Below are 50348 nucleotides of genomic sequence, written 5' to 3'. Positions count from 1 at the left end.
CCAAGCGGTAAGGCAACGGACTTTGACTCCGTCATGCCAAGGTTCAAATCCTTGATCCCCAGTACTCCTATGAGTCATTAGCTCAGTTGGTAGAGCACCTGACTTTTAATCAGGGTGTCGTAGGTTCGAATCCTACATGACTCACCATTTGCCTTAATTATAGTATGCGCGTATGGCGGAATTGGCAGACGCACTAGACTTAGGATCTAGCGGGCGACCGTGGGGGTTCAAGTCCCTCTACGCGCATCACAAAACTCAAGAGGTGTTCAATCATCACCACTTGAGTACCCCATGCGGAAGTGGCTCAGGGGTAGAGCATCGCCTTGCCAAGGCGAGGGTCGCGGGTTCGAATCCCGTCTTCCGCTCCATATTTTAAGCGCCCTTAGCTCAGCTGGATAGAGTGTTTGACTACGAATCAAAAGGTCGGGAGTTCGAATCTCTCAGGGCGCGTGATAGGCCGGCATGGCGGAATGGCAGACGCGCTCGACTCAAAATCGAGTCCGAAAGGGTGGAGGTTCGAGTCCTCTTGCCGGTATTCTCGGGACGTAGCTCAGCTTGGTAGAGCACCTGCTTTGGGAGCAGGGGGTCGCATGTTCAAATCGTGTCGTCCCGATACAGAGATCGATGAAAATAAGCATGATCAGTAAAGCGAATTTGGCTTTGGGATTATGCTTATTTTTTTATATACTTAAAGAAATCTTGCTTCGATAGAGAGGAGATAAATTTAAATGTTTGAGCATATCGTATCTTTTAGATTTAATGAGAACTACACAACGCAGCAGGAAGAGAAGCTAATTGCGACGCTCAGGACCTTTAAAGAGCAAATTCCTGGGATAGTTGAGCTAACGGCTGGTGTGAACGTAACTGAAGAGACGGAGAATGTGCATGGCTACACGTTGGGTTTGCGTGTGACGTTCCGTGATCAAGAAGCACTGCGACAATACGGCCCTCATCCCGTGCACCAGCAATTCGTGAAGTTATTGGATGGTATCCTAGATAATGTTGTAGTTATCGATTACCCCATTACCCAGTAAAAGTCTGAGGAAATTGTCGGTTTTTATCGTGATTTCGAGCGGAAATTGTATTTTTTCAAGACATGTTGTTCCTAATTACAAATTTCCTAATGTTTACAAAAAAATATCACTTCCTCCTAGTAATCCATGATAGAATTGGGGCGATAGTCTACTAGTCTTTCATGAAAAAGGAGGAAGTTCATGAGTAAGATGTCAGGATGGAAAGCGAAATTGTTGAAGTCAGCACTTGCTTTAACAGTAGCATTGCCTTTACAAGTTTTGGTGACTAGCAGTTGGCAGGCTGCTATGGCGGAAGGTCCGAGTGACCCGGCTCCATTCATCGAAGCGAAAGTAGTCAATGAGAATGCTGGCAAGAAGGTGCTTTTCGACAATACACATGAGCAGACAGCTGGAGCGGCTGACTGGGTTATTGATGGCGGATTTTCGGATTTTGCCAATGCATTAGCGAATAATGGCTATTATGTAAAAGAACTTCGCAAAACAACGCCAATCACGTTAAGTGATTTGAGTGGATATGATGTGTTCGTTGTAGCGGAGTCGAATGTTCCATATAAAACAAGCGAGCAAGCCGCACTGGAACAATATGTTCAAGGTGGAGGCAGTATCTTCTTCATCGGAGATCATTACAATGCGGATCGGAACAAGAATCGTTGGGATGGTTCTGAAGTGTTCAATGGCTATCGTCGCGGTGCCTGGGAAAATCCGGCTAAAGGGATGAGCGCCGAAGAAAGCGCTTCTTCGGCTATGCAGGATGTAGCAAGCTCGGACTGGTTGGCGACACAATTCGGTCTGCGTTTCCGTTATAATGCCCTGGGTGATATTAACGCTAACAATGTTGTAGCCCCGAATCAAGCCTTGAACATTACGGCAGGTGTTTCGAGCGTAGCTATGCATGCAGGATCAACGCTCGCGATTATTGATCCAACGAAAGCGAAGGGAATTGTGTATCTTCCGCAAACAAGCGAAGCATGGGCGAGTGCGGTCGATCAAGGCGTGTACAATGGGGGTGGCGTTGCCGAGGGCCCTTTTGTAGCCATCGCCAAAGCAGGAGCAGGGAAAGCCGGTTTCATCGGTGATTCCTCACCGGTTGAAGATGCGACTCCGAAATATTTGCGTGAAGACACAGGCGCGAAGAAAACGACATACGACGGCTTTAAAGAAGTAGACGACGGTGTCTTACTCGTGAATATGGTGAACTGGCTTTCCAAAAAAGAAAGCTATACAAGCTTGTCGCAAGTAAGCGGGTTGCAGCTTGATCAGCCAACGTCATTGTTGGCGTTCGAAGCCCCTGCAGCTTCTACTGAACCGCAAGCCGAACCATGGGCGGCGCCGAATGCCGGTTACAAATGGTACGACCGCAGCACGTTCAAAGCGGGTTCCTACGGTGGTCCGGGTGCAACGGCAAGTGTCACCTACGGTTTCGTGCACCAGGCAGTATTGCCGAATGCCCAGGATTTTCAGGTTCGTGTTGTGATTGATAATCTTCCGGCGAATACGACGGTATCCGGTTATCAAGCAGGCATTTATTTAGTCAGCGGTGGCGCCCAAATTGCCAAGATACAGAACGCCGACGGTACATGGCCTACGACAGAAGCTTATAGTGCTAATTTCAGCTTAACTTCGGACTCGCGGGGTCATGCCTACAAAGACTTGACGGTCCGCATTAAGCCGGGGACATCGGCTGCGGCAAATCTTCGTTTGCGTCAAAATGGCACAAACCTTAAAACAGAATCCGTCACACTGGGGAACGTTCCAGCAGAGCCGTTACCGGAAGAGCAAAATCCAATTCCTGCGAAGATCACCGTATCCGAAGCTCGCAGCAAAGCAGTTGGAACGCTTGTAACTCTTGAAGGCGTTGTGACGACTGAGCCGGGTACTTACGGCGGTCAAGCTTTCTATTTGCAGGATGCAACGGGTGGAATTTATGTCTTCCAAAGCTTAAGTGGGTTTCATCAGGGCGACACTGTGAAAATCACGGCGTCGACAGCGCTGTATAACTCAGAGCTGGAGCTTACAGATCCAGTGGAGATTACGAAGACAGGCACTTCGGCACTGCCGGCGCCTACTCCAATAACAGCGGTAACGAATGCTAATCAAGGCCAGCTCGTTGAGCTTAGCCATGTGACGATTACGAATATCGTTAGTGCTACGCCTACCGGTTCTTTTGAATTCGATGCGGTGGACGGTACTGCAAGCAATCATATTCGTGTGGATGCACGCACTGGCATCACGCAAAGCACATTTCCTTATCAAGTGGGACAGACTGTTACCATTAAGGGGATTGCTGCCATTTTCAAAGATGTGTTTCAATTGAAACCAAGGGGTTTAAGCGATTTTACAGCTCAGGCTGATACGGCGTCTCCTGTCACTACAGCTGCGTTATCCGGCACGCCTAACAGCGAAGGCTGGTTTAACCAAGATGTAACCGTGACATTGTCAGCAACTGACGATCAAGCGGGAGCTGTCACAACGCAATATGCAACCAATGGCGGAAGTAATGCTGTTTACACAGCGCCGGTTGTGATTTCGGAAGAAGGAACGAATACGATCCAATACTTCTCATCAGACGCCGCTGGCAATACGGAAGCTGCTAAGTCCTTGCTAGTGAAATTGGATAAAACAGCGCCTTTCGTCACATTGACGCAATCGGGTCATGGCGTGGCGGATGTGACGTATGCGGAAACGCTAAAGTTCGAGCTTGTAAGCTCGGATGCGGTATCCGGAGTAGCTGCTCAAACGTTGACCCTGGATGGGAATGCGATCAGCAGTGGACAAATATTGCATGCATCCGATTTGGGATTAGGCGCGCACGCTGTGGCATATAGCGTATTTGACGCTGCGGGCAACAAATCGGAGCAAAGCTTCACATTTGCAGTAACAACAAGCGTAATATTCAATCAAGCAGCTCTAAGCGCAGAAAAAACAACTTTGAAAATTAGCGAGACAACAGCTACTCACGTGAGCGGTTCTCTAAGTAATGGCGCGCCTGCTGACTTGAGTCAGGCCGCTATCGTGTATAGCTCGAGCAGTAATGCGGTAGCCACAGTGGATGCACAAGGTAAAGTAACTGCTGTCGCCGAAGGCACTGCACAAATCACAGCGAGCGTGACGTTGAATGGAATAACAGTCCAAACCAATGCTGTGAGCATTTCGGTTGTTAAGCCATTGTCGAGTGGAGCTCCTGGAAAACCTGTATTGTCTAGCAACAATGGGCAGATCGGGCTTAAGGACGGAAACTACACAGTAACGATGAATATGTGGTGGGGTAACAATGGCAATGTGTTCAAATTGTATGAGAATGGCACTCTGATCAGCACGCAAACGCTAGCAGATGCATCTCCTGCTGCTCAGGTTGCTAAATTTGACCTGAAAGGTAAAGCGAACGGGACCTACACCTATACTGCAGAGCTTGTCAATGTGTTCGGTACGACAACAAGCGATCCGCTTGTCGTGCAAGTAACCGATGCTGCGCCAGGCAAGCCGGTATTGTCCCAAGATAATTGGGATGGCGACGGCAACTTCAATGTGACGACGAATATGTGGTGGGGAACGAACGCTACAGAATATCGCCTTTATGAGAATGGACAGTTGGTCGATACGAAGAGCCTAACAGCCGCCACGCCTAGTGCCCAGAGCGCCGTGACAACAATATCCGGCAGAGCGGTCGGTGTATATGAATACCGCAGCGAATTGGTCAATGCCGGCGGTGTTACTTCTAGTGAGAAGATAACTGTAACAGTTAGCAAGTGATAGATCGCTTTGCCAAGCCTTTTCGTTCTCACAACGTAATCGTTGGAGACGGAAAGGCTTTTTTCGCAGGAGGAAAAAGGTATCGGCAGCGAGCCAATCAGGATTATAATAAATGATATATATAGAGTGATTTGCTCTAATTTGAGATGATTGGAATCAAGGGGGCATAGGGAACGATGAATGCCATTGAAAATCGGCTGCGTACTCTGCATCAGTATAATCCGGATGTATCTCCGCCGGCCGATCTTACAGATTTCTGGGATCGTGCTTGTAGGGAAGCTGCGGAGTCGGTGCGTTACACACAAGAACGGGTTGAATCCCCATTATTGCAGGTAGAGGCGTACAAAATTGTCATAGAGGGTGCGGCAAACACAGCGCTGCACGCCTGGTATTTGCTGCCTCCCGTTCAGCTGCGTCGCCCCATTCCTTGTATCGTGACATTTCACGGCTATACCGGATCCAAGGGCAGGCCTGAAGATCACGCGGCATGGTTGCTCATGGGGTACGCCGTATTGGCCATAGATGTGCGCGGTCAAGGGGGTGAGACCGGTAATGGGCTTTCACAGGAATATGGCATGACCAAAGGGTGGATAACGCAGGGGATACGCGACCCAGAGACTGCCTATTATCGAGCTATTGCTATCGATGGCATGCGTGCTGTTCAGTGTGCAATGACATTGCCGAAGATTGATCCGGAGAGGATATTCGTGTTCGGAGTGAGTCAAGGCGGTGGGCTGGCATTGCTTGTCTCTGCTATGGAGCCGCGTGTGCGGGCGGTAAGCGCTCATGTACCGAACATGTGTCATATGGATCTCGGACTGCTTCAATCGGTCGGTTCGCTTACGGAGGCGGCGGAGTTCGTGACGCGTTATCCGGAGCATCTTAACGAGGTACTGGGGACACTAGGGTATTTTGACATTATGAATCTGGCTAACCGAATTACGCTGCCAGTTCATGTTACGGTTGGGCTAAAGGATACAATCTGCTTGCCTGAGACGATCTTCGCAGCCTATAACCGCATCATTTCCCCGAACAAGTCTATTGAGGTTCACCCATTTATGGGCCATTCGGTGCCTCCGGGACACCACGCTGCAGCACATGCTTTTTTCTCCAAGTGGCTTTGATGAAATAGTATAAATAAGGGGCTGTTCCTGTAGGGTTGACCTAGGGGGACAGCCCCTTTGTGATTTTTTGGTAAATAAGAGCGGTAATCCATTGACAAATTGCACCAGTACTCAATATAATAATTACGAAACGGTATAGTAATTTAATTAAAAGGAGCGATGAAATGATTATCCAGAAGCTTCCATGGGCGGGCATACACGTCCAGTTCGACGGCACCAGCATTGCTATTGATCCTTTATTCCATTTTCCAACTAAATTTGGTCAAAGTAATGAGCCATTGTATCCTTTGGATGAATTTGGTCCGGTAGATGCTGTTTTCATTACCCACCACCATGGGGATCATTTCGATCCAGAAGCTATTGCGCTGTTTTATGGTTCCGACATCCCGGTGTATATGCCTGCCGAATCTTTGGGCATTGTCAGCTTAGGGCGTCTGGAGAGAGTGAATGGCGTAACGATCGGGGACACGATTCAAGTAGGTTCGTTGACAGGCAGACCCTCATACTCGGTGGATGGATTAGGGGATCCGCAGGTTTCCTGGGTTATACAAGGGGGAGATAAGAAGCTGATTCATTGCGGAGATACCCTTTGGCATGGATATTGGTGGAAAATCAAAGAAACTCACGGTCCTATTGATGTTGCATGCTTGCCAGTGAATGCCGCTGTTGTGGAGTTCCCTGGGTTAACGCCCAGCGGTCAACCGATTGTTCTATCCCCTGAGCAAGCAGTTGCCGCTGCTACGGTTCTTGGTGTGAAAACGCTGGTGCCGATTCATTACAAGGCTATTCATCAACCGCCTATCTATCGTCAGACACCTGATCTTCTGGAGAGATTAGAGGCAAACGCTGCTGGGAAAGTGGATTTGGCGATTCTTCAATCAAAAGAGATATTGAAACTAAATTAGAGTGTAAAATTCAGGAGGCATGCAAAATGGTGAAAGTAGGAATTAACGGATTCGGCCGAATTGGCCGTAATGTATTCAGGGCTGCATTACACAACCCGAATGTAGACATCGTAGCAATTAATGATTTGACAGATGTGAAAACGCTGGCGCATCTTTTGAAATATGACACCACACATGGCCGATTGGCAGACGAGATTCATGCAGGAGAAAGCAGTTTAATCATTAATGGGAAAGAAATTAAAGTATTCTCAGAGCGCGATCCCGGCAATCTCCCATGGGAACAATATGGCGTTGAAGTTGTTGTCGAGTCGACGGGATTTTTTACTGCGAAAGATAAGGCTGCCCTGCATTTGAAAGGAGGAGCCAAGAAAGTCATCATCTCTGCGCCAGCAAGCGGTGAAGATATCACGCTCGTGCTTGGTGTGAATGAGGATAAATATGATGCATCCCAACATACCATCATTTCGAACGGTTCTTGTACAACGAATTGTTTGGCTCCTATAGCCAAAGTATTGAACGATCGCTTTGGTATCGTAACCGGCATGATGACAACGGTTCATTCCTATACAAATGATCAAAATCTGCTCGATCTCCCGCATAAGGATATTCGTCGGGCACGGGCCGCAGCGGAGAACATCGTACTCACATCGACCGGTGCTGCGAAAGCGATATCCTTAGTGCTTCCTGAGCTTAAGGGGAAAATGAACGGTATGGCTATGCGGGTGCCAACTCCGAATGTATCTGTAACGGATCTTGTGGTCACAGTGAATACGAACGTTACTGTCGAACAAGTCAATGATGCTTTTAGAGAAGCATCGCAAAGTACGCTGAAGGGCATTCTGAACTACTCGGAGGAACCACTCGTTTCCAGTGACTATAACGGCGATCCTGCGTCCTCTACCGTAGATGCGTTGTCTACCATGGTGGTTGGAGAAAATTTAGTGAAAGTCATTTCTTGGTATGACAATGAGTGGGGATATTCGAACCGCGTTGTAGATTTGATTGCATTTGTGGCGGAAAAAGGACTGTAAATCACAACAATTTCAAACATGCGGAGGAAGAGAAGATGAAAATCGGAGTTATTGGGGCTAGCGGTAAAGCCGGAAGCTGCATTATAAATGAAGCCATTGAACGTGGGCATGAAGTCACGGCTATCGTACGAGATGCGGCGAAAATCTCTGATCGTGGCGTTTCCATTCTAGAGAGGGCTATTTTAGAGCTTACATCTGAAGATTTAAAATCGTTTGATATTGTTGTGAATGCTTTCGGCGCACCACTCGGCCAAGAGCACCTTCATGTCGAAGCAGGAAATGTATTAATTCAAGCTCTTCAGAAGCAGCCGAATACGAGACTGATCGTTGTGGGTGGCGCTGGCAGCCTATATGCAGATGAGACCAAGCAGGCACGCGTCGTCGAATCGCCTCATTTTCCAAAAGAATATTTAGCGACTGCTCAGAACCAAGCGGAAAATCTGAGAATCTTGGAGCAAACGAAAGAGCTTCAATGGACGTTCATCAGCCCTTCGGCACATTTTGAAATGGGAAAACGGACGGGTTCTTATCGAACTGGGAAGGATCAGCTGCTTGTCAACGCGAAAGGTGAGAGCTATGTAAGTTATCAGGACTATGCTGCGGCACTGGTAGACGAAATTGAGCATCCCCAACATGTGAACGAACGATTTACCGTCGTTTCCGAATCGGAATAACGCTGCGTCCACTCGTTGCATGGAAGTGGGAGGGTGTTTTTAAATGACCGACGGTTGAATTTAGGGGGTAAATCCCTTATATTAGATTACGATATAGTATCGTATCAATCTATCAATCGAGAGGAATTATCTTATGGACTCAGCGACTCCTCACCCAAGAAAGCCGGGGCGACCACGCAGTGAACAAACCGACCAAGCCATCCTTCAAGCGGCACGCGAGCTCATGTTGGAATGCGGTGTTCAGAGTTTTAGTATGGATACTTTGGCTGCCAGGGCTGGGGTTAGTAAACCGACGATCTATCGCAGGTGGTCGAACAAAGAAGACCTTCTTTCCGATACCATTGGTCAGGCTTCCGATCAAACCGTTATTCCCGACACGGGCAACGTCATTGAGGACTTGCGCATACTATTGGGAAATATGCTAGAGTCGATTAACTTGAATTTCGGACTGCCGTCACAATCCATCAATAAGATGTTGGCTTCTTTCATTGATTCGCCGCAATTAACTGAACAGTATAGAAATAAATTCATCCTGCCCCGACGAAAAATTTTTGAAGCTATTATCAACAAAGGCATTCAAAGAGGGGAAATCCGTGGAGATGTAAACACGGAAACCCTCGTTGATTTGGTAAGCGGGGCTTACTTTTATTGCATGCTGTTTAAGCCGAAGGACGTGGTTTCCAGTGTCTGGCTCGAAAATGTGTGCGATGTGTTGGCTCTTGGGGTTATAAACGCGCCGGAGTAGTTTGCAAGAAATAGGGTGTGCCAGAAGTGCTTCGGCATGTTGGGCGCACCCTGTTTGTATGTCGTTGTTGCGCTTATCTGCAGAAATAAGAGGTGGCAACTTTGGCAGCCATGTTCCATTACATCAACAGAAAGCTTGTGATACTCATGAAAAGCAGCAATAGCACCGCGCTTGAAGCTGGCGGCGCATCATTAAGTCGTTCAAGTCGACTATGGATTATTTTGGTTCTTGGATCGTTGGCATCCTTCGGCCCCCTCTCCCTGGATATGTACTTGCCGGCGCTTCCTGTCTTAGCGAGTGATTTACACACGAACACTTCCTTGGCTCAAATGAGCCTAACCGCTTGTATGCTTGGATTATCGCTGGGACAGCTCGTAGCAGGCGCTGTTAGCGATGTGCGAGGGCGCAGGATTCCACTGCTAATTGGACTTGTTATTTATGCGATTTCATCGATTCTCTGTATGTACGCATCCTCCATTTGGATGTTCCTTGGTTTGCGTTTTATTCAAGGCCTTGCCGGCGCAGCCGGTATCGTGATTTCGCGGGCGATTGTCCGCGATCTGTATGCCGGAGTCGAGCTGACGAAGTTCTTCGCACTCTTGATGCTCGTGAACGGTGCCGCGCCTATTCTTGCCCCCATTGTAGGCGGACAGATTTTGCAGGTGACCACATGGCGGGGCGTATTCCTTGTATTGAGTTTGATTGGCGTTGTCATGCTCATCGCCGTAGTGCTTGGTCTCAAAGAAACGCTGCCTAGCGAGCGCCGACTAAAGGGCGGGCTCACGAATACGCTGCGCACCTTCCGAGGACTGCTCGCCGACCGCATGTTCATGGGCTATGCATTGACGCAGGGACTCGTGTTTGCCGGTATGTTCGCTTATATTTCGGGGTCGCCATTCGTGCTCCAGGAAATCTTCGGCGTATCCCCGCAAATGTTCAGTGTTTGCTTCGCGGTAAACGGACTTGGCGTCATTATTGCAGGCCAAATCGCAGGCAAGCTGGCAGGCAAAGTAAGTGAGCGCCGCATCCTTGCTTGGGGACTGGGCATAGCTGCTTTCGGGGGCTTGCTTCTGCTCATCGCAACGCTGGTTGGTGCAGGCCTCTATGTCATTTTACTAGCCTTCTTCTTCATCGTCTCCAGCGTGGGGCTGGTCTCCACGGCGACTTCTTCGATGGCTTTGCAAAACCAAGGGAATTCGGCGGGCAGTGCAGCGGCTTTGCTTGGTTTGCTTTCTTTTATCGTAGGGGGGATTATCGCCCCGCTTGTCGGACTCGGCGGTAGCCAAACTGCCGTGCCGTTAGGCATTATCATTGCCTTGGCGGTGGTTGGAGCCATTATATCCTTCATATGGGCTGCGCGTGTCCGCAAGGATAATTAAGGAAAGATTTATCCAACATTAAGCTGGCCTTCAAAGTTTTTTCACATTTGCCAACTATACTTGGCATTGTAGAGAAAATTGATATAAAAAAGGTGGAATTACATGATGAAGGCCATGCATAAAAAGGTTTTAACAGGGACACTTGCAGCAGGGCTGCTGATCGGTGGCGGTCTGGTCTTGCAGCATAATCAAGTTTTTGCCGATGAGACTAGCGCAGCAACCTCGACGCCTGCATCCGGCATCCATAAAGATAAAGAACATAAAGGTTTTAACGGGCATGACAAACGCCCTAGCTTTGCAACTTCAAAGGAATTCGGTAAAGGCGGCCTGGATTTCGCCGCAATTCTTGGCATTGACCAGAGCGTGCTGAAGGATGAAATCAAACAAGGCAAAACATGGGTTCAAATCGCTCAAGATAAGGCCAGCCTGACCGAGGAAGCACTTCTTGCCAAGCTGACCGAAGCCGAAACAAAAAAAATTGACGACGCACTTAGCGCCGGAAAAATTACGCAGGAGCAAGCGGACAAGCAAAAGTCTGGGCTCGCAGATTATTTGAAAAAAATAGTTGAGGCTAAGCCGAGAGTGGGCGAGTTCCCGGGTAAACAGCCACGTGCAGGCGTTCCAGCACATGGAGCATGGGGGAACAAACAGGAAGATATCGCGAAACTACTTGGCATCACCAAAGACGAGCTGATTGCTCAGCAAAAAGCTGGCAAATCTCTCGCGGAAATCGCTCAAGATAAAGGCATCACTGAAGATCAATTGATCACCAAGCTGAAAGACAGCATGACAGATGAACTGAAGAAATTCGTGGAACGCAAAGATGGCCCGCGCGAGGGCGGACCTGAGCTAAGAACGAAGTCGGACGCTAATTCCGGATCGACAGCGACACCAGCGCCGACTGCAGCTCAATAATACATTCAAGAGGTTATTCCTAATCCGTCCGAATAGACGAGGGGAATAACCTCTTTGTTTATTTACTAAGCGAGCGCTTTTTCGTATAAAAGGACGTTAAAGCCATCAATTACGGCAGGCCCTTGCTGTTGGTAACCATTATTCTCAAATAGCTTTTGAGCACCATGTTGATTCTCAAGCGTATCCAGTATGAGGTGTTTGATATTTAGTTCTCTAGCTCTTTGCTCCAATTGGGATAGGAGCATTTGGCCGTAACCCTTCTTCTGAAAGCTGGGGTGTACCCGGAGACGTTTAATTTCGGCTTTGCCATTCTCCAGAACCTTCAATCCACCCATTGCAAATACGACGTCGTTCTCTCCGATTCCAACGAGGAATTCCCCGCCAGTTTTCAAATATTGTTCGTTAATATGCAGGATATCGTGATAGTGTTGGTGAGTAGGCTCTACGTTAGCTTCAGCGATTACCAGCAAATGGATTCTCCATACATCATCATGATCAAGAGCGGAATAGCGTCGGATTTGTATCATAGGAAGGCCCCTCTCTTTGTCCATCGAGTAGTTTGATTGCTATATATGTAATATAAACTAACGTGAAAAACAAGGCAAATAACATTTTCTTATGGAAAACTATATAAAAATTAATAAATACATTGTTAAATATAACAAATATATGACATATGACTTGTAATTCAGTAATTTTTGTGATCATATATGTGGTCCGTGTCAGGTTTTTTGTTAGATTCCAAGCTTTAACCAGGCGTCATACAAAAAAAGTACGACTAGACAGAAAGTTTGTCTGACCATCCAGAAAAGTAGTCAACACATTCTAATTCCCAAATATTATATGTATACTCATCATAAAATACAGCATTCAAGAAAAAGGATGTGTCCATGTATGGGGAAAAGTGAAATTGAAGCGAATGTCTTTAGCATTATCAAACAGAAAGTTCAGTTTAAAGATGAGGAGATTGTTCGCGAAGGCGATTTAAGAAACGATTACGGGGTTGATTCCTTAATGCTAGTGACAATGTTGATGGAGATTGAATCCGAGTTTAATATCGTTTTTGATAGCGCTAACCTCACTTTTGAGAAATTTTCCACGCCTGGTTCCATTTCAGACAGCATTTATCAAATCCTGCATGGTTAATACAATGAGGAAACATTTGATTCGTCATGTGCCGAGATATTTTGAGCCTTTGGTGAGTGATTGTTTTACAAATGCGTATGGTTCTGAGCTCACCTATAGAGGGTTAGACCCGAAAATACTTCTGACGGAATACATGTCCTTCATGTATAACGAGGAAACCAAGCTCCTTGGCGTCAATTTTCTTTTCGGACTTAATGTCTCGATTGAATTTTCGGAAGAAGAATTGAATGCCTCTCTAGCTTTTGTCTATTTTCCGGAAACGACTTATTATCAGGCGCCTTCCGCTGTAAAAAATGAGATTAAGCATAAAGACAAGATTAATATACGGATGTATGTACAGGAAGACAATGAAATTGCGAAATTGCGTTTGAAAGAAAGGCTGGATGCCGGCCATCCTACGGTTGTCATAGTCGGTGTATATGAGATTAGCTATCACAGAGCTTACCAAAGGGATCATGGGATGCATGCCGTAGTTGTTACTGGATATGACGATGACCGAGGGTACTACCAGCTGTTTGATCTTTACCCGATAGCGAGCAGCGACTTCGAGGGCGAACTGCCTATGGAAGAGCTGGAGAGGGCTAGATGTGCAAACGTTCCCACACATGTGCCGATGGTTGGCATGCGAACCAGACAGTTAAAAAATCTCTGGGCGGAAATCGATATCGATCCCGCATTCGAAGTGTCGGATGCTATCATTCAGTCGATTCTCAGTGAAAGTCTGGCAAGAATGCGGGGAGACAAGCAGGTGCTTGGGTTCCCGTGCGGATTGGAACGAATTGAGGCATTTATGAATGATTTGCAGCGAATGAAGCCGGAAGACTTTACTCAAGAAACCGTATTTCTATTCAGAAATTACTATAATTTGAATTTAAAGACGATCTCCAGGAACAGAAGGCGTTTCAAGATGTTTATTGAGGAGATACATACAGGGTTGCCGCAAGAAATTGTAGCGGAGGTTGCCGGATATTTGGAGCAATCTGCGAAGCATTGGGACATTGGCGCGAATATTTCGTTGAAATTGGGGCTTTCGAAGAAAATGGCGCTAGTCGACGACCTGGTCAGGCAATTGGAGATGGTGAAAGAACTGGAGACAAAAGTTGTCGAGAGACTCACAGCATCACTTTAGTCAGGGGGGGACGGATGAATAATCATAAGCTTTCGCCGTGGAGCTTGTTTCAAGAAAGCTATGACAAGTATCGTGACCGTACGATGCTGATTTACAATGATATCGAATTTACGTATGCGGATATGTTTCACGAGGTACAGGCTTTTGCTCAGCTGATTGAGAAATGGAGCTTCACGATGGGAGGCGTCTTCCTTCCGAATTGCAATCAATGGATTGCCAGTATGCTGGCGATGAACAAGCAAAAGAAGGCATTCGTATCTTTATCGTATCAGTTCAAGGGAGAAGCGCTGATTGAATTGATCAATTATACGGATATCGAATTGCTGGTTACCGACGCCAAAGGCTTTGAAGCTATGCATGCAAGCCTGGACAGCTTGAATATTAGAGTTGTGCTTGTTTTGCAGCCTTCGGGTTCGTATGAGATTCATGAATTTCAAGATAAAGCACCTAGAGAAATTAATGGGATTACAGAGGACACTTTTGGCATTTGTTTTACTTCGGGTTCCACCTCCAGACCGAAAGGGATCGTGCTTTCCAATCGGGCGATCACCGGCAATGCGTTAGCCATTGCGGAGCATTTGAATTTTACGAGCGAAGACAGGACGATTATTCCAAGATCACTTGCGCAAGCCAGCCCTCTGGCTGGGGATGTGCTCATGGCGATCAGCCGGGGCGGCAGCATCATTCTGCTTAATAATTTGTTTCATCCAGCCATATTTTTAAGGGCTATTCATGATTATAAAGCGACGCAATTCTATATCGTTAGAACGATGCTGCTGCAGGTGCTTGAATACCCGCAAAGACATAACTATGACATCAGCTCCTTAAAAAGGGTTCTCATTGGCGGCATGGTGAATTCTCTGGCTATTTACCGCGATGCTGCTGCAACCATGCCAAGCGCTAAGATTTATAACGCATATGGCACGTCTGAGGCTGTAGCCAGAGTTTCTTTCGGAGAACACGATGAAGTAACGAAACTGTCTTGCGTCATTGGAAAACCGATCAAGGGATGCCAAATTACCGTATATCGGGAAGACGGAACGGAAGCGGCGATTGGCGAAACGGGCGAATTGTATATTCAAAGCGATTACGTCATGGATGGTTATTATAAATCTGAACACTTAACGGGTGAAGTGCTGACGTCTCGGGGCATAAGAGTCAGAGATACAGGCTACCAGGATAAGAATGGTTTGTTCTATGTGCTAAGCCGCAACGACGATATGATTATGCAGGGCGGCAGCCGGGTTTATCCGATTGATATTGAAGAAGTGCTGCTCAAACACGATGGTGTAAAAGAGGTCGTTGCACTAGGCATAGATGACGATAAATTGGGGCAAAAAGTTATTGCTTTCGTATGTCTTAAAGATGGCGTTCAGTTGCAGGTGAAGGAGTTATACAGGTGGTGTATTTCGCAACTGGAGGATAGAAAAGTGCCTAAGGAAATTTATATAGTCGACATGATTCCTAGAAATGTGATCGGGAAAATCAATAAAAATGAAGTGAAAGCGCTCTATCATCATTTAGTATCTGTATAGGAGGCTAATATGAAAAGGGATCAATTATCGATAGAAAGACAGCTTGTCTTGTTGACTTCGATTGAGATGGAGGATTCGCAGGGCGAACTGCTGAAGACTATCCTGGAATCCCGATTGGACTGGTCCGAAGTCATTTACCAGATGGTTACTCACCGGACACTGAATATGTTTGGTTACAACCTGAAGAAATTCAACCTTTTCAACTCGTTGGAGGCAGAACTGAAGCGGTTAATCAATACGCAGTGGGCAGTGTATCGCGAGCGAAACCATCATTACTCGCAGCAATTGGCCCAAGTGCTTGAAGTGTTTGCGCAATCAAACTTAGTTTTACCCGTTCTCAAAGGCAATATGCTCGCCAATATCGTCTACCCGGTTATGGAAACGAGAATATTTAATGATTTGGATTTCCTTATGAAGCTGGAGGATGTCAATCAGGTCACAAGCGCCTTGGAAGGCTTAGGCTATATTCAGGGTCAATATGATGAAGAAAAACATGCCATTGTAGAGGCCACGAGAAGACAGAAGGTGTTGCACCAGATGTCAAGCCACGAGATCCAAGAGTTCTTGAAATTAAGCGATAACCCTTTCGCGCCTCTCATCGAGTTGGATGTGAACCATGATATTTTGTGGAAAGGCAAATGCCCGTATCGCGTGGATACCAGGGAACTGATCGCAAGAGCGATACCTGTTGAGATTAATGGAGCAAAAGGGTACATGCTCGATTATATCGACAATATCATTCAGCTAAGCTGCCATCTATACAAAGAAGCAACTTTGATGCTGTGGATCGTATCGCTTAGGGATTTGAAAATTTATAAATTTGCCGATCTGCATATGTATATCAGGAAATTTAAAGATCAAATTGATTGGGATTTACTTATCGAACGAGTCAAAGCGTATCAGTTGGAGGCTATTGTTTATTACAATTTCCACTATATTGAGGAGATGTTTGGCGGCATCGTTCCACGTCATGTTGTGGATAGCTTGCGTCCGGAAAATCTGGATTATCTGGATGAGTACGCGATTGAGAATGAGCAGCCATCTACATGGGAGTACAATTTCTTCACAAGGCTATTCGATGTTAATCGGATTATTAATCTCCAAGGAAGCCAACTGACGGGGATGACAAGATTCCTGGAGGCTAAGTTTAACAACTGAGGCGGAGAGTGTGCAGGTGTTGTTGAAATAGGAAGCGCAAAAGGAATTGTTTGCGGATTTGGTAGCGGCGCTGGGTAGCGAGCGGAGCTATGGAGGGCAAATGGTAATAGAGGAAAACACAACGAAAACCACCCTGCGAGGGTCCGTCGCGAGGTGGTTTTCGTTGTGTGTGAATAGGTTAATACAGCACCCGCCATAAATAAAAAGTGGCGTAAGCCTCCCAACCTGACCAGGGGGCTGCAAGCCCGCGGATGTCGGAGAGCGAAGGCTTTTCCGTCAAGCCCATAACATGCTTAAGCGCGTTATGCAGGCCGACATCGGCAATTGGGAAAGCGGATGCTTCCCGCAGGCAGCGCATCAGGACATAGTTGGCCGTCCATGGGCCGATTCCGCGTATGCTCAGCAGCTCTTTTTCCATCGCTTGAAGATTAGGCAGTGCGAGCAATTTCGCTTTCGAGAGCGTACCCTCAGCCATCAATGTGGCTACGCCGATCAAGTATTCTGCTTTTTTGCCTGTGAATTGCAAAGCAGTCAAAGCTTCCGGGCTTAGCGCTGCTATTACGTCCGGTGCAGGAAATGCCCAGTAGCTGCGGCCATCCCAATCGAGTCGGGTGCCGAAGGCTTCGACAAGACGTCTTTTGAGCGTATACGCAAAAGTAAGATTGATTTGCTGACCAATAATCCCCCAGCTCATCGCTTCGAATAGATCCGGGATGCCCAAGAGGCGAAGCCCGTAGAAATCCTGCGCAACCTGGCGCAGCAGAGGATCTCCATCAGCCATTTCGTAAAAAGGAGCGAGATCTCGCTCCAGATCGAACCACTCCCACACATAGCGGGCTACAGCTTCGAGTGTAGAAGTGTCTGGCGGGCTAGCTTGACTCCCATCAGCGATAAAACGCACGCTCAGTTGCCGATCACTTTCGCTGTGGATAGCGATAAGTACGTGTTTATCCCCAACGGGCAGCAACTTGTAAATATTCAAGTTATCCACATGGAATAAGATTTCATTTGTGGAGCGGGACAGGTATCCGAGATTTTGTCCGTAACTGAACGGTTTGGGAAGCGGCAGGAGCAAGCAGCCGGAAGAGGCGTCCCATTGCATGTTCGAAGGGTGGAAGGGTTGCGGATTAGGCATGAAAATTCTCCTTTAATTATCTATATGTCATAGTCGGTCAGATCGCTGTTCTTCCTCTTATTATCGCTGATAGGAGCTTTCGTAATCTTGCTTTCTCATTCCAGATCTCTTACAAGTGCAAGGCAGTTTGGGTATACTGAGCTTGTAGGATGACAGAGCGATGAGGGGAGCAGCCATGAACGGAGAGTACTGGAAAGCAATTGTTGAAAATAATACGGCGTATGATGGCAGGTTTCTGTATGCGGTAAAGACAACAGGTATTTTTTGCAGGCCTTCGTGCAAATCCAGGCTGCCGAACAGAGAGCATGTCCGCATTTTTTCTACCATGCAGGAGGCTTTAGCGGAAAGCTATCGTCCATGCAAACGATGCCGACCCGACGGTTTAAGATTGCCTGATGAAGAGTGGGTGGAGCACATTGCACAACACATGGAAGAAAGATTTGCAGAGCCGCAGACGCTGGCTGTTCTTGCGGAGCAGTTTTATGCTAGCGCCTATCATCTCCAGCGAACGTTCAAACGAGTGAAAGGCATAACGCCTTTACTGTATCTTCAGCAAGTGCGAATCGATGCTGCGAAGCGGCTTTTGATAGAGACAGACTTGGCGATGCATGTGATCGCCGTGCAGGTGGGGATTCCTAGTGCAGCGCATTTTGCAACGCTATTCCAAAAGAAAACCGGTTTGACGCCGACGGAATTCCGTCAGGCCCATCATTTTTCGGGTCAGACACTATAACCATAACCTAAGGGGGACTTATCATGCAAAAAAAGCCCGTATATTGGACAATTGCTCATGTGGATAGATGGGATGTGCTCATTGCGGCAACCGAACGGGGATTGTGTTACTTGCAGTTTATGACGAAGTCGCCATCTTCTTATGAAGAGGATGAGGCTTGGTCAGGTCTGCTGAACTGGGTGAGAAAACAGGCGCCTGAACTTGAAGTTTTGCAGGATCTGAGCGCCCTTCAGCCCTATATTGTGCAGATTGAAGCGTATTTGAGCGGGCGGCGCACCTCATTTACGCTTCCTTTGGATTTGCGCGGCACGCCATTTCAAATGGCTGTCTGGCAGGAGCTGCAGGGAATCCCGCATGGAGGTATCAGCAGTTATTCGCAGATTGCCGGCAAGCTGGAGAAAGCCAAAGCTGTACGCGCGGTAGGAACCGCGATTGGCGCAAACCCTGTTCTCGTCGTTGTGCCTTGCCATCGCGTTCTGGGGAAGGATGGTTCGCTAACGGGTTACAGAGGCGGAATCCAGACTAAAGAGAGCTTGTTGTTGTTGGAAAAAAGCAAATCTGGTCAGCGCGCTGCTTCAAAGCTTGCGAGTGTTTAGCTGGTCAAGTGGGTAAGGTTAGGAGTGAGGCACATGGTGCAGCCCAAATTGGCGAGAAAGTCACCCAAGCACCTACTGAATAAGGCAAGCGGCTATCTGGAGGGATACACGCACACGCTAAATCCCTACACGGGCTGCGCGTTCGCTTGCTCCTACTGCTATGTGCGGCAAATGCCAGTCGCCTTGTTTCGAGAAGGGGAGTGGGGCGGCTGGGTCGATGTGAAAGAAAATGCGGCGGCACTTCTGGAACGCGAGCTGGCCAAGGCCAAGCGTCAAGGCTCCGTGACCATTTTCATGTCATCCAGCACGGACCCGTATCAACCGGTCGAGTATCGCGAGCGATTGACACGGTCGCTGCTGGGCGTCATGGCGGACAATCCGCCTGACTTCTTGTTCGTGCAGACGCGCAGTCCGCTGGTGACGCGCGATATGGACTTGCTGGCGCAGCTCGGCGAGCGTGTGCGCGTCAGCATGACGGTCGAGACGGACCGCGAGGAGGTCCGCCGAGCGTTCACGCCCTCCGCGCCGCCGATTCCGGCGCGGCTCAATGCTCTGCGCGAGCTTACCGCTCGCGGCATCCCGGTGCAGGCCACGATAGCGCCAGTGCTGCCCTGCTCGGAGGGATTCGCCGAGCAGCTTGCAGGCATCGTGGACCGGGTGTGCATCGACGATTATTTCATGGGCGATGGCAGTAAGGGCAGGCGCACGGAACGCATCGGCGTGCGCACGATCTATGCCGCGCTCGGGCTGGACGACTGGTACAGTCGGGAAGCGTACGCGCGCGTACAGGAACAGCTCCTGCGGCATTTTCCGCAGGAGCGTGTGTTGGTGAGCCATCAAGGCTTTCTGCCTTGATGGGCATTAGTTCGTGCGGCTTTGCATGGCGCTGCGTTTTCGCTCTTGAATGGCTCTGGGCGGCGAGCCAGCCAGCAAAAAGATCTGTCACGAACGCTAATAGGCTTTGCGAGCTTAGTGAAGATGACTAGCAACTGGAAAAAGTCCAGTTAACTACGTGGCTATTTGCGCGAACAACTAGATAACAGGAATTTCTACCGCTAATTGGATCTATTTCCGTTGAAACGCACGGAATTGCTGCTTTTAGCAGGAGAAATTCCATGTAAATGCGCAAATCAGATGGGAAACGGCCAGATTAACTGGAGGAATTCCATGTAAACAGCAGACCTGAACGAAGCTCATCGTTCAGCTAGTCCGTCAATGCGAGCGCTTGCGTCAGACTTGTCTTACTGCGCATGCGCTGTTTGAATTCTTTGGGCGAGCATTGATTATGGCGCTTGAACAGCTTATAGAACTGCGCCATGTTCAGAATGCCCACCTCAAAGCTGACGTCCATCATGCTGAGGTCTCCGGTCAGAAGGAGGCGCTCGGCTTTTTTGATGCGTTTATAATTGACGTAATCGACGAAGGAAAGGCCCATGATTTTTTTGAAATATTTAATAAAGTAGTGATAGCTTAGGTTGAGTAAGCCGCATACTTCTTCAACAGTTATTTTCTCGCCAAGATTCTGGTCGATATAATCGAGCGCTGGGCGCAAACGGGACAGCCCATTTTCCTCGGTAAGACTGGAGAAATCCCGGCTATCATTGCGCAGCATCAGGAGCAGCAGACTCTTGATCGCAGCGGAGATGGCAAGCTCGTATCCAAGCTTGCGCGATTGAGATTCCTTATAGATGTCCATAATGAGGGTGTAAGCCGCACGCTTGACGGCTTCATTCGCCCGGAATACATCATTAAATTGCTCGAGCGGATGCGTAAGCTCGGAGAAGCAGTGCAGATAGGACATCGTCCCCAGATCAAAATGCTGGGTTAAATCAATTTGAAACACGATCTGCCGCAGCGGAGTGGTCGACTGCTTATGGGTCCTGTGCAGCTGAGAGGAACCTAGCACGATGACATCGCCAGGTCCCATGACGGTAAAGTCGTGTTTGGTTTGAATGCCAAGATGGCCCTCGGTTACGACAAGGAATTCGACCTGTTTGTGATAGTGCCAATGCCACGGATCTGGCACCACAGAATTCGGCGTGTCGATGCTAATTTCCCATATTTTCAGGAATAGGAGAGGATTCTGATAAATGACTTCTTCATTCATAATTTCAGCGGAAGAATGGTTTAGATGATCCATAGCAACGTATACCTCGCTAATTGAAAGGACATTTTTGAATAATACTTGAGTAAATTTGAGTATGATAGATCAGTATTAAGTATAGCATGTCCGAGAAACGATGGACACTTTTGAATAAGAAGTGAGCAGGATCATGCATTTATTTCAGTGGGGTAAATGAATATACTTGAACTATGAATGAATACGTTGTCTTGGAGGGAAATAACCAATGAGTCAGAAGCTAAAAGTTACCGTATGGAATGAATACCGTCATGAAAAAGAAAGCGAAATCGTGCGCGCTGCCTATCCGCAAGGCATTCATACCGCAATCGGCGAAGGATTGGGCGAGGCTGTTGATGTTACTTATGCAACACTGGATGACGCTGAGCACGGCCTGTCGGAAGAAGTACTGAATAACACCGATGTACTCATCTGGTGGGGACATAAAGCGCATGACGAAGTGCAAGATGCGATTGTAAACCGCGTTCAAGAGCGTGTGTTGAAAGGCATGGGGCTTATCGTGCTTCACTCCGGCCACTTCTCCAAAGTGTTTAAGAAGCTGATGGGCACTTCCTGTGATCTCAAATGGCGTGAAGCCGACGAGAAAGAGCGCCTGTGGGTCGTTGCTCCAGGGCATCCGATCGTTGAAGGCATCGGCGAATACATCGAGCTCGAGGCTGAGGAAATGTACGGGGAGCATTTCGACATTCCGCAGCCGGATGAGCTGATTATGGTGAGCTGGTTCGAAGGCGGCGAGGTGTTCCGCAGCGGCTGCACGTTCAACCGCGGCAACGGGAAGATTTTCTACTTCCGTCCGGGTCATGAGACGTACCGCACGTACTACAACGAGCAAATCCGCCGAGTCATTAGCAACGCTGTGAACTGGGCGGCTCCATCGACTCGCGAGTATCCGAAGTATGGCAACCACAAGCCGCTTGAGGAAATTAAAGGAAAAGCGTAAGCGTAAGGCGCAAGGTAGCCTCGATTGATCAAAAGCCCGCATGACCATGACGCATAAGTATGCGGACTTGGTGGTGCGGGCTTTTCATGTGGTTTGGCAAGCTTTACAAGGGCGTTTCCCTTCGTTTCCCTTCGCTTCGCTTCGCGCTTTGGAGACGAAGGATAGTGCCGGAATCCAAACATGCCGATCGGTTAGCGGAACGTGTGTGCCTTATTTTTGGTTGTAAGCGTTATTCTGTTGCTTTCGCGGAACATAGGTGCCTTATTTCTGTGCAAAAGCCGGTATTTCAAGCAAAAGAGCGGGAATAAGGGAACTACGTTCCGTTCAGAACGCAGGACGGAGAAAATGATGCAAATAGAGTACTGACGTTCCGTTCATGCTATGTGTTTCAGGTGGACTTCCTCGACGGAATCATCGAGGGTTAGGCGATCTCATTCTTCGGGTCTGCTTTCGAGAATTTGCCTTTGCCTTTCCCTTTCTCCTTCTCTTTCTCTTTCTCTTTTTCTCTTTCTTTCACTCGCTCATTCACTTTGGGCTCGATATAGAACGCGACACCGTCGTCTTCATTAACGGCGCGGACGGCCATGCCATGGTGCTCAGTGATTTGCTTCACGATGGCGAGACCGAGGCCGAATTGACCGTCCCCCCCAGAGCGGAATGGCTCGAAGAGATTGTCCGCAATGGCCTGATCGAGAGGGGGACCGTCGTTGCCAATTCGAAGTATTGGCTGGTTAAACGAGCTGCTTCCAGCTTCATGTTGTTGTTGTTGTTGTTGTTTTCGCTTTTGTTGCTTCTGTTCATATCGTAGCAGTTCATGATCAAGCTGCTGCTGTGTATGTTGTTGCTGAGTTTGATGATGATCTTGCTGCTCTTGATCTTGCTGCTGTTGATCTCGCTGCTCTTCATCTTGCTGCATTTCATGTTTCTGTTGCCGCTGCTTTCGCGGTTGGCTGACGGCTGTGACCGGCTTAACTGTGATGCGAATGCAGGTACTGGCATAGCGCAGTTGGTTGTCGAGAATATTTTCCAAGGCTACTTTCCATTGTTCGGCATCACCGTTCATTTGGAGACGAGGCGAGGTGCTTATATCCCACCGAATTTCGGGCCGTCTATATCGAAGCCGTTCTACAACATCGTCGAGAACCTTTTGGAGGTCAAAGGGCTGGAACGGTTTCTCTCTGGCGGTCAAATAATTCAGCTTATTCAGCAGCAGCAAGTCGCGAATCCGCTTTTCCAGCCGCTCGCTCTCTGTAAGAATGACGTTTACGCTATCATTCAGCGTGCCTTTGGGAAAGACACCGTCTTGGATGGATTGCGCGTAGCTGAGGATGACCATTACGGGTGTTTTCAGTTCGTGAGAGGTGTGCTGCAGGAAAAATTGCTGCGCGCGGTCCTGCCTGATCAGCCGTTGCCGCATGGAATCAATCGCGTTCGCCAGTCGGCCGATTTCATCTTTCCGTCCAGTCTCCAACGGCTCATGCCAGTCACGCTCAGCCAGCCGTCCCACATGACGTTCCATCTGCACGAGAGGCCTTGTAAAATAACGGGCCAATGCCAAGCATGGCAGCCAGCTAATAACAATGAGGCCGACCATGAGCAACATAAGCCTCCCGAACATCGTCATGACGAGGTCGTTCCGATAGTTGCCCCAAGCGTAAGAGACGATGAAGTTCGGCTTGCCTTGAAAAATTTCTTTGCGAATGACATAGAAAATGCTCTTGTTATCAATGCTCCGTGTATATTTCTCAACGGGCACGATCTGCGTGAAGGCATCCTTTTCCATCGCTTGTATAAAGGGTTCGCCGATCTCGGCCGATGGAATTGTCGCTGCTGGCAGCCCGTTTTCGCTGATCATGAAGTGTCGGATCGCAGGTCCCTCCAGTGGCGCCATGATCTGGGCAGTGAACGCTGCATCAGGCATAGTCATCGTATCTGAGGGTTCTGTTTCGCTGCCTTTAAAGCCTACGATAAACTGTTTTGAAGGTACGCTCTCTTGGATTATGCTAGAGGAGGTAATTCTAATCGGTGTCGAGAGTCGAAGCGCAGGGGACGCCATTTGTCCTTGCTCGACTTGTAGACCGCTCTGTGTATCCAACAAAATATCATAAAGTTGTTCTGTAAAAAAACCTTTTAGTGTCCAAGGCAGCAGGACAGCGAGCAAGGTGAAAATGAATAAGGTCAAGGCGGCAAAAGCACCCCACAGCTTGATGGATAGCGGCCAATGGCCAATTCTTGCTATCATGCTTTCACCATCCTATACCCGTATCCGTATACCGTCTCAAGCCGGAGCTCAGGCAGCTTCCGGCGAAGCCGGCGCACTAAATCGTCGACGACGCGGTCGGATCCGTAGTAATCGATTCCCCACACGGCGGTGAGAAGCTGTTCGCGTTCGAGCAATTGGCCTTGGTGATGGATCAGGAAAAGCAGCAAATCCAGCTCTTTCGAGGTCAGGTCTATCGCCATGCTGTCGCTGTCGGTCACGACTCGCGCTCGTTCATCAATGAAATAAGGCGCTGCAGCAAGCTTGGAGCGCCGTTCAGGAAGAGCGCCCGCCGCCACTCCGCCTGCATAAACACGTTCAAGCAGTTTGCGCGTCCGGATCACCAGTTCACGCGGGAGGAACGGCTTGGCCAAGTAATCGTCGCTGCCTAGCTCAAGACCTATAATTCGGTCGATGTCGGCGTCGCGTGCGGAGATGAAAATAACCGGCTGCGACGGATTGTCAGCTTTGATTTCACGCATCAACTGATAGCCATCTACACCGGGCAGCATAATATCAAGGACCCACAAGTCCGGTCGCTCCCCGATTGCCGACTGAGCCGAAGTTCCGTCTGGGAACGCACGCACTTGCCACCCCTCTTTCGCTAAATATGCGGCGAGAACCCCGCTTAAATGTTCTTCATCTTCTACTAGAATGATCTGATACATGAAGCTTTCCTCCTGTTTGGTTGCTGCGATGGGGAAGAGGCGGGGCCATTGCGATTAACGTAACGGCTCCGCCTGTATTATTTATGGTTGAGGTACTTCGGCCTTGGGTAGATCTTGGATCAGCTTGCGCAGCGATTCCGTCTCGTTCCGATAGTCGGTCAGCAACTCTGGAAGCAAGCTGCGGATTGTTGCAGCGTCATCGGCTTCGACAGCATCGGCAAGCTTCTGCTGACGCTTGAAGGATTCTGGCAGCTCCATTTTAATTATATCATCCTCATCAATACCCTCAACTGAGAGTCTTTGGCCAGGTTCTTTGTTCAGGTCGCCGTCCTTGTGTGTGAGAATATGAATTCGTTTGCTTGGTTTGGACGTTTCAGAATCCAAATCATTTTTGGATGTACCTTCTTCGATCACATCCTCAGGTTTGCCTGCCTTAACGGCACTACTCACTACAGTAACTTTCGGCTGCGGCAATTGACGCTCAAGCTGTTTCCGTTCATCAAGCGCTTGCTGCCAATCAGAGCTTGCTTCTGGTGCGTATGCAGCGACCAATAACTTCAAATAACTCCGCTGGAAGGCTGGCTGCATGATCAGAGCTGGGCCTACAGCTTGAAAGCTGCTATCGCTGCCGGCAGGCTGGGCAAGCTTTACTTTGATGAGCGGCTGAGTAGGTTGAGCCGTAACATCCGCCTCGGCGGCATTTGCGCTTCCGAAGGCTCCGAATACCATTGCAGCTGTTAATACGGCCAAACCTGTTTGACTTGCGCGACGTTTCCATTGTGTTTTCATGATTGAAAACTCCTCTCGATATAGGGTAGTGGTGAGGGAATGTTTCCCTTGCCTCCTTAATGTAACGAAAGATTATGGACTTCCTATCGTAACATTATGGGAAATTGTGTGTAGAGATGAGCGAATTGCAGTACACTGGTAGATGATGAATGATGACAGATGGAGGCATATGATGAAAGAAATCATAATCGGATCCACGCAAGATTTGAAAGATTTGCCTGCAGAGATCCAGATTGAGAACCGCAGCTACTGGATTCTTAAGGATGGAGACAGCTTTCGCCTGGTCTCGGGCAGATGCCCGCATGCCGGAGCGACGGTTGAATGCGAGGATGGGGAGTTGGTGTGTCCGATGCACGGCTGGACGTTCGATCTGCACACAGGCGCATGCCTGAATATACCTGGGAAAGGGCTTCAACCCATTCCGGTTGTCGTTAGAGAGGGAACCCTGATTGCTCAGCTGTAATGGAGTAATGAAAGGATAATGTTGCCTTTCGGCAAAAAAATAAGCCTAAATGAAGCCGCTCATTTTATAATGAAGGGCTCATCTAGGCTTATTTTGCATCATTCAAGACGTGATCTGTTTCTTTTTCTTCGCATAGAACTCAGCGGCTTTATGCCGGTTGCCGCATACTTCCATACGGCACCATCGCCTTTTCCCGCTTTTGGATATATCGACAAAATGAAGGATGCATTCTTCATGCTCGCATTTCCGAACTCGATCGGCGGTATACGTGGCTAAGGTATCCACGATCGACCGAATGATCTCATACAGCGCATGATCAAGCGGATGTTTCCCATCATGTCTCAGGGCAAGCTTATCTTCTGTCTGCGTTAGCGAAGTCATAAGGCTTAAGCGCTCTATCCGCTCATTGAACTTCGTAAGCAAAGCGTCGGACAGCTTGCTTCGCTGCCCCAAATCAGAGATTGCCTCGGCACAAAGCTCGCGCAGGGAGGCAAGTGCATGGCGGGCTTCCTCAAGGAATGCCGCATCATCAGACGTATCATCCGGAGGGATCAGCTGATTATCCAGCAACCACTGACGGGTGCCAGCGATATCTGCTAACACATCTTGAACTTCCCTATTGTGCATATAACGGGTGTTCACCAAGTTCAACCATGCGCTTCCGCCTAATAAGTAAGGGGGATTTTCCACAGGTGTTCATCTCCTGGAAGTAAGAATTAAGATGCTCATAGTGTAATGAATTCTTTGGGTTTTAACAAGGTCAGGTTCACTTCAGCTTTGGCAGCGGCAGCTTCCAGACGGTTGTAGAGATCCGGTGTTTGGTTGTATATGGGCGGGTGATGCACGGCTCCGTAGTGAATAGGCACGAGGTTCGCAGCTCCTAGGATAACAGCGGCGGATACGGCTTGTTCAGGTGTCAATGAGATCGGCTGCCCGCTGGGTGTAACACCGGGTAATTGAAGGACAGCGCCGTTGACCGGTAAGCATACTGCATCGAAAGGACCGTAGGTTTTGGCGATTTTCCACCAGTAACCGTGCCATAGCGTATCTCCGCAGTGAATCATTTTCTTGCCGCCGCCTTGCACGGTCCAAGCCACTTGCGGATCGCCCATGCCATCCACAGAGTAAGTAGGTGCTGCGGTGAGTGTGCCGATTTGAATGGAATCCCCCAGGGCCACGCCGTGAACGTTTGTCAATTTAGTGTCTCTAGCCAGTTCTAATGACTCTGCTGGAAGATAGACCGGGATATTTTCTCCATAGAATGCAACGATCGCTTCCGGATCAAAGTGGTCGCCATGGTGGTGGGTGATGAGAACAGCATCTACAGGACCAAACTCATGAAGTGCATGCATAGGTTCATGCGGCTGGCCGAATTTGCTCGGGAAGTTGTAAAGCGGATCGATGACGATGCTGGTTGTTTCGAATTGTACACGGATACCTGCCCACGGAAGTCTTTGGATGTTCATAGAATCAGTCCTTTTCGATTTAGAGTTTGTGTAACCTTTAAAAAATTTTTTAGTGGTTATAAAATAACTATAACCCATTATTTATAACTTGTAAACATATTTTTAGTGGTTATATAAAAATAATACAAAGAGACCCACAGCAACGGGCTGCGGGTCTTAAGGAATATATATTTTAAAGGGGGGTCGACTTTTATTATAGGCGGGCTACATTAAAACAAGATGAAAATCATATTTCATTCTGGTTACAAATGTTGAACCTGTTCCGGGATGATTTCAAGTTCGGCCAGGAATTCATTATAATAGGGGTTAGATCAGCACTGAAACTAGATCAATGGAGGCATCTGTGTCCGTGACCAATTCTACCATGAGGTCTCATTTGACCGTAACCTTTGCCATCATGGCGATGATTCCGATCCTTATTCTTGGCGGCTTTCAAGTGTCGCAAATAACGAACATAACGAAGGAAGCGGGAGAGAACCAGAAACAGACAACCTATCGGCTTGCGGATACGGTTCAAGATTATATGTTTTATCACCGCAATGCGGTTGAAACATTAGCAGCGACAATTAGCGCTTCTGATCCCTCCTTTCGCACCAGAGAAAGCTTGACGCTAAAGCTGCAGTCGCTTCAGGAAAATTTAGCCGGGTTCAGCGGCATTTATGTCATTGACGATACAAACCGGATTAAGGCAATGGATTTCGCTGCCGATTCCTCCTTGATAGGCGCAGTCTTAAGCGGACGTGATTACACGAAACGTGTAGAAGCCTCGCATAAGACGATCGTGTCGTCCCTGTTCCGCGGCCCGGAAGGGATGAACCAGCCGGCAGTCGCCATCGCGGCTCCGATTTATGACGGAGACAAGCAATTCGACGGATTCGTGCTCGCTGTGCTTGATTTGGCGCCGATTAAGACACTTGTTACGAAATATGATTACGGTACGAAGACGTATCCGGTGGTGTTGGATCATACAAGAAAGCCCGTATATCATCCGAGTGGCGATCTGACGGATTCCATGGCCGATTTATCAGAGGAGCAGGTTGTCGCTGACGCAAATAAGCAGGATAAAGGAGAAGGCACCTACCAGCTCAGCCGTTCGCCGCAGAAAGAGTTCATTACCTATACATCTATACCGGACATCGATTGGATCGTGTGGGTTAGCAGATCGAATGAAGCTGTGAACGCCGCATTCATCAGCTCACTAAGAATTACGCTTCTTCTCCTCATCGTTACGCTTATCTTAACGGTCATTCTAGGGAGCTATCTAGCCAAGCGTTTGAATGGCACGATTCATGCCCTGGTTGGCTACACACAGCGGCTTGCCGGCGGGAATTTTGTGAAGCCTGATACTGCCGCGGTGCCTAGAGGAGCTCCGCTGGAGCTCCAAATGCTGGCTGACCATTTCTTCCTAATGGCAGGGCAGGTGAAAGAGAACCAGCAAGCTCTGATGCAGCTGAATGCTGAATTAGAGAGCCGGGTCGAAGAACGCACGCAGCGGCTCCTGCGCAAAAATCAAGAGCTGGAGCTGGTCAATACGCTGCTGATTCCGCCCATAGCAGAACGCGCGGCTGATCAGCATATCGAGCAAGGGATCGAGCAACTAGGCCAGTTGATTCATGCGAGAGTCAGTTTACAGTTGAACCCTCTGACGGACGTCTCCTCTTTGGGCAGTTTTACTGGGCGGGAGGCTTCCGTAGTTCCAAGCGAGACTACTATAGATAAAGCGGCTGTGAATCTGCATATTCCTGTACATGCCGGAAGCCTGCTGCTTGGTGAAATGACCGTGCTTCACGAGACGGGGAAGTCAGTCGATGTCGAGGCTAATCGAGCCTTTTTGCGCACTTTTGCCAATACGATCGCTATCATTTTGCAAAATGACCTGTTGTTGCGCAGCACGCAGCATGAGCATGCTACTTTGAACGCGGTTCTGGAAAGTATGTCTGACGCAGTGGTCCTCATTGATGTGGAGCATCGGGTGGTGTATGCGAATCATCGGATGTCCGATATCTTCGATATTCCCATGCCTGAATTGATACGGATGAGCGAAGATGCTTTGTTCCATCGGATATCCACTCTTTTGACGGAGCAGCATGAGGATTTGCAGAAGCTGACCGTGGAGCCGAGCACGCAAGGAGCTTTCACAGTGAAGCTGGGGAACGGCAGGGAACGGTTTATGATGGTATCTGCTTTTCAAGTGGCACGAGAGGAGCGGGTGTTTGGACGGGGGTATGTCTGGCGGGACATGACGAAGGAGCATGAAATTGATGCTCTGAAGAATGATCTGATTTCGCTGGCGTCCCATGAGTTCAAAACCCCGATTACGAGCATCAAAGGCGGTGTAGAGACACTGCTGCGAATCGATGCCAATTGGGAGGAGAGCTTTAAACAGGAGCTCTTGGAAGGCATGCATGAGGATATCGGGCGGATTCAGGATTTGATTGATGAGTGGCTGGATATTTCGAAAATCGAGGCAGGCGCAATGCGTATCAATCCGCAGCCGCTGCGAATGGAAGCTGTTGTAGAGAGTGCGCGCAAAAGGTTGCCCCAGCAGGCGATATATGAGCAGACGCAATATGAGGTGGAGCTTGAGGGCGTGCCGCTCATTTATGCCGACAAGCTCCGGATGGAGCAGGTGCTCGTTAATTTGTTTACGAACGCAGTACGATATAACGATACCCAGCCTGTCATTAAAATTACCGCTTATGCGGATGAACGCTTCGTGCATCTCGAAGTGCGAGATAATGGGATTGGCATAGCGGAGGAGCATGCAGATCACATATTTGACCGCTTCTATCGTGTGGACGTGTCGTCCTCTCGCCAAACGGGTGGAACAGGCTTGGGGCTGGCCATATGCAAAGGCATTATGGAAGCTCATGGCGGAGATATTCGGGTTGAAAGCATACTTGGCGCGGGGAGCGCATTCATCATCTCCATACCTAGGTTTCAAGGGAAGGACAACGGCTAACTATGAAAAAACAGAAAATTATGATCGTCGATGACGAGCCGAAAATCGTGCGTTTTGTCGCGGCGAATCTTAAATCACTGGATTTTGAAACGCTGACCTGTCAGAGCGGCGCGGAGGCGCTGGATGAAGTGGAGGGCTTTGATCCCGATTTGATCCTGCTCGATCTGATGATGCCAGGCATGGATGGGTTTGAAGTCCTTAAGCGGCTGCGAACGTACTCCAGCGTTCCCGTCATTATGTTGACGGCGCGCAGCAACTCCAGCGATAAAGTTCAGGGGTTGAATCTGGGCGCGGACGATTATTTGACGAAGCCATTTTCGTTAGAGGAGCTGTTCGCCAGGGTGAACGCGGTGCTTCGCCGGATGGATGGGCGCATGTCAGCTCATGCGACGATAAGCGAAATTACGCTTGGTCCGGTCACGGTCAATCTGGCACAGCGCAGAACGTGGCTGAACGATACGGAGATCAAGTTCACCGAGACGGAGTATAACTTGTTTGCCCTGTTGCTGCAGCATGCCGACAAGGTCATGACGCATGAGCAACTGCTCAGCGAGGTGTGGGGAAGCGAATACCGCGATGAGGTGGAATATTTGCGGGTAACCATCGCGCGGATTCGTCAAAAGGTGAAGGCCGCCGCAGAGGGGCTTGATCTGATCGTGACCTACCCTGGCGTAGGCTATATGGCCAAGCATGAATAAAAACATCCCTCCTGCCTGATGATTCAAGCCGGAGGGATGTTTTATGCCATAGCTGTAAAGCTTGGTTTATGGAAATTAGGCAAAAAGTTCTTCAACAACAGCGCCTTGCGCAAATCCGTCCCCAAGAAATAACGAAAGGATCTTCTCAGCCGTTGAAGCCGGGGAAGCGAGCATGCCCTGATCCTTGACGTTGCCGAAAATTTCAGCGGCTGGGAAAGTGCGTTTATCTGCATGTCGGGCTTCTTCTTGCAGAGAAGTGTCGATCATGCCTGGCCATACAGAGACTACCTTTACAGCATGTGCATCAACCCCTTGCTCTACGCCAACACATTTCGTAAAAATATCCAACCCGGCTTTAGCTGCTGAATAAGCACTCATGCCAGGGAGCAGATGTCGGGCCGATGCCGAGGAAATGTTCAACACGCGCTTGTCGACCTGAAGCCGTTTAGAAAAACGGATGAAAGATGAGGTCAAGATAATAGGCGAGAGTAGATTAACATGCAGGTTTTTGCTTAATTCGTTCCCGTCTGCCTCTTCAATGCGCGATAAGGGAGTAAGGATAGCGGCGTTATTAATCAGATATACACCTTCTGCATCTTTGTCATCTATGCTGCTGAATATTTGTTCCATCATCTCTTCAATTTGGGAGGTCTGATCTAAATCGAATTCGATTTGATCGATGTTATCGTTATTTGAGGATAAGGCTTCATTCTTGTTTCGGGATATGCAAAACAGATGATGCTGGGAAGAAATGAGGCTTTTTGCCATCGCTTCGCCAAGCCCGCGAGAGGTGCCAGTAAGGATAAAATATTTCAATTCGAACTCACTCCTAAAGATTAGTATCTGGTACTAGTACTAGATATAATATAATCCAATTTATGGGAGTGGTCAAACTTTGTGATTCCTACATGGGACGCTTGCGCCGGACGGCAGCAGCAAGAGAGGAGATCTCGCCCGACTCTAGAATTTCGTGAGCGGGACCTTCGTTGCGGGCTGCCGCGATCATCGAACAGGCGACATCCCGACTATCGATTGCCCTATATTTGGCAAAGGGCCCGATCATTAGTGCGCCGAGTGGCCGGGACAACACAATAGCCAATCTCTCCCCGGGCCGGCTTTCGGTGCGGTCTCCGAGTAGCAAAGATGGCCGCAACACGACAAGGCGTCGCAGACCGAGAGCTGCCAAGTCTCGCTCCACCTCTCCCTTTACGCGACTATAGAACATCATTGACCGCTCCGACGAGCTCATCGCCGAAACGATGACGAAACATGCTGCGCCATATCGACGGGCTGCACGCCCCAGCGCCAGCGGGTACGCATAGTCAACCCGGCGGAACGCTTCCTTGCTGCCTGCCTGCTTGATTGTCGTGCCGAGCGCGCAGAAGACGTCAGTGTCCCGCAGCAGTTGCTCGTCCATCTCCTCCTCCAGACGGTCGAAGGAGACGCGTCGCTCCACCAGCTTCGGATGAGATAAGCCGATTTCTCGGCGCACAAGTGCGATAACGCGGCTGTACGACGGATGCTCCAGAAGCATACGGACCAGCTCCTGTCCGACTAGCCCCGTCGCCCCTGCAACAACGGCTGTTACTCCGTGGGGTTGTTCCATATTTCCAGCCTCTTTTCAAAAATTTCATCTTCTATTTCTAATATAACCATTTAAATAATGGTTCATTGTAGTAAGAACATCATTCTTGAAATCACGTTTGAGTCCATCAAGTCCGTGCTTTTCGATGATGTCTATAACTTCCGCAGGCAAGGTGGCAGATAATTTGCAACCGGTTATAATCGATGCTTCCGCTTGAAGGATATCCATGACATCCTCTTGCGTTAATGCATGATGTTCACAAATAAGGGTCACCAAATCCGTCATCAACTTGTATAAATTCATTTTCTGATTTAACATGGTTTCCGCGTCTACATTTTTTTCGAATATCGCCGTACGCATGGATTCCAGTCTTATATAAAGGGGATTATGGTCAACCAATTCTGTAAGCTCATTCATGACAAGATTCTTGAAGTCATCGATATCCTTGATTGGCGATTCTTTCGCCATTTCTGTCAGACACGCAACCCTTTTCTCATACTCCCGACACAGCAGGCTAAAAAACAAGGCCTCTTTAGTTTTAAAGTAAACAAATAGAATGCCGTTAGACATGCCCATCTGATTGGCTATATCGGACATTTTAATTTTTTCATACTCGGATGAAAGGAACATTTCTGCCGCTTTATCTAGAATGGCCTGAGCTTTTAAAGCCTTTGCTTCAGGTGTCATCGCACGTTTTGCCATAACTTCATCACTCCATTTCGATTAATTTTAATCCCTTATCGATTTGGAGTCAAAAATTAAGACCACAATTAACGATGTCTTAGCTGAACATTTTGATAATTTTATCGTAGGCACGATCTCCAAAAACATTTTTCATGAATACCATAGGTTTTGCCATAAAACCTACAAGATAACGTGTTTTTGGTCTTCTAACGGTTACTGCTTTAGCAATGGTTCGCGCGATTAGCTCCGGCTTCGATAATTGATTGCCAGTATAATTCTTGATCATACCATCGGCTGCCTTGCTGGCTGCCTGGGCATACGGCCCCTTGGCGGATACCTTTTTAAGGTTTTCTGCGGCAATAATACCCCAGTCGGTCTTGATTCCGCCCGGCTCCACCACGATGACATCAATTCCGAACGGTTCCAATTCCAGGCGAAGGCAATCCGAAAGACCTTCGACCGCAAATTTGGTCGCATGATACCAGCCACCAAACATGGTCCAAATTTTACCTCCCATTGAAGAAACGTTAACTATTTTCCCGAATTGATTTTTTCTCATGCTAGGCACCACAAGCTGGATCATTCTCGCAAGCCCAAACACATTTACTTCCATTTGACGCCGGGCTTCTTCCAGAGATACATCCTCAACCGCCCCATAAGAACCATATCCTGCGTTATTAATCAGAATGTCAATTCTGTGTTCTTTCTTAAGAATCGTATTGACGCAATGAACCATGGATTCATCATCGGTTACATCCAATGCAATAGGATGAATCCCTTTTGCAGCAAGATCCTGCATTTTATCTATGCGCCGGGCAGCTGCATAAACTGTAAAACCCTTGTTCTTTAGCTCGATTGCTGCTTCTTTACCTATGCCGGAAGATGCCCCTGTAATCAATGCGACTTTTTGACTCATAAATGAAACCCCCATATAATTTAATAATTGATCTTGAGTCAATTATAATTGACTTAAAGTCAGTTGTCAATGATCATCGTATATGTATAAAGAAATTTAGGCATGAGCTTAGTCGTTTGAGCCAATCTGTGTCCTCAAGGAAAGGATTTGAGCTGTTCAAAGAAAATACCTTATTTCCCCAAGACATCATGGTTTTTTCTGATTAAGTTGCTAAACTTCTAATTTAGTGGGATATATAGTAAAATATGCTTTTATAAGGGGTGAGAGGTATAACCGTATAAATATTGGGAGGGAAGTAATGTGTCTGAAAAACTTGACTACCAAAAAAAATTCAAAGATATTATCCAAAATAAATTCGCGGTTCTTACACCAAGAGAAGTAGAGATAACATCCTACTGGGTGATGGATTTTGATACAAAAAAGATCGCAGAGGAATTAATGATCTCAGAACATACAGTTCGAACCTATATAAAGAAAATAAACTATAAATTAGGTGTTAATTCTAAAGCATCATTAATATTAAGTATACTGATTTCGTATATTTCATTAATAGATATATAAAAAGAATGATGATAAAAATACCTCATGTGAGGTATTTTTATTTTTTTGTTATTATTGGATAATAATTGGTATATAAACCAAATAAAGGTGGATTCCACTGAAGGAGGATAGACTGCAAATAGTATTATAGTTAGTCTTATAGTATTTATTCGAATGGAAGTATCCCAAAGTTGAGTTTTATACTCTACTAATAATGAATAAAAGAGGAGTTGTAACTTTAGATGAAACCTTTTCGTCGTTTACTTGTATCTTTGACGGTATCTTCATTAATATTATCTGCATCAGTTGTTCCGGCTTTTGCTGCTGAAAAACCAGAGTCAACAATCTCTCATCCTGCTCCTATAGTACACATAGGCGATGGTATTATCGAAGCTTCGCAAAAGAGTTTTATACACCTAAACAAGCAGGTAATGAGAATAAAAAATGAGCAAGTAATTTCTATAACTCCATTATCTGATAAGGATATGCATCAAGATCTTGTAAATAAGATATCGAATTCGGATAAATCCAAAGTAAACACTATAAAGGATACAACGATAGATAAATCTCAATCCAATACTTCACCTTTACAAACTCCAGCCACCGAAAGTACACAACCTTACTCGGAGATTACGTTTCAACCTCTCATCTCCATGAGTGGGGATGGATATATTGATCTCGGTTTTCAAATTACTAACATCTTAGGTACTCCACCTGCATCTGTTCATTACGATCTAGTACTAGCTAATTCAACAAGTCAAAATGGAGCATATTCAGAATATGATAATTCCGCTAGTACATTATCCCAGATATATGTTGGAAAACAAATTTATACAGAGTTTCCGGTTTTCTCTTCTTATTATTGGGATTTCGCTATTGGATTAGTTAGTTTTGATAGTGAAGGAGCTCCATACTTGCCCGCACCAATTGAGGGAGAGTATAATCTTGGACTCGCAAATGGTAAGGGGCTTTCGTATCCTGTATACACGGACAGTCTCCAAGGGAAGGTTATGTCCAAACCACAATACTCTAACTATCTTCCGGTAGGTAATAAAGTATCTTGGACATCAACTGATCGACAAAATTATATTAATTGGTATACTCAATGGTATGGTACTCCGAGTGGCGGCTGGACTCAATACGATATTCATCACATACTACCACGCCAATTCGGTGGGACTAATGATTATAGCAACTTAATGCCACTCCCGAAATGGTACCATCAACAAACAGTGACTCCTTGGTGGAGTAATTATTCTCCATATAGTTATTCAGATTTAACTACTTGGGGAGATGATTAATAATTGATAATTGCCTCTATGAGACATCATAGAGGCTTAAAAATTATTTACAGGGAAGAAGGATAAAAATGGATAAACAGCGATTAATAGGAGTTAATAGGTTAGGAAATAAAATCAATAAAGACAAACTGTCCTGGGCACAATCCTTGCAATCAGGAGATGTAGTAGCAGTTGATGTAACCGGAAAAGGCTCTCTTTTTGAAGTCGCAGAAATTAAGAATGTATCGCCAACAGGAATAGAACTTACAAATGGTATTGGCTTGTATTCCGATGGTAGTATTATTGGTTCCAATGGTGGGGCTATTGTACCATTAACAGAAGAAATAAAAGTAATAATTGAAGGGAAGACCCCAAAAAAATCACGCTCATTAAATATGGTTGCTAATCAAGAATTGCAAGAAACACTGATTTATAAAACAATTGTAGCTCTACAAAAAAGAATAGGCAGCGGTGGAGTCGTATTCCAGAGAGAAGGAGGCATTTTGGTCAAGGAAACTTTCTCTTTTGCGCCTAGAACCACAGTTGAAAAACTAGTTGAATTTACAAAACGCACTGGATGGAATTTACCAATTGATCTCCATAATTTTTTTCTAATTCATAACGGAGCAAAGCTATTTGGGAGTGATTTTGGAATAGGTGTACAAATTTATGGTATAGATGAAATTGAACAGTGGCATAATCACAATATGCCAACAGGTTGGTATCCGATTGCCCATATTCTTGGTGACACGCTATTTATTGACGGAACAAAAGCACACAACTTAAATGGTTATTTAAAATGGTTTAGGTCCGGAGATAGATATGATCAGGCGAGCTCACTTTCTATGAACTTTGAAACATGGTTAGATTTTCTAATTGTATCTCAGGGAGCAAAGTATTGGGAATGGCGTTATTGAAGCAACATAGATCGACTATGGGATCGTAGATCCGAAATGACTCGAGTATGTAACTCATCGTATTGAAGAACGACTAAACGGTAGATTGGGAGAAAGTAGAAGTCCAGAAATTGGAGTCGAGTTCTTCGGAGAGTAATATTGTTGTAAGTGATGTTAAGACGGAGCGTTCGTTTCTTCTTAAATCATTACTTGCATTTTTCGGTATTATCGTAACGCTGGAGCTTTGTGTGCTCTTATATCAATTACTGACCAATGCTACGAACACCGATAAGACGATTGAAGTCCTGAAGTTAGTATTTACGGCGATTAGTCCAATTTTGTGTACATTGATCGGTTATTACTTTGGAAAAAGCTGAAGTAATAAATGAGAAATGAATGATAAAGCAAAAGCTCGCCACGAGAAGGTGACAAGCTTTTTTTATTAGGTTTTGGATTTTATGGTGGAAACGGAGATTATAATTGTCAAAAGAAAATAAAGTTGTCGATTGAGTTGCCAACTTCACCAGTAGCTAGCAGTTGAAATACTTCCCTGCCCAGTACGAGCGTTTACATCAATTGCACTCAAGCGGTTGAACCGCCGTATACCGAACGGTACGTACGGTGGTGTGGAAGGTCGGCTACCCAACTAATGGGTAGCTCCTATCCGATGAGGTAGAACATCCGTAGAGATATTAATTTTCCCAGTGGAATCTGGTTTAGAAATGTAATAAATTTTATTTTGATTTGAAATAAATAACCATAGGTCTCCATTGGGCGTTGAAGCACTAGAGAGTCACCTTTCGGATAACCTAGCGTAACCATACTTTATTCCAGCATTTTTGAGTCGCTGTACACTTTGTGAGCAGAGCTGGATAGTTGGAATGGAAAGAAGGAGAGCACCCATTAGATGGGTAACTCTCCTTTTCTCCCTCGCAATAGCTTATTTCGTTGTTACAGTTACACCGGCTGCTGTCGCCCAATTACCGACTGGAGCAACTGTGTAAGAGGTGCCTGGCGTTAATTTGCCGTTATTCATGATGGCGAAAGTAGCGGCAGTCCCCTTGCGGGAAGACTGCGCATATTCGGCAGTCAGAACAGTGCCGTCCGGTGCTGTTAGCGTTAGGCGGCGGAGTACGAAAAGCTCATCTTTCGGATCCTGCGTCATTGTAATCGTAACCGACTTTTCATCGACTGCCGCGGCGGATTGAATAGCGAGCGGCGCAATGTCCTTCGCTGTAAATGTCGCACTTGCAAAAGTTGCCCAGTCCGCCGATACGGTATAAGTCACTCCTGGACGGAAAGTTTCACCGTTAGGAAGAATGAACTTAGGTGCCTGTCTGCCATCCGTAGCTTGTGTGAAAGGCGAGTAAGTAGCCGTCATTGGTACGCCGCCTTCAGGCGTAATTTGCACTTGGCGCATACGCATGGAGGATAAAATTTGGTACGTCTTTCCGTTATACCTATTGTTCTCATCGACGATGAAAGCGCCTGGACGCGCTTTGCTGTAAGCTGCAATCACATAACCGTAATCGGCAATTCCGTCAGCGAGAGTAGACTCGATTTCAAACATATCGTTGGCAACCTGCTGCGTGGATTTTAATGCGATTTTCTCCCCACTGCCTGTGAAGGTTACCGCGGGTTGATCTTTATATGACAACGTATAGGTCATTCCGGCCTTTTGAGTTGGCGTTGGAATAATGTAAGTCGATTTGGAGCCTGTTTTTAAACGAGGCTGGTTGGAAATCGCAAGACCGTTGTCAAAGACAAAGTTTTTGGACGCTTGAGCCAGCTCCAGATCCGCATTCGAAATCGGTGCCGAGAACGTTAACTGCAAGGTGATGCCATTCAACGCACGGATGCTCGTAATTTGAACAGGCGCCAGTTGCTGCGCTTCATAGATGAGCAGAGCGGCTTCTCCGCGAGTCACTTGGCCGTTTGAGAGGGATGCGGCGCTGGGCAGCTTTTTAACCTCAGCTTTATCCAATTTTAATACGTTGGCTATGATATCGATCAACTGATCGGAAGTAAGCGACTGATTCGGTCCGAATTGACCGTCTTCACCTTTCACCGCGCCTACAGCGGCAAGTGCAGTTACATAGGATTGAAACCAATCTGCCGATGTAACATCGCTAAAGCTGTTGGAAGTGGAACCGTTCAGATCCAGATGAAGCGCCAATACGACCATTTTCGCTATTTCCGCGCGGGTTGCCGTTTGTTCGGATTTGAACGCATGATTCTCATAGCCGGATACGACATTTTGCTGAGCTAATTGTTCGATGGCTGCTTGAATCTGTGGCGCTTTGGCCGTATCTGAGAATGGGTTGGCCGCCATGGCATTGAAGGGAAGAATGGCCGATAAACCTACCGCTGCTGTGATCGTTAATGCTGCCAATGTTTTTTTGTTATTTTTCATGTATACCACTCCTGTTCGTAGTTGATTCGTAGGATGAACAATGCGCTGTGTCTTTGCTGTTTACAAGATCTAGCTTACACGGCAGGGCATTACAATCGAATAAAAAATCGGCGGCTCACATTACAAAATCGTAAAAATCGGCCAGACCAGCATGACATGAAAAAGGCAGCTTAGAACTTGGATCAGGTTCTAAACTGCCTTTTTACGGTCTTGGGAAAATAAGCTATTAGACTGAACATTATCACGACCTAAACTTAAAGAAATTTTTTTCGATGAGTATATCGTTATTCGCTTTCACACCCGCTTTTTATACACCCTCATTGCAAAGAAGTAGGCTACGAACAAAATCCCGACGCACCACGCAAGAGCGATCCATATCTCATTGCCCGCCGGTTGACCTGACAGTAACGCACGAATAGCTTCCACGATCGAGGTCACCGGCTGGTTTTCGGCAAAGGCTCGAACGACCGCCGGCATCGACGTGGTCGGCACAAACGCCGAGCTGATAAACGGCAGGAAGATAATCGGGTAGGAAAAGGCGCTTGCGCCATCCACCGATTTTGCGGTCAGTCCGGCAATTGCTGCGACCCAAGTTAATGCCAGCGTAAACAGCGCGAGTATGCCGGCTACTGCAAGCCATGACAATATCCCCGCTGGCGAACGAAAGCCCATAATCAACGCTACGAGAATGATGACGACAACCGATATGGCGTTGGATACCAGAGAGGTCAGCACATGCCCCCACAGTAAGGTGGAACGTGAAATTGGCATGGAGTGAAACCGCTCGAATATGCCCCGTTGCACATCGGTAAACAGGCGGAAAGCCGTGTAGGATATGCCGCTAGCAATAGCAATCAGTAGTATACCGGGCAACAGGTAATTCACATAGTTATCCGTTCCGGTTTGAATGGCGCCTCCGAACACATAGACGAACAGCAGCATCATCGCGATCGGCATGATGGTGACCGTGACGATGGTGTCCATACTGCGGAAAATATGGCGCATGGAGCGTCCAAGCATAACGCCCATATCGCTGAAGAAGTGTTTCTTTACTACCATCTCCATTTACTTTCCCTCCTTTTTGCCGACGATGGCGAGGAATATCTCCTCTAATGTCGGCTGTTTTTCAACATACTCCACCTTTGCGGAGGGGAACAGCTTTTTTAGCTCCGAGAGTGTGCCGCTGGCGATAATCCTGCCCTCATGCAGAATGGCAATTCGGTCAGCAAGCTGCTCAGCCTCCTCCAAATACTGTGTGGTTAGGAGTACCGTCGTGCCGCCGTCGGCAAGCTCCTTGACAATCTTCCAAACCTCGATGCGCGCCTCGGGGTCAAGCCCAGTGGTCGGCTCGTCGAGGAAAATGATCTGCGGTTTTCCCACAAGGCTCAAGGCGATGTCGAGCCTGCGGCGCATACCACCCGAATAAGTAGACGCCCTGCGGTCGGCGGCGTCTGTCAAGCCGAAGCGTTTAAGCAAGTCGTCCGCAACCTGACGCGGATTCTCGAGGTATCGCAGCTTGGCAATCATGATCAGATTTTCCCGTCCGGTCAAAATTTCGTCCACGGCGGCAAATTGCCCGGTCAGACTGATCGCCTGCCGCACATTCTCGGGTTTTGACGCCACATCGAATCCGTTCACGGTCGCGGTTCCGCTGTCTTGTTTGAGCAACGTGGTGAGGATTTTGACAACCGTTGTCTTGCCCGCCCCGTTGGAGCCGAGCAGGGCGAAAATACTGCCCTTTTCCACCTCGAAATCAACGCCCTTTAGGACTTGATGCTGTTTGTAGGATTTCTGCAGCCCAACCACTTTAATTGAATTGTTTTGCATAAACTTCCTCCTCCTTATCGAACAGTAACCTTAGACAAATCGGCTCCCATGCCCTTAAGTGAGGCATAAGTCAACTTATCCATCATCGCTCCGTCAAAGCAGATGGTTTTGATGCCACGGTAATACTTATTGGTCAATGAAAAGAAAGCCTGAAAAGACACATTCTTGAGTGTAGCACCCCTAAACGAAACTTCGTTTAATGCCGACTTGTCAAACTTAACGCCGATAAAGGTTTGCCCGTCTAGACGCAGCCCGCTCAAATCGGAATATTTGAAGTCCACACCGTCAAAGATACAACCTTCAAAGATTGTTTTTCTAAGGTCGATTTTGGTTAGCGTGACGTCGGTCAGTTTTGCGCCTGTGAATGTGGCTCCATCCAGTCCCGAAATACTGAAGTTGGTACGTACAAGGATCGATTTATTGAAGCTCGCATTCGAAAGGTCTAAAGTGGATAGGCTGCAGTCCGTCAGATTCGCGCCATCAAAATTGGCTTCGCGTAAATCACTGCTCTTAAATGAACTTCCGGTCAAGTCTGCGCCCGCAAAGTCGGCACCGCGCAACGCGCTAGCATTAAATTGACCTTTATGCGCAGTCACGCCTGCAAAGTCGCTTTTCGTCAGGTTGCTTGCGCTAAAGTTTGTCACTACTTGCCGCTCCAGCGAGCGGGAGAGGTTGGCGACCTCCAGTATCGTTTGCTCGATGTCGCCGATGCTCTCTATAGTTATATTAAACGCTGTTTCATCGTCTTTGCCCTCGGCTTTTAGTTCGAGGTATCGTTCTTGCAAATCGGAGTGCAGGTCCGCCTTTAATTCGGTAACGCTTTTTACCCCATCGTATGGTGTGAAAACGCCGTTCAAATAGTTCGTCAATTTTGGATTCATCTCATCAAATCTCCTTTATAATAAATTTTCTAGTACACGCTTCGAATACTCCCAATTGCTTTTATTGCGGGCGTAAGTATCCTTGCCTTTTTCGGTAATCCTAAAATACTTTCGCCGTCCGCCCTGAGATTCATCGCCCCAATACCACTCGATATCGCCGTCTGTTTCAAGCCGCCGGACGCTGGAGTACATCGTGGCTTCCTTTAATTCATACTCGCCGCCCGAGCGCTCGGCAATCAGTTTGACAATCTCGTACCCGTAGCGGTCAGCTTCGGATAAGAGCCGTAAAATCATCGTATCGGTATGTCCGCGCAGCAGGTCGGATGTAAGTTTGCTCTCGCTCATGTAATCACCTCGCATTTTTATAATACGACACACTACTATGACTGTCAATGTAGTATTTCAAATAAAATACTTTGTTTGAAAAGCGCAGAATAAAGAACATAAATATACCGATGCCACTCCGACTTATACATCGGTGTAGGCATCGGTATGAAAGTAGTAATTTGCGCGATATAACTCTCAACTTCCGAACAGACATTGGACCTGAATACCATCTTGCTGTCCTACATGACTTTGGCTGTATCAACCGCCACCGCGCACAGAAGCTCGTCGAACTCTTCAATGATCAGTGGGCGGGATTTAACCTAACGGAAAACGTTAGTTCAATGAAAACAGCGACAGTCTAGGACTTTATTTTCTCGTCCATGACTGTCGCTGTTTCAATTTCTGGGGTCAGTCTACATTTACGTTTCGTACGGATCAGGTGTACCTTTACAGCAACTTCGCATCTTGAGGCTGCTGCACAACGTTGCGCGAGTTCGAACCTGTGAGCCGATGAGGCGGGAAAACCTGGCGCACTGGCGCAATAATAAGCGCCGCGACGACTGCTTTAACAGCATCCCCAGGAAGGAAGGGGTAGCAGGCGTTGAACATTGCTTTTGAGAAAGTGAGCGTAGGTACCTTGTGCATTAACCATGGCACGCCAGCAACATATAGAAACAGGGAACCGAATAGTTCAAGTACGACAAATGCAGCAACGTAACCCATAGCGCCTTGCAAGCGAATCCGCGGCATCACAAGTCCGATAAGTCCTGCGGCAAAGGGCCAGATTAGAATGAATCCGCCTGTAGGTCCGAGGATTACGCTTAATCCGCCTGTACCGTGTAGCAGCGGGAAGCCGATCGCCGTCAGCACGACAACAAGCGCCATGCTGAGAAATCCATAACGGGCTCCGAGCAGACCGCCTGCAAGCATTACTGCTAGCGTTTGGAGTGTAATAGGGACAGGGGTAAAGCCAAGTGGTATACTGACAAAACTGAATAAAACTAGAATGGCCGCAAATAATGCGCTAAATACAATGCCTCGAAGAGTTAACTTCATATTGTTCATCGCTCCTGCTTCTGCTATTGTTAGTGTATTGCATTGTCAACTATATATAGAAGACAGTGGTTGACAATTGAGATCATAGCATATCTTTTGAGAAAGTGAAAGGAACAATTTTCATATGTCAAATAAAGTGATAGTGGCGTCGCTCCAGCAGGCTTCCGTCATTTATGGAACTGAAACCAATCGGGGCCGGCAGGTGTGGTCCAACATTTCGATTGATATACATAGAGGAGAATGGATTGTCGTCACCGGGGCTAACGGCAGCGGCAAAAGCACGCTGGCGAGCGTGCTGCTTGGCTTATGTCCGCTCTCCAGCGGGCGGTTTGAACATAAGGCGGAGGAAGGCAAAACGCCGGTTCGCGGCGTTTTGCAAATTCCCGATGCCCAGTTCGTCGGGGATACCGTGGAAGAAGAGATGCAGTATATACCAGGTACGCAGCATATGTCACCAGAAGAACGCGCTGCATTTTACCGTGAAGCGCTGAGGGTTGTTGGTTTATCAGTGCCGCTGAACCGCGCGCTCCATCGGTTATCTGGCGGCCAAAAACAATTGGTCAATATCGCAGCGGCCCTCGCGGCCAAACCTTCCTTGCTCGTACTCGACGAGCCTACTGCAATGCTGGATCCAGCGGCAAGGCAGGACGTCTTGCAGGCTGTGCGTCGAGCGCATAAGGGAGGCACGGCAATCGTGTGGATCACACATCGTTTGGAAGAGGCGGCGGAAGCGGGAAGGATGGTCGCATTCGGCGGTGGAGAAGTTGCTTTTGACGGAGCGCCGAGAGCGTTCTTTTACGGGGAAAAGGGTGAAGATGGGCCGACCCCGTGCACAAGGTTAGGGCTTGAGCCCCCTTTCGTCGTACAGACTGCGTTGGCTTTACTGGAACGCGGTTGCAGGCTTCAAAGCTACCCGCTGCATGCAGATGAACTGGCCGAGGCGGTGTCAGAGCGATGACACTGACCATGAAACACGTGAGCGTTTGCGCTCCTGATGATAGCAATCATTTTTTATTGAAGGGACTTGATCTTACTTTTGAGGCAGGTACGGTAACGCTGCTGATAGGGCACACGGGCTCCGGGAAATCTACGCTGCTGCAAATGCTAGCAGGTATTTTGGAGCCTTCGTCAGGGGAGATCAGGCTGGACGATCAACCGCTATGGCAAAAAGGGAAGGTCGATCCTAAACATTTGCTGCGCCTGGGGCTAACGTTCCAGTTCCCCGAACAGCAATTATTCGCCGGCAGCATTCGCCGCGAATTTGCCTATTCGCTGCGCCCCTACCGACTCGGGACGCAAGAGAACGAGCGGCGAATCCGCGCCGCTTGCGAGGACTTCGATCCATGTGGCGTCTTCGCCATGGATCGGTCGCCCTTTGCGCTAAGCGGCGGCGAGCAGCGCCGGCTTGCGCTGGCTACAACCTTCGCCACCGCGCCGGACTGGCTCCTCATGGATGAGCCGACCGCCGGTCTGGAGGCGGCGGCTGTCCGCGAATTGCTGCGCCTTATTCGCGAGCGGGACATGCCGTGCGGCGGCTTCGTCATCGCCACGCACGATCTGGACACGTTTTTTCCGCTCGCGGATCGTGTCCTCGTGATGGAGAGCGGCGCGATCGTCGCCGACGGCTCGCCTGCTGCGCTCTGCCGCGAGCCGGAGCTGCTCGTTCGCGCGGGTGTCGGCCTCCCGAGCTGCGTGGAGGCCGCGCAGTCGCTCGCGCGCAGCGGCATCGCCATCGCGCCCGACCGGCTCACGCCGGAGCTCGCCGCGGAGGCGATCGCAGCGGCGCTGCTTGTGCGCGCGGCCAGCACGCACCGCGGAGCCGCCCAGCCGGCGAGGCCTGCGGAGGGCGCCGCAGTGCCGCCCGAGGCATCCGCAGCCAGAGCGGCGGTGCAGCCGGCTGCGGATGCCGCTGAGCTGCCGGCCAAACAGCCGGCTTGGCTCCGGCTGGATCCGCGGGCGAAGTGGCTGCTCTACCTGCTGCTCGTCATCGGATCGATGCTGCAGCAGCAGTGGATTGGACTCGCAGCGGCAGCGCTGCCTGTCGCGCTCGCCTTTATCGGGCTCCCGCGCACCGCCCTGCGCGGCGGCCTCAAGATCGCGTGGCCTTTCCTGATGTTCATGGCCTTCTCCGTTGGGCTTGCAGGCCTGCAAATTGCTGCGGCAAATAGCTATTTCCCAATAGGCTTCTCGGTGGACAGGGCATGGATCACACTGTTAAACGTGACTCGCCTGTTCATAGTCGTTATTGCCGGCTACTGGCTGGCGGCTACCACGCCTTACGGCCAATTGGTGCAGGGGCTTAACTGGGCGCTGCACTATTTAAAAAAGGTCAAATTGCCAGTGGAATCCTTCGCTTTGGCGGTTTCCCTTATTTTCCGTTTTATTCCGCTCATTTTGCGGGAGTGGCAGCGCTTCTCCGCCATTGTGCGGGCAAGAGGCAAAGCAGCTTTACGCCCAGGCGCGGTGCGCGCCAGAGATATTCCGGCGCTCGTTGTACCGCTGCTGCTTTCGATGTTTTATAAAGCAGAAGAGATGACGGTTGCGATGGAGATGAAGAAGATCGATGGGAAGCAGATCGCCCTCAAAAGCGATTTATTACAATGGCGAGGGGCGGATTCACTGCTCGTGGCCTGCGGTATTATATGTTTTGGCCTACTGGTAGTTATACGAAATTAACAAAAGTCTGCGAGTTTCCGGCCTATTCACGGCCGGAAACTCGCAGACTTTTAACTAGCTTGTGCGATCCGTCAACCGGCGGCCTTGTTAAGGGCTTCTTTCGTTATTTCACCTGCCCAATTGACAAGCTTAGCCTGTAATTCCCAAACTGCAGCAATTTATCCAAAAGGCTGCTCAGCTCCTGAGATGAGCCGACGCGCAGACGCAGCCAATAGCAGCCCTCGCCGCTGACTCGATGCACCTCAACGATCTGGCTATTTTGCTGAGCGAAGGCTTGGAAAGATTGGTGCATCGTGCCCGAGATCATAAAAACAGACACAAAAGCATGCACCGTTAACCCGATTTTATCGGGATTCCAGCGCAAGGTGTAGCCTTCAATGAGACCGGTATCCTGCATCTTCCGCACGCGCGCGCCTACGGCTTGACCCGTCAGGTGGACGAGTTCGCCAATCACTTTGTTGGATCGTGTCGCATCTTCCACTAAACATTGCAATATCCGCAGATCGATCTCATCGATCGTGGAGTTGTTCATCGTCGCTTATTTCCTTTCATGATGAAAATGAAAACTTGTATTCCTTTTCATAGAGTTGTATGCGTGTCGGTCCGTTTTTTTTATAATTGTAACAGATTCACTATTTTCCGATAAGAGGTGCATTTGATATGAAATTACAGCTCATCCGGCACGCAACGCTTTGGCTTGAATATGCAGGCTCGACATTCCTGATTGATCCGATGTTTAGCGAAGCGGGAGCCAATCCGGCAATTCCGGGAACCGCGAACGAACGGCGCAATCCGCTGGTTGCTCTGCCCGCCACTTTAGACGCATGGCTTCAGCCAGATGCCGTGATCGTGACGCACTTGCACCGCGATCACTGGGATGATGCGGCGGCTGCATCATTGTCTAAATCGATACCGATTTTCTGCCAGCCAGGTGATGAAGAGACATTCACATCTCGTGAGTTTACGGCAGTAACCTCTATCGAATCGGCCATCACGACCCATGGCATTCGGATCAGCCGTACAGGCGGACAGCATGGAACAGGCGAAATCGGCCTCAGAATGGGCCGTGTCTCCGGATTCGTGTTCCAAGCAGACGGTGAACCGACGCTGTATGTGGCAGGCGATACCATTTGGTGCAGCGAAGTGGAGCTGGCGCTCGCAGCTTTTCGCCCGGATGTGACCGTTGTTAACGCCGGCGGTGCGCGGTTCACAGTCGGTGATGCGATCACCATGGAAGCGGAAGATATTGTACAGGTATGCAAGCACGCGCCCTATACGAAGGTCGTTGCCGTCCATATGGATGCGATCAATCATTGCCTCGTAACAAGAGCGGATCTGAGCCTTCAGCTCGCCGCGGAAGATCTCCAGCATCAAGTTGCTATCCCGCAGGATGGCGGTTGGGTGTAAGGTCGAGTAAGGTCGTCCACAGCTGCAACATTTTGAGAACAGGAGCCACGTATACTATACTGTCATTAAGAAATATGGACGGTGGTGAAGCGGGTGGACCCTGAGTTGACGCTGTACGAGCAGCAGATCAGCAGGCAATTGAAACGCTGGACGATCAAGCTGCACAAGACGCCGGGCAGGATAGAAAAAGTCTCGAAATCCGTGCAAACCAAGATGAACAGCCTCATTCCGGACAAAGTGCATAAGACAATAACCGGGGTGGTAAAAGGCATGGTCCAGACGACTTTGGTCGGTATGGATTATATGCCCAAGAACGAGCCCTTGCGAGGCGCATCCTTAGCGGACAGCGATATCAGAGCTGAGGAGCTGCTCTCACTTTATAAAAAAATAGCCGCAGCAGAAGGTGCCGGAACCGGAGCGGGCGGCATTCTGCTGGGTTTGGCGGATTTCCCGATTCTAATCGGCATTAAGCTGAAATTTCTGTTTGAGTTGGCGCACGCTTACGGCTACTCGACGAAGGATTACCGCGAGCGCTTGTTCATCCTGTATGTCTTCCAACTGGCCTTTTCCAGTACAGAAAAAAAGCCCGCGCTTTATGCTACGATTCACAATTGGCACGCAATTTCCAGCTCCTTCCCGCCCGCAGCTGCCTATATGGATCAGGTGGACTGGCAACAGCTGCAGCAGGAATACCGCGATACAATCGATTTCCGTAAAATGCTTCAGCTTATTCCCGGCATAGGAGCGGCTGTTGGCGCTTGGGCGAACTACGGTCTGTTGGAGGAGCTGGGGGTAACAGGAATGAACTGCTTTCGCATGCGCAGACTCCAAGATAGAAGAGAGGGTAGATCCATGGACGCTTGATGGACTGCCTTTTTTTATTGGCTGCCTTTTTGTACGGGCAGGCTCTTATGCCCCGCGAGCGGAACGTGGGTGCGTTATGGCTGGCTTTTTGAGCATGTGGCTGATTTCGCGGAACGTGAGTATGCTATTCGCAACAAAAGACAGGAAAAAAGCTTGTATTTGCTTAATTAGCGTACTACAGTTCCGTCAATCGGCTAAAAAGGGGATGAATCACACGAATAGGGCACTGTAGTTCCGCGGCGAATTGGAGATAACGGGATCGCTCGATTATTTCCAGTTACCGGGTTGTGATGATGACACTTCAAACTAATTTTTGATGTAATGGTTTTCAAAGAGATTTATGGAAAATTTTATGGTGATTTCTGGAGAAAGATAGAATATGATAGAAATGAACCAAGTTAGGGTTCGCTTTACGAATCTACGTGATTTTTTTCACAATAAAAAAGATAAAGAAAAATCGGAGGAGCGGATGTCATGAGTAAACCGAAAGCAGTCATACTTGGCGCGGGTTACGGCGGGATTGTCACCACGATCAGTCTGCAGAAGCGGCTCAGAAACGGGGAACTGGATGTGACCCTGGTCAACAAGCATGACTATCATTACATCACGACGCATTTGCATATGCCGGCAGCGGGAACGGATCACCACGATAATGCTCGTGTGGCGATTGCGGAGCTGATTGATGAGCGTAAGGTGCGCTTCGTGAAGTCGACGGTGAGGCAGATTGTGCCCCTTGAAAAGAAGGTAGTGCTGGATGATGAAGTCCTCTCCTACGATTATCTGGTTATCGGATTAGGGAGTGAGACCGAGACATTCGGCATTCCCGGGATGAAAGAATATGCGATGTCGATCAAGAGCATCAATAGCGTACGGTTCATTCGCCAGCACATTGAATATATGTTTGCCAAATATAAAATGGAGCCTCACCGCAAAGATTACCTGACCTTTGTTGTTGGCGGCGCAGGCTTCACCGGCACAGAGTTTGTCGGTGAATTGGCGGACCGCATACCCATCCTTAGCAGGATGTACGACGTCGATCCGGCCCTTGTCAAAATTTACAATGTCGAGGCTTCTCACTCGGCGCTCCCTCCCGGATTGCCGAACGACCTCGTTGCTTATGGGATGGATGTGATGCGCCGCAAAGGCGTACAGTACAAATTAGCGACTCCGATCAAGGCGTGCACGCCGGAGGGGGTTATTCTGGGCAATGGAGAGTTCATTCGATCGGCGACCGTTGTTTGGTCGGGAGGGATTCGCGGCCATGCACTGTTAGAGGAGGCAGGCTTCGATGTCCAGCGGGGGCGCGTGCAGGTCGACAGCTATTTACGCTCACTGCAGCATGCCGAAATTTGGATTACGGGGGATTGTTCGATCGTCATGAGTCCGCAGGGCACACCGTATCCGGCGAACGCGCAAATAGCGGTGCAGCAAGGGTACAATGCGGCAAGGAACTTGATCGCAGCTGTACGCGGAAAATCGCTCAAACCCTTCGCGTATGATTACAAAGGAACGGTAGCTTCCTTAGGCAGAGGTGAAGCGGTTGGGCTGCTGAAAGTGAAAAAGGTCAAAGGCAAGCTCGCGGCCGTGTTGAAGAAAGTGATCGATGCCCGTTATCTGTTTC

At 48.3% G+C, this 50348-nt stretch carries 48 protein-coding genes and 6 tRNA genes (1 of these 54 cut by a window edge); 35 read left to right on the top strand and 19 right to left on the bottom strand.

Translation table 11 applies throughout. From position 1 onward, the window contains the following. Window positions 1-71 precede the first annotated feature (71 nt). The 15 genes from ABRS97_RS17540 (at window position 72) to ABRS97_RS17470 (ending at window position 11557) form a co-directional block, all read left to right on the top strand. Window positions 72-147, top strand: a tRNA-Lys gene (locus ABRS97_RS17540). 19 nt (window positions 148-166) lie between these two features. Continuing rightward, window positions 167-246 (top strand) — tRNA-Leu (locus tag ABRS97_RS17535). Window positions 247-293: 47 nt separating this feature from the next. Continuing rightward, window positions 294-368, top strand: a tRNA-Gly gene (locus tag ABRS97_RS17530). A gap of 8 nt (window positions 369-376) precedes the next feature. Beyond that, a tRNA-Arg gene (locus ABRS97_RS17525) sits at window positions 377-450 on the top strand. A 6-nt stretch (window positions 451-456) separates the two neighbouring features. Next, window positions 457-535: transfer RNA gene (locus ABRS97_RS17520), tRNA-Leu, on the top strand. Window positions 536-539: 4 nt separating this feature from the next. After that, a tRNA-Pro gene (locus ABRS97_RS17515) sits at window positions 540-613 on the top strand. Window positions 614-728: 115 nt separating this feature from the next. Further along, window positions 729-1034 carry a Dabb family protein gene (locus ABRS97_RS17510; RefSeq protein ID WP_367816010.1) on the top strand — a complete coding sequence of 102 codons (306 nt, stop codon included), beginning with the start codon at window positions 729-731 and terminating at the stop codon, window positions 1032-1034. A gap of 180 nt (window positions 1035-1214) precedes the next feature. Further along, window positions 1215-4784: an OmpL47-type beta-barrel domain-containing protein gene (locus ABRS97_RS17505; RefSeq protein ID WP_367816008.1), complete on the top strand. Its 3570-nt coding sequence runs from the start codon at window positions 1215-1217 to the stop codon at window positions 4782-4784. Between the two features lie 176 nt (window positions 4785-4960). Then, window positions 4961-5908: an acetylxylan esterase gene (locus ABRS97_RS17500; RefSeq protein ID WP_367816007.1), complete on the top strand. Its 948-nt coding sequence runs from the start codon at window positions 4961-4963 to the stop codon at window positions 5906-5908. Window positions 5909-6072: 164 nt separating this feature from the next. Beyond that, window positions 6073-6813: an MBL fold metallo-hydrolase gene (locus tag ABRS97_RS17495; protein ID WP_367816005.1), complete on the top strand. Its 741-nt coding sequence runs from the start codon at window positions 6073-6075 to the stop codon at window positions 6811-6813. 26 nt (window positions 6814-6839) lie between these two features. After that, window positions 6840-7844, top strand: a complete 1005-nt coding sequence (gene gap, locus ABRS97_RS17490) for a type I glyceraldehyde-3-phosphate dehydrogenase (protein ID WP_367816003.1) — start codon at window positions 6840-6842, stop codon at window positions 7842-7844. Between the two features lie 35 nt (window positions 7845-7879). Then, window positions 7880-8518 (top strand): NAD(P)-dependent oxidoreductase, encoded by a 639-nt coding sequence (locus tag ABRS97_RS17485; protein ID WP_367816002.1) that lies wholly within the window; start codon window positions 7880-7882, stop codon window positions 8516-8518. Between the two features lie 133 nt (window positions 8519-8651). Beyond that, complete coding sequence (locus ABRS97_RS17480) at window positions 8652-9263, top strand: TetR/AcrR family transcriptional regulator (protein ID WP_367816000.1); 612 nt, start codon at window positions 8652-8654, stop codon at window positions 9261-9263. Between the two features lie 110 nt (window positions 9264-9373). Continuing rightward, the gene (locus ABRS97_RS17475; RefSeq protein WP_483312472.1) at window positions 9374-10642 is read left to right on the top strand and encodes a multidrug effflux MFS transporter; all 1269 of its coding nucleotides are present in this window, start codon (window positions 9374-9376) and stop codon (window positions 10640-10642) included. A gap of 102 nt (window positions 10643-10744) precedes the next feature. Then, window positions 10745-11557: a hypothetical protein gene (locus ABRS97_RS17470; RefSeq protein ID WP_367815998.1), complete on the top strand. Its 813-nt coding sequence runs from the start codon at window positions 10745-10747 to the stop codon at window positions 11555-11557. 65 nt (window positions 11558-11622) lie between these two features. Here the strand turns inward: ABRS97_RS17470 and ABRS97_RS17465 are convergent, their stop codons facing one another. Continuing rightward, window positions 11623-12084: a GNAT family N-acetyltransferase gene (locus ABRS97_RS17465; protein ID WP_367815996.1), complete on the bottom strand. Its 462-nt coding sequence runs from the start codon at window positions 12082-12084 to the stop codon at window positions 11623-11625. Between the two features lie 367 nt (window positions 12085-12451). Between ABRS97_RS17465 and ABRS97_RS17460 the strand changes: the two genes are divergently transcribed. The 4 genes from ABRS97_RS17460 to ABRS97_RS17445 are packed head-to-tail and all read left to right on the top strand — an operon-like array spanning window position 12452 to window position 16525. Further along, window positions 12452-12703 (top strand): acyl carrier protein, encoded by a 252-nt coding sequence (locus ABRS97_RS17460; RefSeq protein WP_367815994.1) that lies wholly within the window; start codon window positions 12452-12454, stop codon window positions 12701-12703. Window positions 12704-12719: 16 nt separating this feature from the next. Further along, on the top strand, window positions 12720-13832 hold the full coding sequence (locus ABRS97_RS17455) for a BtrH N-terminal domain-containing protein (RefSeq protein ID WP_367815992.1): 1113 nt from the start codon (window positions 12720-12722) through the stop codon (window positions 13830-13832). A gap of 14 nt (window positions 13833-13846) precedes the next feature. Then, window positions 13847-15367 carry a class I adenylate-forming enzyme family protein gene (locus ABRS97_RS17450; RefSeq protein ID WP_367815990.1) on the top strand — a complete coding sequence of 507 codons (1521 nt, stop codon included), beginning with the start codon at window positions 13847-13849 and terminating at the stop codon, window positions 15365-15367. A gap of 9 nt (window positions 15368-15376) precedes the next feature. After that, the gene (locus ABRS97_RS17445; protein ID WP_367815989.1) at window positions 15377-16525 is read left to right on the top strand and encodes a nucleotidyltransferase domain-containing protein; all 1149 of its coding nucleotides are present in this window, start codon (window positions 15377-15379) and stop codon (window positions 16523-16525) included. Between the two features lie 178 nt (window positions 16526-16703). Here ABRS97_RS17445 and ABRS97_RS17440 read toward each other — a convergent pair whose 3' ends face one another. Further along, window positions 16704-17660 (bottom strand): DNA-3-methyladenine glycosylase 2, encoded by a 957-nt coding sequence (locus tag ABRS97_RS17440; RefSeq protein WP_483312470.1) that lies wholly within the window; start codon window positions 17658-17660, stop codon window positions 16704-16706. 175 nt (window positions 17661-17835) lie between these two features. Here ABRS97_RS17440 and ABRS97_RS17435 point away from each other — a divergent pair, with 175 nt between their 5' ends. The 3 genes from ABRS97_RS17435 to ABRS97_RS17425 are packed head-to-tail and all read left to right on the top strand — an operon-like array spanning window position 17836 to window position 19844. Further along, window positions 17836-18393 carry a bifunctional transcriptional activator/DNA repair enzyme AdaA gene (locus tag ABRS97_RS17435; RefSeq protein ID WP_367815988.1) on the top strand — a complete coding sequence of 186 codons (558 nt, stop codon included), beginning with the start codon at window positions 17836-17838 and terminating at the stop codon, window positions 18391-18393. A gap of 23 nt (window positions 18394-18416) precedes the next feature. Beyond that, on the top strand, window positions 18417-18989 hold the full coding sequence (locus tag ABRS97_RS17430; RefSeq protein WP_367815986.1) for a methylated-DNA--[protein]-cysteine S-methyltransferase: 573 nt from the start codon (window positions 18417-18419) through the stop codon (window positions 18987-18989). A 33-nt stretch (window positions 18990-19022) separates the two neighbouring features. Next, window positions 19023-19844: an SPL family radical SAM protein gene (locus tag ABRS97_RS17425; protein WP_367815984.1), complete on the top strand. Its 822-nt coding sequence runs from the start codon at window positions 19023-19025 to the stop codon at window positions 19842-19844. Window positions 19845-20193: 349 nt separating this feature from the next. On the opposite strand, the gene ABRS97_RS17420 is transcribed toward ABRS97_RS17425, so the two are convergent. Next, on the bottom strand, window positions 20194-21129 hold the full coding sequence (locus tag ABRS97_RS17420; RefSeq protein WP_367815982.1) for a helix-turn-helix domain-containing protein: 936 nt from the start codon (window positions 21127-21129) through the stop codon (window positions 20194-20196). A gap of 208 nt (window positions 21130-21337) precedes the next feature. On the opposite strand from ABRS97_RS17420, the gene ABRS97_RS17415 reads away from it, so the two are divergent. Further along, window positions 21338-22069 (top strand): ThuA domain-containing protein, encoded by a 732-nt coding sequence (locus ABRS97_RS17415; protein ID WP_367815980.1) that lies wholly within the window; start codon window positions 21338-21340, stop codon window positions 22067-22069. A 421-nt stretch (window positions 22070-22490) separates the two neighbouring features. Here ABRS97_RS17415 and ABRS97_RS17410 read toward each other — a convergent pair whose 3' ends face one another. From ABRS97_RS17410 to ABRS97_RS17400, 3 genes are all read right to left on the bottom strand, one after another. Next, complete coding sequence (locus ABRS97_RS17410) at window positions 22491-24311, bottom strand: sensor histidine kinase (RefSeq protein ID WP_367815978.1); 1821 nt, start codon at window positions 24309-24311, stop codon at window positions 22491-22493. After that, window positions 24308-24997, bottom strand: a complete 690-nt coding sequence (locus tag ABRS97_RS17405) for a response regulator transcription factor (RefSeq protein ID WP_367815976.1) — start codon at window positions 24995-24997, stop codon at window positions 24308-24310. Before ABRS97_RS17405 ends, ABRS97_RS17410 begins: the two co-directional genes overlap by 4 nt. 81 nt (window positions 24998-25078) lie before the next feature. Further along, window positions 25079-25786, bottom strand: a complete 708-nt coding sequence (locus tag ABRS97_RS17400; protein WP_367815974.1) for a hypothetical protein — start codon at window positions 25784-25786, stop codon at window positions 25079-25081. A 172-nt stretch (window positions 25787-25958) separates the two neighbouring features. Here ABRS97_RS17400 and ABRS97_RS17395 point away from each other — a divergent pair, with 172 nt between their 5' ends. Then, window positions 25959-26249 carry a Rieske (2Fe-2S) protein gene (locus ABRS97_RS17395; RefSeq protein WP_367859122.1) on the top strand — a complete coding sequence of 97 codons (291 nt, stop codon included), beginning with the start codon at window positions 25959-25961 and terminating at the stop codon, window positions 26247-26249. A gap of 102 nt (window positions 26250-26351) precedes the next feature. On the opposite strand, the gene ABRS97_RS17390 is transcribed toward ABRS97_RS17395, so the two are convergent. Then, window positions 26352-26939, bottom strand: coding sequence for a CGNR zinc finger domain-containing protein (locus tag ABRS97_RS17390; protein ID WP_367815971.1), 588 nt, complete (start codon window positions 26937-26939; stop codon window positions 26352-26354). A gap of 35 nt (window positions 26940-26974) precedes the next feature. Next, window positions 26975-27715: an MBL fold metallo-hydrolase gene (locus ABRS97_RS17385; RefSeq protein WP_367815969.1), complete on the bottom strand. Its 741-nt coding sequence runs from the start codon at window positions 27713-27715 to the stop codon at window positions 26975-26977. Window positions 27716-28058: 343 nt separating this feature from the next. Here ABRS97_RS17385 and ABRS97_RS17380 point away from each other — a divergent pair, with 343 nt between their 5' ends. Both ABRS97_RS17380 and ABRS97_RS17375 read left to right on the top strand, forming a co-directional pair. Next, window positions 28059-30677 (top strand): sensor histidine kinase, encoded by a 2619-nt coding sequence (locus ABRS97_RS17380; protein ID WP_367815968.1) that lies wholly within the window; start codon window positions 28059-28061, stop codon window positions 30675-30677. Window positions 30678-30679: 2 nt separating this feature from the next. Beyond that, a complete protein-coding gene (locus ABRS97_RS17375) occupies window positions 30680-31375 on the top strand; it encodes a response regulator transcription factor (protein WP_367815966.1) in 696 nt (231 codons plus the stop codon). 75 nt (window positions 31376-31450) lie between these two features. Here the strand turns inward: ABRS97_RS17375 and ABRS97_RS17370 are convergent, their stop codons facing one another. The 4 genes from ABRS97_RS17370 to ABRS97_RS17355 all read right to left on the bottom strand — a co-directional run bounded on the left by ABRS97_RS17370 (window position 31451) and on the right by ABRS97_RS17355 (window position 34560). Continuing rightward, entirely contained in the window at window positions 31451-32191 is a 741-nt protein-coding gene (locus tag ABRS97_RS17370; protein WP_367815964.1) for a (S)-benzoin forming benzil reductase, read from the bottom strand. An 88-nt stretch (window positions 32192-32279) separates the two neighbouring features. After that, on the bottom strand, window positions 32280-32981 hold the full coding sequence (locus tag ABRS97_RS17365; RefSeq protein WP_367815962.1) for an oxidoreductase: 702 nt from the start codon (window positions 32979-32981) through the stop codon (window positions 32280-32282). A 24-nt stretch (window positions 32982-33005) separates the two neighbouring features. Continuing rightward, a complete protein-coding gene (locus ABRS97_RS17360) occupies window positions 33006-33662 on the bottom strand; it encodes a TetR/AcrR family transcriptional regulator (protein WP_367815960.1) in 657 nt (218 codons plus the stop codon). A 79-nt stretch (window positions 33663-33741) separates the two neighbouring features. Continuing rightward, the gene (locus ABRS97_RS17355; protein ID WP_367815959.1) at window positions 33742-34560 is read right to left on the bottom strand and encodes an oxidoreductase; all 819 of its coding nucleotides are present in this window, start codon (window positions 34558-34560) and stop codon (window positions 33742-33744) included. Window positions 34561-34860: 300 nt separating this feature from the next. Here ABRS97_RS17355 and ABRS97_RS17350 point away from each other — a divergent pair, with 300 nt between their 5' ends. The 4 genes from ABRS97_RS17350 (at window position 34861) to ABRS97_RS17335 (ending at window position 37653) form a co-directional block, all read left to right on the top strand. Next, the gene (locus ABRS97_RS17350) at window positions 34861-35121 is read left to right on the top strand and encodes a helix-turn-helix transcriptional regulator (RefSeq protein WP_367815957.1); all 261 of its coding nucleotides are present in this window, start codon (window positions 34861-34863) and stop codon (window positions 35119-35121) included. Between the two features lie 221 nt (window positions 35122-35342). Then, window positions 35343-36401, top strand: a complete 1059-nt coding sequence (locus ABRS97_RS17345) for an HNH endonuclease signature motif containing protein (RefSeq protein WP_367815955.1) — start codon at window positions 35343-35345, stop codon at window positions 36399-36401. Between the two features lie 68 nt (window positions 36402-36469). Then, a complete protein-coding gene (locus ABRS97_RS17340) occupies window positions 36470-37297 on the top strand; it encodes an SMI1/KNR4 family protein (RefSeq protein ID WP_367815953.1) in 828 nt (275 codons plus the stop codon). Window positions 37298-37407: 110 nt separating this feature from the next. Then, the gene (locus ABRS97_RS17335; RefSeq protein ID WP_367815951.1) at window positions 37408-37653 is read left to right on the top strand and encodes a hypothetical protein; all 246 of its coding nucleotides are present in this window, start codon (window positions 37408-37410) and stop codon (window positions 37651-37653) included. Between the two features lie 563 nt (window positions 37654-38216). Here ABRS97_RS17335 and ABRS97_RS17330 read toward each other — a convergent pair. The 6 genes from ABRS97_RS17330 to ABRS97_RS17305 form a co-directional block, all read right to left on the bottom strand. Continuing rightward, on the bottom strand, window positions 38217-39689 hold the full coding sequence (locus ABRS97_RS17330) for an S-layer homology domain-containing protein (protein ID WP_367815949.1): 1473 nt from the start codon (window positions 39687-39689) through the stop codon (window positions 38217-38219). 294 nt (window positions 39690-39983) lie between these two features. Further along, the gene (locus tag ABRS97_RS17325; RefSeq protein WP_483312471.1) at window positions 39984-40748 is read right to left on the bottom strand and encodes an ABC transporter permease; all 765 of its coding nucleotides are present in this window, start codon (window positions 40746-40748) and stop codon (window positions 39984-39986) included. Window positions 40749-40754: 6 nt separating this feature from the next. Beyond that, window positions 40755-41516: an ABC transporter ATP-binding protein gene (locus tag ABRS97_RS17320; RefSeq protein ID WP_367815945.1), complete on the bottom strand. Its 762-nt coding sequence runs from the start codon at window positions 41514-41516 to the stop codon at window positions 40755-40757. A gap of 14 nt (window positions 41517-41530) precedes the next feature. Then, on the bottom strand, window positions 41531-42397 hold the full coding sequence (locus tag ABRS97_RS17315) for a pentapeptide repeat-containing protein (RefSeq protein ID WP_367815944.1): 867 nt from the start codon (window positions 42395-42397) through the stop codon (window positions 41531-41533). A gap of 15 nt (window positions 42398-42412) precedes the next feature. After that, the gene (locus tag ABRS97_RS17310; protein ID WP_367815942.1) at window positions 42413-42742 is read right to left on the bottom strand and encodes a PadR family transcriptional regulator; all 330 of its coding nucleotides are present in this window, start codon (window positions 42740-42742) and stop codon (window positions 42413-42415) included. 429 nt (window positions 42743-43171) lie between these two features. Beyond that, complete coding sequence (locus ABRS97_RS17305) at window positions 43172-43780, bottom strand: biotin transporter BioY (RefSeq protein WP_367815940.1); 609 nt, start codon at window positions 43778-43780, stop codon at window positions 43172-43174. A 124-nt stretch (window positions 43781-43904) separates the two neighbouring features. Between ABRS97_RS17305 and ABRS97_RS17300 the strand changes: the two genes are divergently transcribed. Both ABRS97_RS17300 and ABRS97_RS17295 read left to right on the top strand, forming a co-directional pair. Further along, window positions 43905-44738, top strand: a complete 834-nt coding sequence (locus tag ABRS97_RS17300) for an ATP-binding cassette domain-containing protein (RefSeq protein WP_367815938.1) — start codon at window positions 43905-43907, stop codon at window positions 44736-44738. Further along, window positions 44735-46456, top strand: coding sequence for an ATP-binding cassette domain-containing protein (locus ABRS97_RS17295; RefSeq protein ID WP_367815936.1), 1722 nt, complete (start codon window positions 44735-44737; stop codon window positions 46454-46456). Before ABRS97_RS17300 ends, ABRS97_RS17295 begins: the two co-directional genes overlap by 4 nt. A gap of 103 nt (window positions 46457-46559) precedes the next feature. Here the strand turns inward: ABRS97_RS17295 and ABRS97_RS17290 are convergent, their stop codons facing one another. Continuing rightward, window positions 46560-46988 carry an Lrp/AsnC family transcriptional regulator gene (locus tag ABRS97_RS17290; protein WP_367815934.1) on the bottom strand — a complete coding sequence of 143 codons (429 nt, stop codon included), beginning with the start codon at window positions 46986-46988 and terminating at the stop codon, window positions 46560-46562. Between the two features lie 128 nt (window positions 46989-47116). On the opposite strand from ABRS97_RS17290, the gene ABRS97_RS17285 reads away from it, so the two are divergent. The 3 genes from ABRS97_RS17285 to ABRS97_RS17275 all read left to right on the top strand — a co-directional run. Continuing rightward, window positions 47117-47863, top strand: coding sequence for an MBL fold metallo-hydrolase (locus ABRS97_RS17285; RefSeq protein WP_367815932.1), 747 nt, complete (start codon window positions 47117-47119; stop codon window positions 47861-47863). Between the two features lie 93 nt (window positions 47864-47956). Then, window positions 47957-48727 carry an EcsC family protein gene (locus ABRS97_RS17280; protein ID WP_367815930.1) on the top strand — a complete coding sequence of 257 codons (771 nt, stop codon included), beginning with the start codon at window positions 47957-47959 and terminating at the stop codon, window positions 48725-48727. Window positions 48728-49201: 474 nt separating this feature from the next. Beyond that, a protein-coding gene (locus ABRS97_RS17275) for an NAD(P)/FAD-dependent oxidoreductase (protein ID WP_367815928.1) crosses the window boundary here: on the top strand, window positions 49202-50348 show its 5' portion. It continues 116 nt past the right edge of the window; 1147 of the gene's 1263 nt are visible here — the first part of the coding sequence; it begins with the start codon at window positions 49202-49204; the stop codon falls past the right edge of the window.

Source organism: Paenibacillus tabacirhizosphaerae (assembly GCF_040812395.1).
GTDB lineage: Bacteria > Bacillota > Bacilli > Paenibacillales > NBRC-103111 > Paenibacillus_E.
This window is presented reverse-complemented; position numbering and strand designations above follow the sequence as displayed.

Excerpts from the sequence above, each read along its gene's own strand:
- ABRS97_RS17400 (WP_367815974.1), bottom strand. The coding sequence starts at position 25,786 with ATGAAAACACAATGGAAACGTCGCGCAAGTCAAACAGGTTTGGCCGTA.
- ABRS97_RS17330 (WP_367815949.1), bottom strand. The coding sequence starts at position 39,689 with ATGAAAAATAACAAAAAAACATTGGCAGCATTAACGATCACAGCAGCG.
- ABRS97_RS17480 (WP_367816000.1), top strand. The coding sequence starts at position 8,652 with ATGGACTCAGCGACTCCTCACCCAAGAAAGCCGGGGCGACCACGCAGT.
- ABRS97_RS17495 (WP_367816005.1), top strand. The coding sequence starts at position 6,073 with ATGATTATCCAGAAGCTTCCATGGGCGGGCATACACGTCCAGTTCGAC.
- ABRS97_RS17460 (WP_367815994.1), top strand. The coding sequence starts at position 12,452 with ATGGGGAAAAGTGAAATTGAAGCGAATGTCTTTAGCATTATCAAACAG.
- ABRS97_RS17425 (WP_367815984.1), top strand. The coding sequence starts at position 19,023 with ATGGTGCAGCCCAAATTGGCGAGAAAGTCACCCAAGCACCTACTGAAT.
- ABRS97_RS17420 (WP_367815982.1), bottom strand. The coding sequence starts at position 21,129 with ATGGATCATCTAAACCATTCTTCCGCTGAAATTATGAATGAAGAAGTC.
- ABRS97_RS17320 (WP_367815945.1), bottom strand. The coding sequence starts at position 41,516 with ATGCAAAACAATTCAATTAAAGTGGTTGGGCTGCAGAAATCCTACAAA.
- ABRS97_RS17410 (WP_367815978.1), bottom strand. The coding sequence starts at position 24,311 with ATGATAGCAAGAATTGGCCATTGGCCGCTATCCATCAAGCTGTGGGGT.
- ABRS97_RS17440 (WP_483312470.1), bottom strand. The coding sequence starts at position 17,660 with ATGCCTAATCCGCAACCCTTCCACCCTTCGAACATGCAATGGGACGCC.
- ABRS97_RS17300 (WP_367815938.1), top strand. The coding sequence starts at position 43,905 with ATGTCAAATAAAGTGATAGTGGCGTCGCTCCAGCAGGCTTCCGTCATT.
- gap (WP_367816003.1), top strand. The coding sequence starts at position 6,840 with ATGGTGAAAGTAGGAATTAACGGATTCGGCCGAATTGGCCGTAATGTA.
- ABRS97_RS17325 (WP_483312471.1), bottom strand. The coding sequence starts at position 40,748 with ATGGTAGTAAAGAAACACTTCTTCAGCGATATGGGCGTTATGCTTGGA.
- ABRS97_RS17405 (WP_367815976.1), bottom strand. The coding sequence starts at position 24,997 with ATGTATCAGATCATTCTAGTAGAAGATGAAGAACATTTAAGCGGGGTT.
- ABRS97_RS17310 (WP_367815942.1), bottom strand. The coding sequence starts at position 42,742 with ATGAGCGAGAGCAAACTTACATCCGACCTGCTGCGCGGACATACCGAT.
- ABRS97_RS17505 (WP_367816008.1), top strand. The coding sequence starts at position 1,215 with ATGAGTAAGATGTCAGGATGGAAAGCGAAATTGTTGAAGTCAGCACTT.
- ABRS97_RS17510 (WP_367816010.1), top strand. The coding sequence starts at position 729 with ATGTTTGAGCATATCGTATCTTTTAGATTTAATGAGAACTACACAACG.
- ABRS97_RS17345 (WP_367815955.1), top strand. The coding sequence starts at position 35,343 with ATGAAACCTTTTCGTCGTTTACTTGTATCTTTGACGGTATCTTCATTA.
- ABRS97_RS17430 (WP_367815986.1), top strand. The coding sequence starts at position 18,417 with ATGCAAAAAAAGCCCGTATATTGGACAATTGCTCATGTGGATAGATGG.
- ABRS97_RS17465 (WP_367815996.1), bottom strand. The coding sequence starts at position 12,084 with ATGATACAAATCCGACGCTATTCCGCTCTTGATCATGATGATGTATGG.
- ABRS97_RS17385 (WP_367815969.1), bottom strand. The coding sequence starts at position 27,715 with ATGAACATCCAAAGACTTCCGTGGGCAGGTATCCGTGTACAATTCGAA.
- ABRS97_RS17500 (WP_367816007.1), top strand. The coding sequence starts at position 4,961 with ATGAATGCCATTGAAAATCGGCTGCGTACTCTGCATCAGTATAATCCG.
- ABRS97_RS17360 (WP_367815960.1), bottom strand. The coding sequence starts at position 33,662 with ATGGCAAAACGTGCGATGACACCTGAAGCAAAGGCTTTAAAAGCTCAG.
- ABRS97_RS17445 (WP_367815989.1), top strand. The coding sequence starts at position 15,377 with ATGAAAAGGGATCAATTATCGATAGAAAGACAGCTTGTCTTGTTGACT.
- ABRS97_RS17365 (WP_367815962.1), bottom strand. The coding sequence starts at position 32,981 with ATGGAACAACCCCACGGAGTAACAGCCGTTGTTGCAGGGGCGACGGGG.
- ABRS97_RS17435 (WP_367815988.1), top strand. The coding sequence starts at position 17,836 with ATGAACGGAGAGTACTGGAAAGCAATTGTTGAAAATAATACGGCGTAT.
- ABRS97_RS17470 (WP_367815998.1), top strand. The coding sequence starts at position 10,745 with ATGATGAAGGCCATGCATAAAAAGGTTTTAACAGGGACACTTGCAGCA.
- ABRS97_RS17375 (WP_367815966.1), top strand. The coding sequence starts at position 30,680 with ATGAAAAAACAGAAAATTATGATCGTCGATGACGAGCCGAAAATCGTG.
- ABRS97_RS17415 (WP_367815980.1), top strand. The coding sequence starts at position 21,338 with ATGAGTCAGAAGCTAAAAGTTACCGTATGGAATGAATACCGTCATGAA.
- ABRS97_RS17295 (WP_367815936.1), top strand. The coding sequence starts at position 44,735 with ATGACACTGACCATGAAACACGTGAGCGTTTGCGCTCCTGATGATAGC.
- ABRS97_RS17355 (WP_367815959.1), bottom strand. The coding sequence starts at position 34,560 with ATGAGTCAAAAAGTCGCATTGATTACAGGGGCATCTTCCGGCATAGGT.
- ABRS97_RS17285 (WP_367815932.1), top strand. The coding sequence starts at position 47,117 with ATGAAATTACAGCTCATCCGGCACGCAACGCTTTGGCTTGAATATGCA.
- ABRS97_RS17485 (WP_367816002.1), top strand. The coding sequence starts at position 7,880 with ATGAAAATCGGAGTTATTGGGGCTAGCGGTAAAGCCGGAAGCTGCATT.
- ABRS97_RS17305 (WP_367815940.1), bottom strand. The coding sequence starts at position 43,780 with ATGAAGTTAACTCTTCGAGGCATTGTATTTAGCGCATTATTTGCGGCC.
- ABRS97_RS17475 (WP_483312472.1), top strand. The coding sequence starts at position 9,374 with ATGTTCCATTACATCAACAGAAAGCTTGTGATACTCATGAAAAGCAGC.
- ABRS97_RS17450 (WP_367815990.1), top strand. The coding sequence starts at position 13,847 with ATGAATAATCATAAGCTTTCGCCGTGGAGCTTGTTTCAAGAAAGCTAT.
- ABRS97_RS17290 (WP_367815934.1), bottom strand. The coding sequence starts at position 46,988 with ATGAACAACTCCACGATCGATGAGATCGATCTGCGGATATTGCAATGT.
- ABRS97_RS17340 (WP_367815953.1), top strand. The coding sequence starts at position 36,470 with ATGGATAAACAGCGATTAATAGGAGTTAATAGGTTAGGAAATAAAATC.
- ABRS97_RS17315 (WP_367815944.1), bottom strand. The coding sequence starts at position 42,397 with ATGAATCCAAAATTGACGAACTATTTGAACGGCGTTTTCACACCATAC.
- ABRS97_RS17395 (WP_367859122.1), top strand. The coding sequence starts at position 25,959 with ATGAAAGAAATCATAATCGGATCCACGCAAGATTTGAAAGATTTGCCT.